The sequence below is a fragment of the Paenibacillus sp. J2R1T-4 genome (assembly GCF_059692235.1).
On the sequence record NZ_JCAUBA010000012.1, the window covers coordinates 1 to 57,671 of the forward strand.

46 protein-coding genes (1 of these 46 running past the window's edge) are annotated in these 57,671 nt (G+C 48.4%); 37 read left to right on the forward strand and 9 right to left on the reverse strand.

Annotated features, from left to right (window positions below; genetic code table 11):
- Positions 1-745, forward strand: a 745-nt coding sequence (locus tag AC58QD_RS19485) for a group II intron maturase-specific domain-containing protein (RefSeq protein ID WP_497336321.1), incomplete at its 5' end; no start/stop codon positions are given.
- A gap of 88 nt (positions 746-833) precedes the next feature.
- Here the strand turns inward: AC58QD_RS19485 and AC58QD_RS19490 are convergent.
- On the reverse strand, positions 834-2,507 hold the full coding sequence (locus AC58QD_RS19490; protein ID WP_497336323.1) for a PhoX family protein: 1,674 nt from the start codon (positions 2,505-2,507) through the stop codon (positions 834-836).
- 319 nt (positions 2,508-2,826) lie between these two features.
- Between AC58QD_RS19490 and AC58QD_RS19495 the strand changes: the two genes are divergently transcribed.
- The 7 genes from AC58QD_RS19495 (at position 2,827) to AC58QD_RS19525 (ending at position 12,044) form a co-directional block, all read left to right on the forward strand.
- Positions 2,827-3,159: a GNAT family N-acetyltransferase gene (locus AC58QD_RS19495; protein WP_497336325.1), complete on the forward strand. Its 333-nt coding sequence runs from the start codon at positions 2,827-2,829 to the stop codon at positions 3,157-3,159.
- A gap of 60 nt (positions 3,160-3,219) precedes the next feature.
- Positions 3,220-3,741: a phage tail protein gene (locus AC58QD_RS19500; RefSeq protein WP_497336732.1), complete on the forward strand. Its 522-nt coding sequence runs from the start codon at positions 3,220-3,222 to the stop codon at positions 3,739-3,741.
- 25 nt (positions 3,742-3,766) lie between these two features.
- On the forward strand, positions 3,767-4,270 hold the full coding sequence (locus tag AC58QD_RS19505; protein WP_497336734.1) for a phage tail protein: 504 nt from the start codon (positions 3,767-3,769) through the stop codon (positions 4,268-4,270).
- 15 nt (positions 4,271-4,285) lie between these two features.
- Positions 4,286-4,810 carry a phage tail protein gene (locus AC58QD_RS19510; RefSeq protein ID WP_497336327.1) on the forward strand — a complete coding sequence of 175 codons (525 nt, stop codon included), beginning with the start codon at positions 4,286-4,288 and terminating at the stop codon, positions 4,808-4,810.
- A 39-nt stretch (positions 4,811-4,849) separates the two neighbouring features.
- Positions 4,850-10,732 carry an Ig-like domain repeat protein gene (locus AC58QD_RS19515; protein ID WP_497336329.1) on the forward strand — a complete coding sequence of 1,961 codons (5,883 nt, stop codon included), beginning with the start codon at positions 4,850-4,852 and terminating at the stop codon, positions 10,730-10,732.
- Positions 10,733-11,164: 432 nt separating this feature from the next.
- The gene (locus AC58QD_RS19520; protein WP_497336331.1) at positions 11,165-11,518 is read left to right on the forward strand and encodes a P-II family nitrogen regulator; all 354 of its coding nucleotides are present in this window, start codon (positions 11,165-11,167) and stop codon (positions 11,516-11,518) included.
- A 103-nt stretch (positions 11,519-11,621) separates the two neighbouring features.
- Positions 11,622-12,044 (forward strand): YhfM domain-containing protein, encoded by a 423-nt coding sequence (locus AC58QD_RS19525; protein ID WP_497336333.1) that lies wholly within the window; start codon positions 11,622-11,624, stop codon positions 12,042-12,044.
- On the opposite strand, the gene AC58QD_RS19530 is transcribed toward AC58QD_RS19525, so the two are convergent.
- Positions 12,041-12,940 carry a metallophosphoesterase family protein gene (locus AC58QD_RS19530; protein WP_497336335.1) on the reverse strand — a complete coding sequence of 300 codons (900 nt, stop codon included), beginning with the start codon at positions 12,938-12,940 and terminating at the stop codon, positions 12,041-12,043. The two genes, AC58QD_RS19525 and AC58QD_RS19530, sit on opposite strands and share 4 nt — an antisense overlap.
- 107 nt (positions 12,941-13,047) lie before the next feature.
- Between AC58QD_RS19530 and AC58QD_RS19535 the strand changes: the two genes are divergently transcribed.
- The 3 genes from AC58QD_RS19535 (at position 13,048) to AC58QD_RS19545 (ending at position 15,039) form a co-directional block, all read left to right on the forward strand.
- Positions 13,048-13,365: a hypothetical protein gene (locus tag AC58QD_RS19535; protein WP_497336337.1), complete on the forward strand. Its 318-nt coding sequence runs from the start codon at positions 13,048-13,050 to the stop codon at positions 13,363-13,365.
- 124 nt (positions 13,366-13,489) lie between these two features.
- A complete protein-coding gene (locus AC58QD_RS19540; RefSeq protein WP_497336339.1) occupies positions 13,490-14,038 on the forward strand; it encodes an RNA polymerase sigma factor in 549 nt (182 codons plus the stop codon).
- Positions 14,035-15,039 carry a DUF4871 domain-containing protein gene (locus AC58QD_RS19545; RefSeq protein WP_497336341.1) on the forward strand — a complete coding sequence of 335 codons (1,005 nt, stop codon included), beginning with the start codon at positions 14,035-14,037 and terminating at the stop codon, positions 15,037-15,039. Before AC58QD_RS19540 ends, AC58QD_RS19545 begins: the two co-directional genes overlap by 4 nt.
- A gap of 81 nt (positions 15,040-15,120) precedes the next feature.
- Here the strand turns inward: AC58QD_RS19545 and AC58QD_RS19550 are convergent, their stop codons facing one another.
- A complete protein-coding gene (locus AC58QD_RS19550) occupies positions 15,121-19,797 on the reverse strand; it encodes a hypothetical protein (RefSeq protein ID WP_497336343.1) in 4,677 nt (1,558 codons plus the stop codon).
- Positions 19,798-20,018: 221 nt separating this feature from the next.
- On the opposite strand from AC58QD_RS19550, the gene AC58QD_RS19555 reads away from it, so the two are divergent.
- Positions 20,019-21,425: an ABC transporter substrate-binding protein gene (locus AC58QD_RS19555; RefSeq protein ID WP_497336345.1), complete on the forward strand. Its 1,407-nt coding sequence runs from the start codon at positions 20,019-20,021 to the stop codon at positions 21,423-21,425.
- Between the two features lie 737 nt (positions 21,426-22,162).
- Here AC58QD_RS19555 and AC58QD_RS19560 read toward each other — a convergent pair.
- Complete coding sequence (locus AC58QD_RS19560; RefSeq protein ID WP_497336347.1) at positions 22,163-22,690, reverse strand: hypothetical protein; 528 nt, start codon at positions 22,688-22,690, stop codon at positions 22,163-22,165.
- A gap of 135 nt (positions 22,691-22,825) precedes the next feature.
- On the opposite strand from AC58QD_RS19560, the gene AC58QD_RS19565 reads away from it, so the two are divergent.
- The 5 genes from AC58QD_RS19565 to AC58QD_RS19585 all read left to right on the forward strand — a co-directional run bounded on the left by AC58QD_RS19565 (position 22,826) and on the right by AC58QD_RS19585 (position 28,081).
- The gene (locus AC58QD_RS19565; RefSeq protein ID WP_497336349.1) at positions 22,826-23,509 is read left to right on the forward strand and encodes a hypothetical protein; all 684 of its coding nucleotides are present in this window, start codon (positions 22,826-22,828) and stop codon (positions 23,507-23,509) included.
- 93 nt (positions 23,510-23,602) lie between these two features.
- Positions 23,603-24,784 (forward strand): ABC transporter substrate-binding protein, encoded by a 1,182-nt coding sequence (locus tag AC58QD_RS19570; RefSeq protein ID WP_497336351.1) that lies wholly within the window; start codon positions 23,603-23,605, stop codon positions 24,782-24,784.
- Positions 24,785-24,790: 6 nt separating this feature from the next.
- Positions 24,791-25,156, forward strand: a complete 366-nt coding sequence (locus AC58QD_RS19575; protein WP_497336353.1) for a hypothetical protein — start codon at positions 24,791-24,793, stop codon at positions 25,154-25,156.
- 162 nt (positions 25,157-25,318) lie between these two features.
- On the forward strand, positions 25,319-26,260 hold the full coding sequence (locus tag AC58QD_RS19580; protein WP_497336355.1) for a DUF4434 domain-containing protein: 942 nt from the start codon (positions 25,319-25,321) through the stop codon (positions 26,258-26,260).
- A gap of 219 nt (positions 26,261-26,479) precedes the next feature.
- Entirely contained in the window at positions 26,480-28,081 is a 1,602-nt protein-coding gene (locus AC58QD_RS19585; protein WP_497336357.1) for an extracellular solute-binding protein, read from the forward strand.
- Positions 28,082-28,154: 73 nt separating this feature from the next.
- On the opposite strand, the gene blaOXA is transcribed toward AC58QD_RS19585, so the two are convergent.
- On the reverse strand, positions 28,155-28,949 hold the full coding sequence (blaOXA, locus tag AC58QD_RS19590) for a class D beta-lactamase (protein ID WP_497336359.1): 795 nt from the start codon (positions 28,947-28,949) through the stop codon (positions 28,155-28,157).
- Between the two features lie 154 nt (positions 28,950-29,103).
- Here blaOXA and AC58QD_RS19595 point away from each other — a divergent pair, with 154 nt between their 5' ends.
- The 5 genes from AC58QD_RS19595 to AC58QD_RS19615 all read left to right on the forward strand — a co-directional run bounded on the left by AC58QD_RS19595 (position 29,104) and on the right by AC58QD_RS19615 (position 35,196).
- Complete coding sequence (locus AC58QD_RS19595; RefSeq protein ID WP_497336361.1) at positions 29,104-30,498, forward strand: aminotransferase-like domain-containing protein; 1,395 nt, start codon at positions 29,104-29,106, stop codon at positions 30,496-30,498.
- A 733-nt stretch (positions 30,499-31,231) separates the two neighbouring features.
- Positions 31,232-32,020, forward strand: coding sequence for a PIG-L deacetylase family protein (locus tag AC58QD_RS19600; protein ID WP_497336363.1), 789 nt, complete (start codon positions 31,232-31,234; stop codon positions 32,018-32,020).
- A 19-nt stretch (positions 32,021-32,039) separates the two neighbouring features.
- Entirely contained in the window at positions 32,040-33,143 is a 1,104-nt protein-coding gene (locus AC58QD_RS19605; RefSeq protein WP_497336365.1) for an aminotransferase class V-fold PLP-dependent enzyme, read from the forward strand.
- A 190-nt stretch (positions 33,144-33,333) separates the two neighbouring features.
- Positions 33,334-34,290 carry a helix-turn-helix transcriptional regulator gene (locus AC58QD_RS19610; RefSeq protein ID WP_497336367.1) on the forward strand — a complete coding sequence of 319 codons (957 nt, stop codon included), beginning with the start codon at positions 33,334-33,336 and terminating at the stop codon, positions 34,288-34,290.
- 21 nt (positions 34,291-34,311) lie between these two features.
- Positions 34,312-35,196: a hypothetical protein gene (locus AC58QD_RS19615; RefSeq protein WP_497336369.1), complete on the forward strand. Its 885-nt coding sequence runs from the start codon at positions 34,312-34,314 to the stop codon at positions 35,194-35,196.
- Positions 35,197-35,290: 94 nt separating this feature from the next.
- On the opposite strand, the gene AC58QD_RS19620 is transcribed toward AC58QD_RS19615, so the two are convergent.
- The 3 genes from AC58QD_RS19620 to AC58QD_RS19630 all read right to left on the reverse strand — a co-directional run bounded on the left by AC58QD_RS19620 (position 35,291) and on the right by AC58QD_RS19630 (position 38,046).
- Positions 35,291-36,121: an ABC transporter permease gene (locus tag AC58QD_RS19620; protein ID WP_497336371.1), complete on the reverse strand. Its 831-nt coding sequence runs from the start codon at positions 36,119-36,121 to the stop codon at positions 35,291-35,293.
- Positions 36,118-36,909 (reverse strand): ABC transporter ATP-binding protein, encoded by a 792-nt coding sequence (locus tag AC58QD_RS19625; protein ID WP_497336373.1) that lies wholly within the window; start codon positions 36,907-36,909, stop codon positions 36,118-36,120. Before AC58QD_RS19625 ends, AC58QD_RS19620 begins: the two co-directional genes overlap by 4 nt.
- A 126-nt stretch (positions 36,910-37,035) precedes the next feature.
- Positions 37,036-38,046 carry an ABC transporter substrate-binding protein gene (locus AC58QD_RS19630; RefSeq protein WP_497336375.1) on the reverse strand — a complete coding sequence of 337 codons (1,011 nt, stop codon included), beginning with the start codon at positions 38,044-38,046 and terminating at the stop codon, positions 37,036-37,038.
- A gap of 211 nt (positions 38,047-38,257) precedes the next feature.
- Between AC58QD_RS19630 and AC58QD_RS19635 the strand changes: the two genes are divergently transcribed.
- From AC58QD_RS19635 to AC58QD_RS19665, 7 genes are all read left to right on the forward strand, one after another.
- The gene (locus AC58QD_RS19635; protein WP_497336377.1) at positions 38,258-39,826 is read left to right on the forward strand and encodes a serine hydrolase domain-containing protein; all 1,569 of its coding nucleotides are present in this window, start codon (positions 38,258-38,260) and stop codon (positions 39,824-39,826) included.
- Positions 39,827-39,933: 107 nt separating this feature from the next.
- Entirely contained in the window at positions 39,934-41,199 is a 1,266-nt protein-coding gene (locus AC58QD_RS19640) for an erythromycin esterase family protein (RefSeq protein WP_497336379.1), read from the forward strand.
- A gap of 60 nt (positions 41,200-41,259) precedes the next feature.
- On the forward strand, positions 41,260-41,394 hold the full coding sequence (locus AC58QD_RS19645; RefSeq protein ID WP_497336381.1) for a hypothetical protein: 135 nt from the start codon (positions 41,260-41,262) through the stop codon (positions 41,392-41,394).
- A 52-nt stretch (positions 41,395-41,446) separates the two neighbouring features.
- Positions 41,447-41,617 carry a hypothetical protein gene (locus AC58QD_RS19650; RefSeq protein WP_497336383.1) on the forward strand — a complete coding sequence of 57 codons (171 nt, stop codon included), beginning with the start codon at positions 41,447-41,449 and terminating at the stop codon, positions 41,615-41,617.
- A 125-nt stretch (positions 41,618-41,742) separates the two neighbouring features.
- Positions 41,743-42,156, forward strand: a complete 414-nt coding sequence (locus AC58QD_RS19655) for a VOC family protein (RefSeq protein ID WP_497336385.1) — start codon at positions 41,743-41,745, stop codon at positions 42,154-42,156.
- Positions 42,157-42,270: 114 nt separating this feature from the next.
- Entirely contained in the window at positions 42,271-43,026 is a 756-nt protein-coding gene (locus AC58QD_RS19660) for a Nif3-like dinuclear metal center hexameric protein (protein ID WP_497336387.1), read from the forward strand.
- A 279-nt stretch (positions 43,027-43,305) separates the two neighbouring features.
- The gene (locus AC58QD_RS19665; RefSeq protein WP_497336389.1) at positions 43,306-47,343 is read left to right on the forward strand and encodes an FIMAH domain-containing protein; all 4,038 of its coding nucleotides are present in this window, start codon (positions 43,306-43,308) and stop codon (positions 47,341-47,343) included.
- A 64-nt stretch (positions 47,344-47,407) separates the two neighbouring features.
- On the opposite strand, the gene AC58QD_RS19670 is transcribed toward AC58QD_RS19665, so the two are convergent.
- Positions 47,408-48,571, reverse strand: coding sequence for an ROK family protein (locus AC58QD_RS19670; protein WP_497336391.1), 1,164 nt, complete (start codon positions 48,569-48,571; stop codon positions 47,408-47,410).
- 320 nt (positions 48,572-48,891) lie between these two features.
- On the opposite strand from AC58QD_RS19670, the gene AC58QD_RS19675 reads away from it, so the two are divergent.
- The 8 genes from AC58QD_RS19675 to AC58QD_RS19710 form a co-directional block, all read left to right on the forward strand.
- Positions 48,892-50,337 (forward strand): ABC transporter substrate-binding protein, encoded by a 1,446-nt coding sequence (locus AC58QD_RS19675; RefSeq protein ID WP_497336393.1) that lies wholly within the window; start codon positions 48,892-48,894, stop codon positions 50,335-50,337.
- A 61-nt stretch (positions 50,338-50,398) separates the two neighbouring features.
- Complete coding sequence (locus AC58QD_RS19680) at positions 50,399-51,346, forward strand: carbohydrate ABC transporter permease (protein ID WP_497336395.1); 948 nt, start codon at positions 50,399-50,401, stop codon at positions 51,344-51,346.
- Between the two features lie 34 nt (positions 51,347-51,380).
- Complete coding sequence (locus AC58QD_RS19685; protein WP_497336397.1) at positions 51,381-52,217, forward strand: carbohydrate ABC transporter permease; 837 nt, start codon at positions 51,381-51,383, stop codon at positions 52,215-52,217.
- 63 nt (positions 52,218-52,280) lie between these two features.
- A complete protein-coding gene (locus tag AC58QD_RS19690; protein ID WP_497336399.1) occupies positions 52,281-53,024 on the forward strand; it encodes a Cof-type HAD-IIB family hydrolase in 744 nt (247 codons plus the stop codon).
- A 73-nt stretch (positions 53,025-53,097) separates the two neighbouring features.
- Positions 53,098-54,264 (forward strand): ROK family protein, encoded by a 1,167-nt coding sequence (locus AC58QD_RS19695; protein WP_497336401.1) that lies wholly within the window; start codon positions 53,098-53,100, stop codon positions 54,262-54,264.
- A gap of 115 nt (positions 54,265-54,379) precedes the next feature.
- Positions 54,380-55,924, forward strand: coding sequence for an extracellular solute-binding protein (locus tag AC58QD_RS19700; RefSeq protein WP_497336403.1), 1,545 nt, complete (start codon positions 54,380-54,382; stop codon positions 55,922-55,924).
- 128 nt (positions 55,925-56,052) lie between these two features.
- A complete protein-coding gene (locus AC58QD_RS19705; protein WP_497336405.1) occupies positions 56,053-56,970 on the forward strand; it encodes an ABC transporter permease in 918 nt (305 codons plus the stop codon).
- A 33-nt stretch (positions 56,971-57,003) separates the two neighbouring features.
- On the forward strand, positions 57,004-57,671 hold the 5' portion of the coding sequence (locus tag AC58QD_RS19710) for a carbohydrate ABC transporter permease (RefSeq protein ID WP_497336407.1). 196 nt of this gene lie beyond the right edge of the window; the window shows 668 of its 864 coding nt (coding positions 1-668); it begins with the start codon at positions 57,004-57,006; its stop codon lies beyond the right edge, outside the window.

Sequence of the window (57,671 nt, forward strand, 5' to 3'; positions counted from 1 at the left end):
AGGCGTGATGGAGAACGGGTTAGTTAAACCAACACTTGAAGGAGCCCCGCAAGGGGGGCCATTGAGTCCGTTGCTATCCAATATCGTACTGGACGAATTGGACAAAGAATTAGAGAAACGTGGACACCACTTCGTCCGCTATGCGGACGACTGTAATATTTACGTGAGAACGAAGAGGGCAGGCGAACGAGTCAAGGCATCCGTTACCCAATTCATCGAGACGAAACTGAAACTGAAGGTAAACCAAACCAAAAGTGCGGTAGACCGTCCATGGAAACGAAAGTTTCTGGGATTTAGTTTTAGTGTGAACAAAGAGCCGAAAGTGAGAATTGCCAAGCAAACCTTAAAGAAAGCGGTGGCTAAGATTCGAACGATTACCTCTAGAGGAAAGTCGATGAAGATGGAAGAGCGAATCAAGGAACTCAACCAATACCTAGTTGGATGGTGTGGATATTTCTCGCTCGCGGACACGCCAAGTGTCTTTCAGGAATTGGATGAATGGATTCGAAGAAGGCTACGAATGTGCCTTTGGAAACAATGGAAGAAACCAAGAACCAAAGTAAAAAGGCTACTATCCTTAGGAGTTCCTAAAGACAAAGCCTTTGAATGGGGCAATACCCGCAAAGGATATTGGCGAATTGCTTGCAGTCCAATTCTTCATCGCGCCCTAGACAACCAATATTGGAAATCGAACGGACTGAAGAGTTTAATGGACAGATATAACTCATTACGGAATATTTCATGAACCGCCGTATACCGAACGGTACGTACGGTGGTGTGAGAGGTCGGGAGTTAATCACTCCTTCCTACTCGATTTGCTGCGAGCATTGTAATTATCGCGAGCGAGTTACTGCCGCCAAGGCAGGCCGCGGCATTGTATCGCCGGAACGGTGCGGCCACAGGCTTGTAGGCTTAGCCGGATCCGTGCTGCGATCACCGGGATGCTGCACGGCAATGAACAGCGTCTGCTCGTTCGGCGTGAAGGCGGGTGCGGCAAGTGCGGCTTCTACAGGTGCGGCGGCGAATTGGGTGACCGCGTCTGGACCGTCCTGCAAGGGAAGAACGTACAACCCGTTATTCTCGAACGTGCGGTAAGCCCCTTGGTGCAGCTTGGAGCTGTGGATTGCACTGGCGACCCACAATTGTCCGCTCCGATCGAAGGCGATGCCTGCTGGGGAGCTGAATCCGGATTGGCGGCCACCCGAGGCGATCTGTTCGAATTCGAATTCCACGGCGTCTGCATCACCATCGTTCTCTATCAGACGAATAATTTGCCCGTGCATGTTACCGTGGCGGTCGTTGCCTGTTAACGACACGAACAAGCTACGGTCCGCAGGATGAAGCACGAGACCGCCCTGACGGTCAAGCGGTGTCGCACCCAGGACGAGAGCCGCTTCGTGCGCATGCGCCAGCACATCGGTCTGCTCCTGGAACATGGCCCGAAGCTGGTCCACCCCGTAGGAAATGGTATTCGGAATTTGCAGGTCCGATCGATTCAATTCTCTCTTTACATTCTCAACCGTCAGCTCAATCCATTGGCCCATTGCCAAATCTGCGGCATAGAGCACCCCTGAAGTCAACAGATCCGAGTTGTTCAAGCCCCGGGTCGCGTCGAATGTCCCGCTGCTTACAAACTTGTACAGGCAGCCGTCACCGGAGGAATCCCCCATATAAACGACGACGCGGCTGTCGCTGCTCAGACCCATAACAGCGCCGGAATGGTGGAAACGTCCCAATGCGGTGTGCTTGCACGGCTTGAATTGCGCGTCTGCAGGCGCAACCTCCGCTACCCAGCCGTAATGGCTCGGGTCGAGTCCCGCCACGCGGCATGTACGCTCGAATTCTCCCTCGCATGTAAGCACCGTGCCCCACAGTGTTGCGCCACCTGTCTCATTGGCGAAGGTGCCTTGAACGAGCACCGCCCCGTTAACTGCTTTCGCGCCGCGGACAGGACCCGTTAATCGAAAGGGTTCCAGTCCGGTTATGCGTCTTGCCACAGACGAGGAAGCAGCCATTCGCCATGTCCCCTCAGAATCCCGATACACCTCTAGCACGGATCCGCCTTGATTGTATAGGCAAGCCGTTATCTGTTTCGGAGTGTAGCTCACCTCGTTCAGCCGATCATGCCCCCACAAGGGGTGAGAGGCCGAATGATTGACATATAGCAGTCCTTTTACACTGGAACCCTGGTCCGGGAAGTATACAGCAGAACTGCAATCGTAACCAAAAAGTTCCCCTTTGGTATTGATCGGATCGCCGTAAGCCGCAATAATCTCATAGTTGGAATCCTGTGGAAGGTTGAGCTCATCACTGGAAGACGGCTTCACGCGAACTCCGCTTCCGGTAACAGGAGGCGATACCGCTCCGAATAATAGCTCTTCAGCATATGCAGTGCCAGTTCCGCCAACGAGAGCCGAAAGGCCTGACGTTGCGGATGCCAGTACGGCTGCGCTCGAGCCGAGATAGACCAAAAATTTGCGTCTGGTTAGTTTTTCAATGGGGACCATGGCTTCCTCCAGATTCATATTGGATGACTGATCGGTATGAATAACTTTTGTCATATAAAAATTGTAAAAAATGGGTACACGTATGTAGAGTTTGGGTAAATAGGCATATAGTATCTCTCTCGAATTATTTGTAACATAGTTACTATTAATGAGAAAGGGCACAAAGGACCTTTTTTGACTTTAGGAGGGAGCTAGGCTGGATATTCGTGCATCTAAAAAAGAAGATGAACCCTTTCTGTATGCGCTTTATGCGGAAACTCGACAGGATGAACTGATTGCCTGGGGCTTGCGTCCTGACGAATCAGAGCCCTTCCTGCGCATGCAGTTCAACCTTCAAAAGCAGTCATACGCTATGCAGTATCGCGGAGCCGACCCTTTCATTGTGATGGAGGAAGGGACACCCATAGGTCAAATCAGAGTTTACCGCAGTGAAATGGAAATTATAGTGGTGGATATTTCTTTTATACAAGGTTGCCGCAATGAAGGGCGTGGAACTGGTCTGATTCGCGGCCTTCAAGAGGAGTCGCGGATTGGAGGACGAACTTTACGACTCAGCGTGCTGGAAGGGAATAAGGCACGAAGGTTATATGAGAGATTGGGCTTTGCCATCAGAGAAAGGCAGAGCCCTTACTTGTTGATGGAGTGGCGTTGATAAGGGGTGATGTTGAGTAAGACGCATGTTCTTCGAGTACGTTCATAAAAGAGGAGGGGCATTATGGAACCGTATATTGGTGAAATACGATTATTCGCAGGCAATTTTGCACCCATAGGCTGGGCATTCTGCAACGGTCAGGTGGTCAACATTACCGACTACGAAGTGCTTTTCGTACTGCTTGGAACAACGTACGGAGGGGACGGGGTGACGACCTTCGCACTGCCGGATCTGATGGGAAGGCTGCCTGTACATCAGGGACAAAATCCTGCAACGGGAACTACCTTCACGCTTGGGCAAAAAGGCGGTTCTGAGGAGGTTACCCTTACGGCCAGCCAAATGCCGGCGCATTCTCACACTGTGCTCGCTTCTTCCCTGGATGGCAAAGTATCCAGTCCGCAAAACGCCTACTGGGCTTCTACCGCAATCAATCCTTATGCTGCAGCTTCCACACCGAACAGGGGGATGAGACCGAACGCAGTTTCCGTTGCTGGAGGGAGCATGCCTCACAATAATACAATGCCTTATCTTGCAGTCAGCTTTATTATAGCGCTGGAAGGCATTTTTCCGAGTCAATCATAATCCTGTAAATCAGGGAAGGAGACGTATCGTGGAACCATTTTTAGGAGAAATCCGATTGTATTCAATTGGCTACGCACCACGAGGTTGGGCGCTCTGTAACGGACAATTGCTGGCGATCAACGTAAATCAGGCGTTGTTCTCTATTCTGGGGAACATGTACGGGGGCGATGGTATGACGACCTTCGCGCTGCCAGATCTGCGGGGACGAGTACCTGTACACCCTGGATCCGGAATATCGCTAGCAGGGAAAGCAGGCGAGGAGGCGCATACACTTAGCGTTTCGGAAATCCCGTCTCACACCCATCAGGCTCTCGCCAGCACCAGCATCGCAACGACCGCATCGCCTGACGGCAACGTATGGGCAGGCTTGTCTGTTGGAGGTTATATCAGCGACTCGTCTCCTAACGTATCCATGAACCCTGGGGCACTTGCACCTGCTGGAGGCAGCACTCCCCATACTAACTTGCAGCCTTACACTGTCTTTTCCTTTTGTATTGCCATCTCGGGCATATTTCCGTCAAGAGAGTAGGAGGAATGAAAGATTATGTCTGAAGCATATTTAGGTGAAATTCGATTGTTTGCGGGGAATTTTGCCCCAAGATACTGGGCTTTGTGTAATGGTCAAATTATGTCGATCTCTCAGAATTCTGCTTTGTTTTCCATTCTGGGGACTACATATGGTGGCGACGGGATGACGACCTTCGCGCTGCCGAACTTGAGCGGAAAAGCTCCGATGCACTGGGGGGGCGGACAGGGGCTTACGCCTAGAGTTTTAGGCGAGATGGACGGGGAAGCTGCTGTCACCTTGCTGCAATCTGAGCTCCCTGCGCACACGCATGTGCCGATGGGACAGTCGGACTCCAACAGTCCAAGTCCTGAAGGGAGCGTATGGGCCAAAACGATCGGAAGGCGGGGCACTCCCGCATACGTCAATGCAGACCCGAATGCTCAGATGGGGATTCAGGCGATCCAAGTGCAAGGCGGCAACGCCGCTCATAACAATAGACAGCCTTACATAGCGATCAACTTCATTATTTGTTTGTCGGGCATTTTCCCTTCAAGACCTTAAATATAAAGCAGAGCTTATCGGAGAGGAGTGAGAAACATAATGCAACAACCTATCACGAATGTAATACCAGTAGAGGGGGGAAAGGCGAAGACTTCCGCTTCCGTTCGGTGGCTGCTGCTGTTCATGTTCAGCCTGGTGGGGTCCATTCTGTTTTTGATCATGCCGACCGGGCAAGCACAAGCAGCGGTTTTTAGTGTGATCGATACTATGGATACGGTTGATGCGGCTCCGGGCAACGGTACATGTGCCGATAGCAGGGGGAAATGTACGCTGCGGGCTGCGGTGATGGAGGCGAACAGCTTGCCGGGAGCAGATACGATCGAGATCATGCCCGGAACTTACATGCTGACTCTGGCAGGAGTAAACGAGAACGGATCCGCAACCGGAGATCTGGATATTCTGGATCATGTTACACTTACTGGAAGCGGCGGCAATGCTGAAGGGACAGCGGACTTAACCATCATTCAAAGCGGTACAGGACCCGGGCTCGGGATAGATCGGGTGATTGATATTAACCCTAATCTGGATCTGAATCTTAACGTTACGATTCAATCCGTCTGGATTCGTTATGGAAAGCTGTCTGCCGACGAATTTGGAGCAGGTATTACTGCAGATACGGGTGAAGGAGCCGGTGCGATCCATATTTACAATGCAGTCCTCAGCGACAACAGCAACACGAACGCCTCTGGACTAGGTGCAGGTGTATTTGTATCCGGCGTATCCGGGACAGTGAAGATCGAGAAGAGCAAGATCAATTCCAACACGGCTCAATATCGCGGCGGAGGCTTGTATTTCGAGGGGACGGCTTCCTTGGAAATGTTGTCTACTGAGGTGGATGGGAATAGGACCATTAACAGCGGCGGAGGCGGTCTTTTTCTAGATGGAACGGGTTCCCGGATCATTAGGGGCAGCACCATATCCAATAATATTGTGTCCAACACTTCTTCATCGATTGACGGAAGCGGTGGAGGTGTTTTCTCGAACTCCCAGTTAACGCTGGAGAACTCTACAATTAGCGGCAATAAGGCTGGAGTCAATGGCGGCGGGCTAATACTGGCCTCCAATGGGTCGAATACGCTGAGAAGTATAACCGTTACACAAAATACGTCTGATTCGGATCAAGATACGGTTGGCGGCGGTGGCGGGATTCATGTGAGCGGCACTTCTATTCCTACATTGTTCAACAGTATTGTGGCTGGAAACATGAAGGGGAACAGCAGTGCGGCGAATGATATTTCGGGGAGTGTGAATGCGGCTGATAGTAAAAACAATTTGATCGGAAGCGGCGGGGCAGGAGGATTGCTGAACGGAGTGTCAGGCAATAAGATTGGCTTCGCCGATCCGAAGCTGGGACCGCTAGCGAGCAATGGCGGATTAACGAGAACGCATGCACTGCTTCCTGGAAGCCCGGCATTGGATGCGGGGCTTAACTCGGCGGCACCGTCCTCTGGATTCGACCAACGCGGCAGCGGGTATACGCGGCTAGCGGATGCCGCTGATCCGGGCGTCATTGCCGATATTGACATCGGGGCCTTTGAATCGCATCCGATGGTCGAAGACCTGCTGGACACATCGATGAACAGCGGAAGCATGAAGTCGATCCCATTCCAGGTCGGCGATGCCGTATCAGGTATCGCGACTGTAACCGCTTCGTCCGGCAATGCAACACTTGTACCGAATGCGGAGGGCAATTTGTCCTTGTCGGGAACGGGGGCAAGCCAGACATTAACTGTAATTCCCGCAGCAGGCAAGAGCGGGACAGCAACGATCACGGTAACGGTCGTGAGCACATCAGGCTTCTCCGTGACGGACTCATTCGTGCTAACTGTAGTCGCAGTTCCGGATTTGACCATTGCGAAATCTCATGTTGGGGACTTCAGGCAGGGACAGCCTGGGGTATATACAATCACGGTGGGGAATAACGGCAATGCGCCGACAACCGGGATTGTAACTGTAACGGATGTGTTGCCCGCCAAGCTGACCGCCACGGCGATTAGCGGAACGGGGTGGAACTGCGTTCTTCTTACGTTGACCTGTACGCGGTCCGATGTTTTGAATTCGTCGGCGAGTTACCCAGTTATTACTTTAAATGTTAATGCGGCTTCGGACGCTCCGACGAGCGTGACCAATACGGCGAGCGTAACTGGGGGCGGGGATTCGAATGCTGCCAATAATACGGTAACAGATCCGACCGTAGTGAATGGGGCGGACGTAACCACGACGAGTTTGACCTCATCAGGAGCGAGCGTGTATGGGCAGACCTTAACCTTGACGGCTGAGATTGCCGTCGTACCGCCGGGAACGGGGACCCCAACCGGGATGGTGACCTTCAAGGAAGGAGCTGCTGTTCTCGGAACTGGCATGCTGGACTTGGATGGAAAAGCAGTCTTGACGCTTTCATCGTTGTCCGTTGGCACTCATTCCATAACCGCCACCTACGGGGGCGATTCACTCCATGCGCCGAGCACCTCTTCGGTATTCTCACAAACTATCAATAAAGCGTCGGTGAGTGCTGCTCTAACCGCCTCGGGGAGCACGAGCAAGTTCGGTGAGTCCGTAACGTTCACAGCGGCTGTGACCGTTACGGCACCGGGCAGCGGAACGCCGGGCGGCAATGTGACATTCAAGGATGGCGCTAATGTGCTTGGTACGGTTGCTCTGAATGGCAGCGGAACGGCGGTCTATACGACCTCGAATCTGTCTGTTGGCAGCCATAATGTGACTGCAGAATATGGCGGCAGCATCGAGTATGCAACCGGTGTATCCAATGTGTTGGGTCAGACGGTAAACAAAGCAGATACCGCGACAACAGTAACGAGTTCGTCCGTGAACACCGCTTACGGCGGGCCGGTTACATTCACCGCTGCTGTAGCTTCGCTTACACCTGGCAGCGGAACGCCGAGCGGCAGCGTGACGTTCATGGACGGGGCAGTTACGCTTGGAACGGCATTGTTGGACGGAACCGGCACAGCTACACTCACAACTGCCGAGCTTCTGGTTGGAAGCCATGACGTGACGGCCGTGTTCAATGGCAACGGCAGCTATGCCGGTAGTGAGTCCGATACACCGGTAACCGTTACAGTCGGTAAAGCGGGCACCGAGACGACAATTACGGTATCGTCACCAACAATCGTATATGGCCAGACGATAACGATTACCGCTGCCGTGTACGCGGTTGCACCTGGCGGCGGAACGCCGGATGGCACAGTGACGTTCAAGAACGGGGCCGCGATACTCGGTACGGCGGCGTTGAACGGATCTGGTGTTGCAGACTTGACGGTATCAACTTTATCTATCGGAACCTTCAGCTTGACGGCGGAATACAGCGCCAATGCGAAATATGAAGCAAGCGTGTCGACTCTTCCCACTGCTGTAACCGTAACTAAAGGTTTTACCGATACGGTCTTGAACAGTTCGACTTCGGCTATTGTGTACGGGGAGTCGATTACCTTCACTGCAACCGTCACGGCAGCGGCACCGAGCATTGGAACGCCGGATGGCACGGTGACGTTCAAAGATGGCGCAGCGTTGCTAGGGACCGTTCCGTTGAACGGGCTCGGCTCGGCCGCCTTGACGACGTCGGCATTGACGGTCGATCTTCATAATGTGACAGCCGAATATAGTGGCAGCCCCTACTATATGGCGAGTGCCCCTGCAACGCCATATTCGGTTGTTGTGGGGAAGGCGTCAACCTCAGGCACGGTATCCAGCACAGTATCAATGGCCGTATATGGCCGTGAGGTGACGGTGACAGCAGTTGTAGTTGCATCCGCGCCGGGTAGCGGCATACCATCCGGCAGCGTCGTGTTTAAGGATAACGGAGTCGAGCTCGGTACGGCAGCCCTGAACGGCACTGGGCAATCCTCATTCTCGACCGCGGCATTGGATTTGGGCATGCATGCCATCACGGCCGAATATCTCGGGGATGCTTCCTATTCCGGAAGCATGTCGCCATCGTTCAACTTGACAATTGCGCAGCATTTGACAGGGGTAATGCTCGGTACTTCGGTGACCGAAACGGTTTATGGACAGCCCATTATGTTGACGGCAACGGTCCATTCAGACGAGGTCCCTACGGGGGCTATTACCTTTAAGAACGGAGCTGATGTGATCGGCACAGCCGCTTTGAACGGCTCCGGGCAGGCGGTACTTGAATGGATATCATCGCTTCCGGGCGATTACAGCCTTACGGCGGTTTACTCTGGAGATGTACAGAACCTTCCAAGCGAATCCACTCCAGTTTCTGTCAAGGTTAAGCCGGCGCAAACGGCGACGACCGTGATAACGGACGCTAGGGTAGCAGCTGGAGCAACATGGACGATTACTGCTTCGGTAAAAATCAATGCTCCTGGCACAGGAATACCGAGTGGATCCGTTAGCTTCAGGAACGAATCCGGCCTGCTCGGGACGGTACCGCTCAGCGCTTCGGGAGACGCCACACTAACCGTGGGGCCGTTCCCGATCGGGACGTATACCCTAACGGCGATTTATTCAGGGGATGCGTACTTTCAGGGAAGTACTTCGAATAAAGTTGTCGAAGTGTACGATCCGAATCCTCCAGAGACTGATAACGGAAATGGTAACGGCAACGGCAACGGGAATGGAAATGGAAATGGTAATGGTAATGGCAACGGCAACGGCAATGGCAACGGCAATGGCAACGGTAACGGGAACGGGAACGGCAATGCTCCCGAGCTGGAGTGGCTCATCCCGATGGCTGATCCATCCTTTACTCTTGTTGTCCTAAAGTCAACCGTTACACTATCCGGAGGGGAGCAGCTGATCCGTATATCTGCCAGTGACCTGGCGGACAGCTTGAAGCAGGCGCAAGGTCCTTTAATCATCGTGATTCAGGTTCCGGCGGGCAGTGACAAGAACAGGATTGAACTTACCGCTGCAATGATGTCGCAGATATATGCTCACAATCCACTCAACCGACTAGGCATCTCCATGGATGAGGTATCGAAAGAGCTATTGCCGACGCTGTTCACGCCTGAGGAGGTCGCTGCAGCTCTAGGCATTTCCGTGACCGAAGCGTCCAAGGCGGGCCTTAACATTGAAATTACGAAACGGAACGATTTAACGATACCGAATGAAATTATGAAGGCTGTCAACATTTCAATTCGCGCGAGCGAAGGCGGAAGAACGGCGGAGCTGAATAAGTGGAACGGCCATTATATAATGCAGGCATTCACGCTTCCGGCTTCCATTGATCCGAAGCATGTCGTTGGCGTTGCGATTGGCAAGGATGGCAAAGTATACCCCATTCCTACTCGGATTGTTGGGGTGGATGGTAAGAGAGTGGCGATCTTACAGACCGATCATAATGGAACTTTTACGTTGGTGACTCATTCTAGCTCTTTCACGGATATTAATGATACATGGGCCAGAGAAGCGATTCAGCAAATGGGTAACAGCATGCTCGTCGATGGATATCCGGACGGAAGCTTCCGTCCATCGGAGAGCGTGACGCGCGCCGAATTTACTGCCATGCTCGCCCGAGCGATGGGGATTGAGGTTTCGGTCTCGGAAACAACCGGCTTCGCGGATGTCGGATCGGATGACTGGTACTCCGGCTACATCGGTCCTATGATCGAGGCAGGAATCATCAACGGCTACGAGGATGGCACCTTCCGAGGCAACAAGCAAATATCCCGGGAAGAGGCAGCAGTTTTGTTAACCAGGGTGGCTGCATACGTCAAGTCGCATGATAAGCGGGACAACAGCGGTCAGCCGCAGAACTTCGAGGACCGCGACCAGATCGGGGATTATGCGCGAGAGGCGATCGAAGCCGCTCAGCAGAGCGGTCTGATCAACGGCTACGAGGACGGAACATTCCGTCCGCAGGGTTCCGCGAATCGTGCGGAAACCGTAACGATGATTATCAATCTGCTTCGATTCCTTCAATTTATCAATTCCTGAGTATAAGCGACAAAAGCCAGAGGAGACATCCCCCGGCTTTTGTTTTTTATAGTAGGGTAAGTTTTAGAGGCCTGGCAATACTCTAGATCTATATCACGGATGTTAGGATAAGTCACTTTACTACTGGCTATTTTGGCAATCTCGGCACTTATCCATCAATTAACCAATCCAGCTATCCTCTATTTCCATGAAACTACACTATTTTCTCTGAAACCGGCTCTTTAACCAGTAGTAGCACTTGCTATCCTCGAGCAAATAATCGATTCAGCACAATTAGTCTATAGCAGAATTGGCTAACCGATCTCTAGGGGAGCCTAGCTCATCCATGTACAATGAATGGTTTGCCAGAAATCGAAATTTTAAATTTGAATTATACCTTATATTTGGTAGACTATTTGTATGATAAATGGGTGAACATAGAGGGGGGTTTTTATGAAGAAGATAGAGGCCATCATTCGTCCAGAGAAATTGCGTGAAGTAATTGAAGCTTTGAGGGAAATTCAAGTGACTGGGTTCACTGTTACGCAGGTGCAGGGGCGAGGTCAACAGAAAAGCGCTACCGGCGCTTATCGAGGTAAAGCATACACCGTTAATTTACATTATAAAGTGAAAATGGAGATCGTCGTCTCTGAGCATAAGGTGCAAGAAACGATTCAGACGATTATTCATACAGCGCAGACAGGTGAAATGGGAGACGGCAAAATATTCGTCATGCCAGTGCTCGAAATGTACAGTGTACGTACCGGACAGCTGAATGAAACGAACGATGAGCCTCATCGTACGTGAGCTGTAATCCAGAAGCCGCGCCCAGCGCGGTTTTCTGCTTTCATTCGGAATGAAGTATTATGTAGTTAAAAAGAAAAGCAGTAGAGAAGGGAGTGTCGTTAAGGTGAGGAGACTTTTACAAGTTGTCGCTAGCATCGTTCTGGTCCTTGGACTGGTTGGATGCGGGAGTGCGGGCAGCGAAGCGGGGAATAAGAAGGCGGGCAAGCTGGAGCAGCAGGTAGCAAGCATTGCTTCCATGACAATCGTAACTTCGGCAACTAACCAATCCGTAACTAAGACGGATTCTGCTTCTGTAGAACGTTTTATCAAGGCGATAAAAGAAACTAAATTCAGTACGGGTCAGTTGGATATTGCAGGTGCGGATTACACGGTCACATTAGAGTTGAAGGACGGAACGAACCGTACCTATTCATGGTGGCTAGGAGAAAAGTACACAGGGTTATTGACGGTTACGGATCAAGTGGGGCACTATAAGCTGCCTGAGGCAACGAAGCAGGATTTGCTGAAATTGTTCAGCACCAATTAGCGTTTGTATTCGGGCAAAAGGCCGCCGATGTATTCGAGGAAGTTGAAGTCTCGGTCTATACCGGATAGCCAATCGTCAGTCACGTACTGCAATTGGTTCGTTGTTGTCTCTAACACGGCCATGCTTCCGGGTTGAACTCGCCTGTGCACGCCATTATCCCTCAGATCAACTAACACGTTAAGCCCCAGGTAGGTTGTAGCCCCGTAGGCTCGTGGACCATTCATGTGGTGATAATGACCAGCGATCAGATATTGCGGGGTGATTGTGGCAATGAGATCTGATATCAGGGTCGAGCCTTGGGTATGGCCAAGAAAATTAGTACCGATTCCATATGGAGCATCGTGGGTGATGAGGATATCGATCTCGCCTGGTTTCAATTGGTTAAGGCTGGCATATGCATCGGGTTCAATCGACCTGCGATCATGCTCCCGCGTTTGGATGCCTCCGAGAAAAGCCATTTTTACATGATTCAGCTCCCAAACCGTACCATCCTTCACATAGTGAAATAAATCAAACGGATCGACGCATACCTTGCTTTCTTGGGCGTCTTGAGCGTGTTGAGTGTGTTGAGTGTGTTGAGCCTCCAACCAATCAAAATCCTCGTGATTCCCCCGTATAAAGTAAATGGGACTTTGCAGCACATTCGCCCGAATGAAGTGAAGACATTCCGCTGTTCGCCCTTCGGCTTGCAGCAACCGCATGAAATCCAACTCTGCCGGATCTTGCCGCACATATTTCTCGTTTCTGACATCATCCGATGGATCGGGGTACGCACCTAGGTCACCCACCTGAATAATGAGATCCAGCTTCTGGCCCGTTCGTACCTGCCACGCCGTTATTAGCGCTAACGTATGGAACACCCTGCCGTGAATATCTCCTATAAATCCAATTCTCAATGAATTACCTCCCGATATTTAATTGGGTGAATCGTAAAAAGTATATATAATCTCCCTCAAAAAAGATACAATAATATCCAACTACAGCGTAAAGGGGAAAATGTTAGATGATGGATCCCAAGGTTAAACAAGCTTTAGACACCACCCTAAGTAACTGGAAGGCCATGTCGATTGCAAGAGACATAGACGAATCTGAAGCGGCTGCGAATAACTTTGAGTCTTCTTTTTATATATTTATCGATGCAGTACGCGGGTGGTTCCAGGGATTAGACCAGCAACCTGAGACATTGGAGGAATTCATGGGGCTCGCGATGGTTGAAGAGATTCTCGAGCTGCTTCCGGTGCCGCTGCATCTGAATTTTGAGACCGAAGCTGAGCTTATTTTTGAGGGCGTGGATCGAATCGATGATGAAAAGTATGATTAGCTTACTATCCAAATAAAAATATAAAGAAAGCCTTTCTGCGGAAAAGGCTTTTTTTTTCGCATGTACTTATTTGCGCATTACTGGAACTTAACCCCGACTATGTTGTCTAATAGGATGAGGGGGTGTGGACTTGAAGCTCAAGTATTTGAAGCATTTGTCACACCACGACGATGCAGGCATGATCATAAACGATCTTATGAAAGAATATGGACACGATATTTGGAGCTATGCTTATGTTATGACCAAGCGAAGAGAGGCTGCGGATGATTTGATGCAGGATGTGTTTCTGAGTGCTTTTCGGCAGATGCATTCGTTTCGCGGGGAATCGAGCATCAAGACATGGCTCCTGACAATGACCCGCAATAAATGCCTGAACTACCTGAAGTCTGCCTTCCTGCGCAAAGTAACCCTAATGGACATAATCCGATCCCCTGAAACGGTTCATTCAGCCGAGCAACAATTGATCGATCGAATTCAGACGCAAGAGATATGGAATATTGTGATGAAGCTTCCTGTCAAATACCGGGAGGTCATTCTATTGGAAGCCCACTATGGTTACACGGAGCAGGAAATGGCGGAATTGCTTAATGTGCCTAACGGTACGATCAAATCACGACTGCATAGAGCACGAGCAAAGGTAGAAAAAGCAATGAAGGAGGCTGACATCCAATGAAGGAGCATCCGATACCAAGCTGGTATAAGCAGCTCGAGCAGACGCCTTGGGGACCTCCCCGACTCTCGATAGAGAGTATGAACAAGCTCGCTGATCGGGCTAACGGCAAAGTAACAAGAGGCAAATGGAGGATCCGCGAGCTTTCATGGATAGGGGTTGGGGCGGCAGTTGTAGTGTTATTCATTATTTTTGGGCTCAGTAATCCTTCACCCGAGCAAACGGCCGATCTTCCACCGACAACCCCTCCTCTTCCAACCAATAATGTGCATATGACTTACCCGAGCGCCTCGTGGAAAGATGGCATCAAAATATTCGAGGCTTTTCCAGGCGGAGACACGGAATCAGGTCGCGCTAATGGCAGCTGGTGGAACATATATATACCGTTCGAGGAGCTGAAGGGCAGCAGGCTGCGTGTGGATGCGGTGCATAAGCAAACCGGAATGAAGTTCAGTGAAATACCGGAAGTGGAGTTAGCTGCTCCTACACTTGCTTACAACGACTTCACCAGGATATCCTCGCGTTTTGATGTCCCTTATGGAGGGGTGTGGGAATATACGTTGTATTTGAATGATAGTAAACTCGGCGAGGTTGCATTTGATATTCCTGAAGGGAGCTGGCAGGCTAGCTCTACATTCCCTTACGATAGCTATACTCTTACAGGAGTCAAAGGAAGGCTTGGCTTCTTGAATGTAGGACTCAGGGCTGGTCTTCCCAAGAACAAATTTATGTGGTATTTCTGGGGGAGGGATGATGCTGAGACACGGTCTCTTTTTGCTAAGAAGCTTTCTATTATCGGAACTCTCAAAGGCAGTCGTACCTCTCTCACAATATTCGAAGGGTCCATTGGAACACCCAATCCTAACGTAAAGCCACCAATACCGGATAATGATAAGAGAGCGATGTCACCGGCTATGATGACACTGCCCACTGCCGGAATCTGGAGATTGGATGCAATCATTGATGATAAATGGTTCGGTAGTATATTTGTTGAGGTGAAGTGAAGCTTACAACACTACAAAGCCCTCGTCATCCTGGACGAGGGCTTAAGCAGTGCGCACAGCTGAGGAACATGAATCTCTCGCTTACTTTGCTTTAAATACGGATCCGTCTTTTAGCACGACTGCTACTTCACTGCCGTCGTTCAAGGATACTGTTCTGGCAATTTTTTGTTTAAAGGAATAGGTGTGGAGCAGTTCCCCGGATGCGGATAGCTCTGCCAGCTTACCGTTATCCATCGTTACGATTATTTTGGAATCCGAAATCCCTTGAACAACGTCCACTCCAAGAACGCGATCACCGACGTCGGCCCTCCACATCAATGTTCCGTCTTCATGAAAGGAGTACACTTGATGTCCTTCCGAACCTGCTACAATTTCTGATTTTCCATCTTGATCATAATCACCGGCCCATATGTCGGTTACTTCACCTCCGACGTTATAGCTCCAAAGTTTGACCAGACTTCCGTTGTATTTGATGACGTGAATGTGATTTTGCTTGGTGCCAAGTGCAATGGTCGGAACGGCTCCAGGTGTATACACCGGAATTTTGGTGACTTTTGTCCAGCCCGGTCCATCGGCACCGATCGCTCTGCCGATTTTCTGTTCGTTCCAGACAACCATCGACGTATATTCCATGCCAAGAATGCCCTCATCCTTACCGTCCGCGTCTGTGTCAAGAAACTCCATATCCTGGATACCGTAATGCTCCGGCATGCCCTCGTATACGAGTTGGCCTTCAAGCGTAAGCCCGTATAAGTACCGGAACTGGGTCGCTACCATAATCCACGGAGGCAGATTCTGTCCGTTTACGTAAGCCAATCGCACATTGGTCAAGCCGATCAGATTGCCTTTCATCTCCCGATGCGCGGCATCGTCCGGGAATCGGTACTTCCACAGTTCGGTGCCCTGTACGTCTATTGCGTGAAGAACGAAGTTCTCCGTCGCAGCAAATACATACACAGAATTTCCGGTTTTCTGAACCGAAATTTCGTTTACCCGGCCATCCCCTTGGAACGACCATAGCTTTTTTCCATCGGTGCTGAAAGCTTCTATCTTGCCATCTGTACCCGCCGTAATCACTTCATCCAGGCCGTCTCCGTTCAAATCCCCGGAGGCTGCGGTCGAGATATCACTATTCGAACGCCCTGCTGGCTTCCAGTTATGATTATAATTAGTTGTAGAATCGGTCTTGGACTTTTGCGGAGCGTTATGGTCATCGGTCTTTAACTCCCGCATCCACTTATCAGCGTCAATTCGGTTTATTGTCACCGTCCCCGACTGCATGACGGAATCATTGAGCGGATTACCTTGCTCGTCGTAATGAGTGATTGCAGAACGCATGCTGTAAGCTTGCCAATTTCCTGAAGCTAAGTCGACTTTGAGAATAACGGGTTCGTTGAAGGAAAGAATGGACGAGCCGAAGCGCGCTTGCGTTACTTCCGCGATCAACCACTCATTTTTCCCGAGCAGATGCATGTTACCGTTGGTGCTGAAGCTTGAACTATTGACGGACCCCCAAATGGCCAACCATTCTTCTCCGCCTTGCCGAACGGAGATTTTGTTGTCGCCTAGTCTATTCCCGGTAACCTTTGTTGCGCTTGAGCCGTCTGGTGAACTGGAGAGCAGGTTTATATACGTGCGGCTTTCACCCGGTTGATACGTTTGCGTATTCATTACTTGCCGCAGTACGGATTCCTGTTCAGCGTATGGATAAGGGTACAAAGTCTCGTTCTTATAGTACTTAATAAAATGGCCGTATCGGTCATAGGCGCTCAATGCAGACTCGTCCAAGCTCTGGATTGTCATCTTGGCACCTTGCTGATCGACTATAAAGTGGTCCTGCGTCAGTGTGGGATCGCCTAGCGTCTGCCAAGTGTTCTCTAGCAAATAGCTGCCAGGCTCCTTAACAGTCACTTTGTCGTAGACCAGGAAGAAATGGCCGAATGGAGCGATAATTTGTCGTTCCCAGTCCGTTCCGTTATAGTTTGGAACTGTACTGCGGCTGACGCCTATACCGCTTGCATCAGCACCCCACTGAAGCTCTGCGAATGGTGGTTTTTTCTTATAGCTGCCATCCTTCACAACGGTAATGCCCGTATGGTGGATGGAGCCTCTTTCGATGTAGTCGCGGTCATCGATGAAGATTCGGCCGTCAGCGCTGTATTTGAGTATCGTATTACCGTCTTCATGACCGTGCGTTCCTGCCGAGAAGCCATCCAACAACAGATAGGCGTCATCTTGATCGAATCCTTCGCGGAAAGCCAGCTTATGGAATGTATCAGACTGTGCCACTTCCAGAGGTGCGTCAGGTGTTTGAGATTGCAACTCATTATAGACAGCTTGTTCCACCGGATATCCCTTCACCTTCGGATAAGCAGCCTCGTCCAACTGAGATGTATTAAGCTGATCGGTCATATAACGATGGAACGGATAATCCAGGTCGCTCATGTTCTGGCCTGTAAAAGGTCCTGTACGCACACGATTCATCAGGAAGTCATAAACCGGATCCGCAAAGTACCACGATGCGGCGTGCATGATATTGGAATGACCCCAAGTGTAGGCGCTGCTTCGGCCGAACGGATACAAGTCGCCGCCGCCCGACATTGTCCCCAAATTATCGATCATGAGGGAGTTCAAGTCAGCGCTTGCTCGAAGTCCTTGTCGCAAAAACCTGTCATTTCCAGATGCTAGAGCATAATCGAGTGATACGACCGGAACATGCATCATATAGTCGGATCCCTCGTCCAGGTTGATGTTAGCCGTATTGTTGGCGAACATCTTCTCCCCCTTCTCTAACCAGGCAGCAGGACCTGCCAATCCAGGGAAATACTTCTGGAAATAGTTCGCGCCGAACCAGATTGATAAAGCCGGGAATACGTCATGATTGTATTTGGCCCCAACGGCCGCATAGTCACGGTTTAAGTAGAAGTCATCATTGTTTGCTTCAAAAATAAGAAAGAGAGCAGATATAATTTGTTTTCGTTCCAGCTCATTGAACATATCATCCGGCTCGAGCACCGCCCAGCTCGCCACCAGATTAGGACCGGCTACCCACATGTTGTTCGGAACATCCAACTGCGCCTCGGCAATGTCGGAATTTCGGTTGAAGAAAGCTGCATAGCCTTTCAGCAGAGCCTTGTAAACGGTTCCATAATACGCATCTCGCGTCATTTGATAAGCTTCGCCGTATCTCGAAATAGTGCTTAGTAATGCGAGTGTTTGCTGATACTTTTCAACATCCGTGCTCATCCCCGCAAGGAGGCTATCCGCAAATGCTGTCGCACCGGACAGATCGGCCGGTTCAGGTTTGCGAGCAAGGGGCAATTTAAGCCAGACGGAATCGTTGACTTGGGTTTCGCCCAACCATGGCAGTTGTGCTGTATTCGCTTCTGTTAACAGCTGCTCCAGCTTGCCAGCCCCAGCTGCCAATCCGTCCGCATCACTTGCTCCCAACAGGAGCGTATTGCCTCCCAGTCCGAACGGATCAATCAATGTCTGAAGTTGGTAGCCTCCGGCACCTGGATAGATTCCGTCTGCGAAAGCTAAGCGTTGGCCATACAACCGCGCCATATGCGCATTGTTACTAAGATTACCAATGAGGAGCGTGTTGCCGCTCCATCCGCTGCCGCTAACGAATGAATCCGACACTTCAACAGGTGCTTGAATTCCCCATTTGGTTCGAATGAGCTGAGCTACATTGCGGCCTACCGTGTTCCAGGGTTCTCCGGAAGGGACAAAGATTTTTAACGCTGTCAAATCGGTTTCTCGTACGAGGGGGCGGGGCTCAAGCGAAATCTTCGGCGGAGTGTCCCCGGGGCCATACACGTAGACTTTGGTTGAGGCCTGCTTCCCGCCCGCACTTGCTTGAATGTTCGTTTCTCCGGAGCTGAAAGCCATCACTTTACCATCCACGACATCGGCAATCGTTGGGTGACTCGACAAGTATGAAGCTTGTGGGGTCAACAAGTCGAGACCTCCGTTTGGATAATGACCCAAAACTTGAATGGAGGCGTTTTCACCAACCTGCAGACTTACTACATTTGGCTGCACGCTCAATGAATCCGGGTTCGCAGTATAGGGAGACTGGGTGTATAAATTCACATCGTCTACGAAAAATGTGGCTTTCTCGTTGCCAAAGGTGGCAAATCGAATTTGATTGACCGTTGTTGTGCCAGCGGTGTTGTAGTTAACTTCATTTGCGGCTTCTATCGATCCGTCTTCTCCATAAATGAAAAATTTGAATTTCTTGTTAACCGGATCCAACTCGACACTAAACCGGTACCACGTGTTCAAACGAAACTTATTTTTCATATAAACGCGCGTGGTGCCGTCATTATACATGAAAACTCCGTCCTTGCTGAAGCCTAACCATGCTGCAGTTCTCGTGGATGTAGTGACGCTTTGAATCTGGGCAACAAGACCAGAGGTTGTAACCGGCTTAGCCCACCACTCGAATCTGCCTGTCGATTGAGTTGGGAACTTGTAGGTCATACCGGTCGTAGCTGTTGTTGACTCATCTAGCACTTTAATAGATTTGGTTCCGCTTTTCGCGGATTCTTCCGAAATACTTACCCCTGCGTCCCCGATCCAGGTCTGTTGACCATTCAACGGGCCAGTTGCGAATGATTCGAAATCTTCTCTCGGCATACTCCCTTGAACTGAATCCGGAACAATGAGTCCTGTAAGAGTTAATACAAACACGAGCACGAGCGTCGCGAAACGTCTGCCCTTGTGCTTTGAAGCAATGATCGTCTTAAGCATACTTAGTAATACCTCCTCTGAGCATGGATGATCTACTATACAATTCGATGGTAACTCAACATCTAATGTAGGTCAATAATATATTTAACGTAAATATACATTAGATATACACTTAAATGACGCCTGAAGCTTGCCGTTTAAGTCGTGTTAACTTGATGTACTTAGATGATTCCTGTATCCTGAGTAATGAGTTGGATTATTATGGACGGTGAGGCAAGAGCATGATAGGTGATAAAATAAGTAGAAAGACGTTCCGTCTCCGGCTGGATGAAATGATCTGTTCCATTCGGGATGATATTATTTCTGGCCGATGCGGATCAGGCGATTTTCTACCTTCCGAGTACGATCTGGGCAAGCAGTTCCAGTTAAGCAATAAGTCTGTTCGTAAAGGGCTTGATGTGCTTGTAAATGAAGGCTTGATCGAGAAAATTCCCAAGGTGGGCAACCAAGTAGTCCGGCCTTCTTTGGATCGGAGCATAATCGTTCGACTGGGCTATCATCGAAGTACAAGCAATGAGATAGCACTGCCTCTCCTGCTTTCTGAGTTTCGCAAGAAGTATCCGCACATCCACATTCAGCCTGTAGAAATTCCCAAGGAAAACATTTATCAGTCAATAAATGAATACATTGATGCTGGCATGTTGGATGTCGTCAGCTTCAACCAATTCACCTTTCGAGAATTGGTTGAAAACGATCGGGTTGAGTTGTTGCAGCCTTGCCAGCCGAATGAAGGGCTGTTTCCGTTTGTATCGAAGGCATTCGGTCACGGCTCTCAGCAGTTTGTGCAGCCGATTGCGTTCTCGCCGGTTTTGCTGTGCTACAATCGTGATCATTTCGCTGAAGCGGGTATATCCGAGCCGGACAGTAGTTGGACATGGCAGGATCTGCTTCAACATGCAGAACAACTTGCTATCGAGAAGGAAAGGTTCGGATTTTACTTTCATCTGTTTTCTACGAACCGTTGGCCGTTGTTTCTGCTGCAAAACGGAAGCGTTTTTTCTAGAAATGCTGAAGGACACTACAAGATTAGCGATACCGGCTTGATCGAAAGCCTTGACGTGTGCGGTGCTATTCTTGATGCTCCCAATGTGTTCCCGACAATGCTGTCTGCGAGCGATGCTGATGCAGAAGAGCTGTTTCTTGCAGGGAAGGTGTCTATGATTTTGACATCCTACTTCGCTCTGAACGATCTTAAGAATGCTTCATTTCCTTATGATGTGGCTCCGGTTCCGCATTTGAACGATTTTAAGACGCTGCTGATTGTTATTGGCTTCGGTATCAGTCGGAAATCGCAAGTGAAGGAAGCAGCGCGCCAGTTGGTTGACTTTCTCCAGTCACCTGCTTCGCAATTAACGATCCGTCAGAAGACGTTAAGCTTGCCGGCGCTTAAGAGCGCTGCGGAGTGGAGTGGGAAAGAGGTCATACAAAGACCGTCTCGATTCAATATGTACAGGGAGATTATTCCTACATATCGCCTATTTACTGATTTGCAGCTCAGCACGGGTCAACTGACTGGAATGTTCCGGGAAGTCAAGCAATACTGGTCAAAATTACATGACAAGCATACCTTGTACCAGCGATTAGAGAACATGTTGAATAATACCGACGATCCGGGGAGGAACCTATAAAAGCCTAAGGAACCGTAGCAACGGTAATCCTTAGGCTATTTAGACATTATAGAAAGTATAAGTCTCGAGTTGGGATCGAAGGTTCTCCCTTTTCAACACTACTTAGGTGGATATTTGGTTATGGAGGGGAAAGGGTGCAGATGCAGATTATCTAGCTATAATACGGGTAAGTAACTGCATAATCTGCAGTTAATTTCTCTCTAACGGTAGCCTATTTGAGTAATAACTGTAAAACCTGCAGGTAATTTTTGGACTTTTATCGAAATGAGCCGACTTTCACAGAATTAACGGTAGGAAATGCAGTTAAGTTGTCATCATGCTTCGATTCCAGGAAATTAACTGCAGCTTTTGCAGTTAAAAGGAGTAATCACGAAGACTCATTTTTTGCTAATCGGAGTGAACACACGAATCTCTATGGAGTAATACCTACGCAGTACCACCAAAGCTTACTAATCGGAGCATACCGCCATACGCAAGCAAAATATTGCTGTTCTTTCCTTCTTCCCTTCTGCTTACCGTGGCCAGTTTGGATGTAGTGGTACGCCACTTACAGATTAGCCATGTTACTATTGGCTATTTGGGCAATTTCATCACTCAGGCACTAAATAGCTAATCGACTATCCTCTATTTCCGCATGGTGAACCGATTTTCCTGAAAAAGCTGACTAACAGCCGACAAGTTATGCATGGGGAATAGAGAGGGAGAGTGGCACAACGAAAGCTAGAGCCAACCCAATCTCACTTGTCCTTCCTCTTAACATAACGCATAATCCCTACTACACATATTCCTACGGAAGAACCAATGAGTATGGGTACGGTCCATTTCGAAGAAGCAGGTTCAACTGGAATGACTGGCGGACTTTTTAAGGGAATCTCCTTGGATTGAAGGAACGCAAGCTCTTTAGAAGCAGTGGAAGCTGTCTTGGATGGGGAGCATAGCGGATTCTCCCAACCAGCGTCCTTCTTTTTAAGAAAAAATAAATACTCCTCCCCGATCTTACTCGGTCCATTTAATGAGCCCCAAGTAATATTCTCCTCCAGTGTCAATTTGTTGATATCAATTTCCTTGAAGCTTCGGACCACCGTAATATCGATCTCGTTATGATCCTTGGTCCGGGTAACACCCTCCACATGACCGATTATGATACCATCGTATTTCTCATAGGCAGTTTCAGTGGAAGGCATCTGAGCACAGGATAGAGCAAAAGAAGTATGCGCGGGAAGGAGGAACATTAGCAGAAGTGACGTCAGCAGCCATTTTTTCATTTCAACACCGTCCTTTACCTCTATAACGTTACATATTGGGATAAAGTTACATGCTGGCTGCCTCATCACTTGGATGTACAAGTGGGGCTCGTTATTGGTATAATCCGTAGAAACTCTTCAAGGAGCATAAAGAACATGACAACAATAGGCTGCTTCCACGCGCATTATTCGAATATTGAACATATAGAGAAAGCACTTGCTGCTTATGAAGTAGAATTGGTGCATTTTGTTGACCCCGGACTCGATCGGATGACAAAGGATGCGGATTTCAATAACGACACAGCGGAACAGAAAGTGATAGAAACCATAGAATGGATCAGCAAATGTCATGTGGATGCGATTTTGATAACATGTACATTTTTTACAGCTGTCTTACAAAAAGAGCTCCTGAATCGTTATTCCATTCCGATCTTCAAATTGGAGGAGCCTCTGTTCCATGACACTTGCGAGATAAAAAAGCCAGTCATCCTGGTGTTCACCAACCCGAATACAGTAGAGGGTACCCTGCAGCAATGGAAACATTATTCCGCTGTAATCGGGAAAGAGATTCAAGTGGAAGCTCAACTGTTGGATCATACCTTTGAGCTTATTATGCAAGGACGGAAACAAGAATACATAGCCGCAGTAACGGAAGGGTTGAGCCGAATTGCTGCAGAGCACCCGGATCACCATATTGTTGCAGCCCAACTATCCATGGTTCCTGCAGCCGAGCAGGTTGAACAGCTGACGGGAAGGCCAATAGGGAATTCGTTAGCAGCCTTGGCAGGACATCTGGAGCGGAATTTATCCCTCAAACATCGTACCTTTGCAGACCTCTGACACGTTATGTCAGACCAACTATTATATGATTGGCGCATACCAACACGAGCCTAGTCTGATTATATACTCGTGATCATAAGGAGAGTGTCGTCCATGATATTAAAGGTGGCAGCCAGTGACGAGAAGAATCACAAGGTGTTAGTAATCGCGAAGAAGTTTTTTGAAGAGAAGCATAGCGGGGTGACGATTGAGATCGAGTTTCTGCCGCGCGAAATTCTGGAGCAGAAGGTGAAGAACGGGGATGCACCAGATTTGATTGAGTGGGATGGAGATAACATAACTCCTTTGCTCGACCACAACATTGTAGTCGATCTGAATTCTTTATTACAGGATGGATCGATTGACCTGAGCGACTACTACTCTCCCGTGATCCAAGCCTATACGGATCAAGGGCGGTTAGCAGCATTGCCTGTGATGGCAGAAGTGCCGGGCGTTTTTTACAACAAGGCTTTATTGCATCAAGCAGGCATTGCTTTCCCCAGAGACAATTGGACGTGGGATGAGTTCGTCAAAAAAGCAAGAAAGCTGAACATCTACGATGCCGAAGGCGAAGTGATTCGCTATGGAGCGTACATGGTGCCCAGACTTCTTCCGCTAGAGCCGCTTATATGGAGCAATGGCGGGGCATTCCTATCCGAAGATGCAAGCCGGGCAAGCGGATACTTGGATTCGCCAGCAACTGTAGAGACCATCCAAAAGTATATTGAAATGTTCCATCCTCTGGAGATATCCCCTGTGCAGGATGTAGGGAGAGAAACCTGGATTTCATGCTTTATACATCACAGAATGGCGATCTACTATGATGCCAACTGGACGATCAAACCGATGGGCGCAGCGCAACGCGAGCAATTCGGCGTCGTCATGCCCCCGCGTATGGGAGAGACTCCTTACCGCAATATGTTCCAGGTATACGGGTACTGTATCTCCGCTCACACTCAAGATGTTAATTTAGCATGGGCGTTTCTGCAGGAGCTCGCATCTCCACATACGGAAGCGGGTCAGGAGTGGGCCAAGTACAACTTGGCCGTCACCCGTACTCTCGCCGCCAGCAGCGGGCAGTTAACGGATCCTTTGTACAGTCCCTTTCTCCAATCGTTAGAGAATGCAAGACTAAGCGCTTTTGATGTATCGGGAATGAGACTCTGGAAATTCTGGAACAATGATATCCTGCAGGATTGGATCACTAGAGGCGGTAGGATCAATATTGAAGAACGATTGAGAAGAATTGCTCAGGATTACGATGAGAGTTATGCCCAAGAGCAGAATGCGCGGTGATCCAAAATGGGGAATTTGCACCGAATTCTATGGTTTGATGAGCAAGTAAGGTATGGGAAATACCCGAATAGCAGTCATTTGTCGGAGCGCTTCGAGATATCGGTCAGACAGGCATGTCGGGACATAGAGTATATTACGAATACCCTTGGTGCGCCTCTCGCCTATAATGCCAAACATCGCGGTTATCACTACGAGGATAAGACCTATGTTTTGCCGGCACTTATGCTGTCTGCTTCCGATATCGAGACCATTCGCGCGTTGATCGTACACTTGGAACAGACCGCAGCCGTGTTCGGTACTAGCAGCTTTTCAGATCGAGCAGTAGAGCTGCTTCGACACATTATGTCTCAGCTATCGTCAGATCATGAATAATAGTGGCATGCAGTGTATTCCAAGAATGCTTTACAGTGAAAGGAGCACCCTCTTATAATGGAGTGGTGCTCCTTTTTCGGTAGATAATTAGGATAATAATTCCGCGGAATTGAAGTACGGGAAACTTAGAATCCGTATAATAAGTATGAGGTGGAAGCGACGATGGCACTGCAACGAATAACCGGTTCCTGGTTTGATTTTTTTCATTGTAACCCTTATGAGGGGGATATGTGGAATGCCGCCACACAGAAGTTCACTGCAGAGGACTGGGATCTCAAGCTGACCGAAATGGCCGAGGCCGGACTCGATACTCTCGTTCTGCTGAGCGTGGCGCTGCACGGCAAAGCCTTTTACCCTTCAGAAGTGCTTCCTTGGAGGTGGGACACCGTATGCCCGGATCCGTTGGAGGCGGTGCTCAAGGCCGGCGATCGGCTAGGGATGCAGTTGTTCCTGGGCCTCGGCTTTTTCACTACCCCGATTATGGGCAGTTTGTCAATTCAGGGCGATTCCTCTCAGCTTAGGCATGAGGTCGCCGAAGAATTAATAGCGCGTTACGGTCACCATCAGTCTTTTGCTGGATGGTACTTTCCGGTGGAGGCGGCTATTCATACTTATTTTCCCGATCCTTATATCCGATATGCCAACGAGTTGGCTAAATTCTGCCGCAAGCTGGGTCCGCAAAAAGTGCTCATCGCTCCATACGGAACTCGTTCTGTCGTTGCGGACGATCGGTTCGTGAACCAAATCCGATCACTGGAAGTGGACTTCATCGCATATCAGGATGAAATCGGTGTAAATCGGACCACATATGAAGCCGCCGTCGAGACGTTCGCACGGCTGAGGGACATCCATGATCGTGCAGGCAAGCCGCTGTGGGCGGATATCGAGCTGTTCCGTTTTGAAGGCAAGGTGCTTCATCCAGGAGCGTTCGAACGGATCAAGCGGCAGCTGGAAATTGTATCGGTCTATGCGGATAAGGTGCTGTGTTATCAATATCTAGGCCTTATGAACAAACCGGGAAGCCCGGTGCACGCTGGTCATGAGTCATCCGTCCGGCTATATGAGGACTATACAGGCTGGATGCGTGAGCAGGGGCTGCTCTGATCGCATTCTATGAATTCTGCTCTATTAAATATGTAGATTCTGTAAGAAAGTCTAGATTTCCTCCTAGGCATATTGTATACTACAAAAGTACCTATATGTAACCTGTATTATAATATTCAGATACAGGAACATAACGGAACAATGTAATCGCTTTCGAAAGTGCATTGATTTACTCAAGCTTTGCCATTATCTAATACTGGAAAGGGAGTTAATTTTCGAATGAAAAAATTACGCCAAATCGCCGCTCTCACCCTGGTCTCCTCGTTGATTTTGAGCGCATGCGGAGGCGGATCCAATGATCCGAAACCAACAGAAAATCCCGTCGGAAACACAGATTCATCCACTGCCAAGCCTAAGCTGGAGCTGAAATGGTTCATTAATGCTCCGAACAACTCGCAGCTGCCTGCAGGGGATCTGGACTTTGTCAAGAAGGCGATCGATCAGAAATTCAACGTAGATTTGAAAATCGAACACCTTGCAATCGGAACGGACTATACGAGCAAAATGAATTTGAAGCTCAGCTCCGGCGATACTCCGGACCTTTTTATAGCTAGCGGGGTAGATTCCCAGAAGTACATCCTTGACGGAGTCGTTGCGGACATGACCAAATATGTCACCGCCCAAACGATGCCCAACTACTTCAAATATTGGGTCTCCCAAGACGAATTGAAACGGTACCAGGTTGAAAAAGTGTTCAAACGGGCGCCTTTGCCTTTCGGGAAGACGCAATATCAATCTTATTACGTGAGAAAAGACTGGCTGGACAAACTGAATCTGAAAATGCCGGAAACATATGATGACATGTTGACCGTAATGCGAGCGTTTGCTACCAAAGATCCGGACGGCAACGGAAAGAACGATACTTACGGATATACCGCAGCTGGTTCATCCACAACTATACCGCGGGATTTTCCTCAATTTGCCAATAATGGATTGATTGCCGCTTTCATGTTAGAGGGAGATCAGTTTGTAGACGTCGGCAGCGACATCAGAATGGGAAAAGCAATGGATGACCTTAAAAAGCTCCTGAGCGAGAATGTAGTCGATCCCGACTGGTTTATTAATAAGGGCGGACAGCAAGTGGAAAAAGCCCAACAGGGCAAGGTCGGTATGATCTATACTTCTTCACGTGAATTCGCTTTTGACAACCATCCGAACAGCATCCAACAGAAAACGAAGGAAGTTACAGGCGTCCAGACAGTTGATTGGCAGCCGTTCAATCCTTGGGCCAAAACGGGCGTATTCTCCGAGGCGCTCCCAGGCAACCCGTTCTTGTTCGGTGTGAAAACCCCTGAAGATAAAATCAAACGTTCAGTGGAAATTCTGGACTGGTTGTTCAGCCAAGAAGGCTACCTTATGACGCACTATGGCATCGAGAACAAGCATTACAAGAAAACCGGCAATAAAATCGAGGTTATTCCTGACGCATTCAAAAAAGATATTACGGATGTCGGCAATTTCCTTAATATTTATGGATCGTTCACCCCAACGAATGATTACGGTTTGATCGGCTTAGAGCTTGCTGATTCTCGTGAGACGGATCGGGATCGTAAAATATTGGAGAAGCTGAAGTCTTATAAATATATCCCTTCGATCGGGACGAACGTGTCAACCCCGCAGGGTGTCAATTTGGCCGATTTCCGCAAGCAGATGAACCAGTTCCACGTCAACATTGTATTTGATGAGAAGGATGCATCCAACTGGCCGAAATACCGTCAAGAGATCATGACCAAATACGGCGGTAAAACGATCTTTGAAGCGTATGCCGAACAGATCAGTTCCGCTCAAGGCAAGACTTTCAAGTTTAAAGCTGAGAATTAATAGGCAATCGTGCAGAAGAAAGAACCTGGCTTTAAGTTAGCCGGGTTCTTTCTATACATTTGAAGCATGGAGCTCACATAATTTTCAGTTGCTCCAAACATGCCAGGGTAATATTCTTGGCGGTCGTGCCGCTGCTGTCAACGTTGGTTGCGAACACCCATATTCCCTTATCGGTCTCCACATAGCCGACATACCAGCCGAGGCCAAGATCTGACAACCTCGTGCCCGTTTTGCCATGAACCGTGTATGCGTCCTGTTCGTTGTCGATCATCATGCGTTTGACTGTTTTCATCGTTTGCTCATGAAAGGGTAACGTCTCTTCCACTAGCTGCTCCATGAAATCGGCCTGCTCTTGTGCGGAGATGGCCAGACTGCTGTTCAACCAGAACGCATCGATCCCGCCGCTAATGTCTTGATTGCCGTATCCGATACGACTCAGGCTGCCCTGCATCCGCGCAGGGCCGATGTCCCGGGCAAGTGCTTGGTAATACCAGATAGCGGAGTGCCTCATGGCGGAAGCTAATGTGTGGTCCCGGTTCCAGACATCGAACTCCCGGACGACCCCATCCCAGCGCTTGACTTCGTATTCATCCACCACGGCGTGTTCTTCCAAGCCGATTAATGCATTCGGAACTTTGAAAGAAGATTCGGGTGTGTAGCGATCATCGCTCCTATCGAGGTTATAGGTGTAGATTTGATCCGTCTTCAGATTCTTGATTACGGTCGTTCCTTGAATACCATGGAATATTTCCTCGACATGGAGTTCTTTTACACCGGACATTGTGCTTGCCGAGCTAGCGATACTACCAAGGGGGCTCGTAAGCAGCAGCGCAATCATTAGTAGAAGTACAACCTTGACTCTCTTCATCTTGCATTCCTCCTCCAACATTAGCATAATGGCAAAAATGGACTCCAACGAAAATCAGTTTCGTCATGTAGAGTATACGGGTATCTATTTGAATCCAAAATAGCAGTTTTCTAGAATTGTACCCGTACAGTTCGGTAGGAAGGGGACGATAAGGATGCTATACGATGCCATTGTGAGAGAGATGGAGCAACGCATTGAGGATGGCTTATTGAAGCCGGGGAACAAACTGCCTTCCATTCGGGCTTTATCCAAAGACTTCGCTTGCAGCAAGAATACGGTGATTAAGGCGTACGATGAATTAGAGAAGAGACATATGATTTATTCTGTGCCCCAAAGCGGCTATTATGTCGTGGAGGGCTACCGAATCAAGGAGAGAACGGACGAAGCAGGTGCCCGAATTGATTTTCATTCCGCAGGTCCCGATAAACAGGCGATGCCTTACCGAGACTTCCAGCATTGCATTAATCAGGCGATTGAGCGGTATAAAGAAGATATGTTCACTTATTCGGATATTCAAGGGCTGCATTCGCTGCGGGTACAGCTGGCCCGGCATCTGCAAGATCTGCAGGTGTTCACGGTACCCGAGCGAATCTATGTGGTGACCGGCTCACAGCAAGCTCTGCACCTGCTCGTATCCCTGCCTTTTCCCAATGGGAAGCGCAATATTTGCCTTGAACAGCCTACGCATGCCGGATTTATCGAATCTATCCGACAGCATCAAGCAACGGCTTACGGGATCGAAGTGGGGAGAGGCGGGATCGATCTGAAGCGATTGGAGGAGCTGTTCCAGCATCACGACATCAAGCTGTTCTACATGGTCTCCCGGTTTCACAATCCGACGGGTTACAGCCATTCGAACGAGGAGAAGAGAAGGATTGTGGAGCTCGCTCAGCAATACGATGTGTACATCATCGAGGACGACTATATGGGCGATCTCGATCCGAATATGAAGGCGGACCCGATGTTTGCTTACGATCCCTCCGGTAGAGTCATCTATGTGAAAAGCTTTTCGAAGGTTATGCTTCCAGGCTTGAGACTCGGTCTCGCGGTGCTCCCCAATGTGCTGCAGCAAGCTTTTCTGCAGGCCAAATTCGCTGCGGACGTGCATTCACCGATGCTCACGCAAGGCGCGCTAGAGATTTACCTCCAGAGCGGGATGTTCCATGCGCATATTGATCGGATGAGACAGATGTATAGCAGGAAGGCAGCCCTTCTGCAGCAAGCGTTCCAAAGGTTCCTACCCGCTCCGGTCATGTATTCGGGTTCGTTATCCGGGTTCTACTCCACAATTGAATTGCCTGTACCGCTGAAAGCAAAGCAACTGATGGATCACCTCAAGCAGGATAATGTGTTGGTGGACGATGCAGAGCGTATGTACCTCCCGGAATTTGTAAAAGAAAACGTGATTCGCCTCAGTATCTCTCAAGTGGAAGAGGGTCTAATTGAGAAAGGGGTTCAAAAGATAGCAAAAGGGATCGCGGAACTGCTGAACCAACGAACGCAAGTGAGGTTTGTGACTCAGGCTTGTCTTTCATCACTAAAAGACTAGGAGTTGGTCGAATGAATGAAATAAGGAAGAAGGCATATAAAATACTTAATTATCAAGCTTTTCTCGACATAAAGAACACTGACAAGTACTATGATGAAAACTTTAATATTAATTTCCGAGTTGCACATGCATTCCATAGTCTTGCGGAGTATATAATACTGGATTTTGAAGGATTCAATGAGGAAACCTTTTGGAATTCAATAGAATACTTGGAAAATTCTTTTGGGATGTATCACTACAGAAAACTCTTTGACGACGCCGTTAAGAATTGTTGAAAACAGAGTATATTAATTCTTGATTCCGAGAGGTTTTGAAAGTTATATTGAAGGTGAGAATAGTGGGCTGCACAGTTACTACTTAGGTCTCAATAATTTGAATTCGTTGTGTGATTTCCACCTCTCTCAAGCAAAATATCGCTGTTCTTTCCTCCTTCAGTTCTGCTTATCGTGGCAGTGGGGATTATAGTGGCACGCCGGTTACATATAAGCCATGTTACTACTGGATAATTAGCCCATTTCATCACTCAAGCACTAATTAGCCAACCTGACTATCCCTTATTTCCGCATTGTGAACCGATTTTCCTCAGAACTAGGCCAATAACCAGTAGTAAAACTTGCTATCCCAGCTAAAACTGCCTTTCCACACAAATAACCCATACTATCAGTGGCTATCGATCTCCACAGGACTTAAGTAGTAATGCTGCACATCCACACAATAGAAGGGATGAATTCAATTGGTAAATAGTATTACTGTTGAACAGTGGGACGATGGACGCCCGCATGCAGGGAAGGTGTTCGCTGCCGTGTTTCCACATTCAGATGATTTTACTTTCTTCGCTGGCGGGACTCTATTAAAAATGATTAAAGAAGGTTATAAAGGGTATTTCATCAGGTTAACGAATGACGAAAAGGACTCTTATGATTTATCCATTGGTGAGACCATCTACCGAATCGAAAAAGAAACCCAGCAAGTTGCCCAATTGTTCGGAATCGAGAAGGTATACGATTTCAATTATAAAAATCATTATATGGATTACACGCAATTAACCGAAATACGCCATCGTCTGATTACTCTGTTCCGATTCTTAAAGGTGGATACTGTCGTTTCGTTTGATCCTTGGGGACACTATGAGGAAAATCCGGAACATTACCTCACGGGCAAGATTGTTGAAGCCGCTTGTTGGATGGCTGGCCGTCAGTTGGATTTGCCTGAGTTAAAGGACATGAACCTGCTCCCGCATTTTGTAACCGAGAAATATTATGTTGCCCGCGGCCCGCAGCTTACAAACAGGGTGGTTGATATTACCCCTGTGCTTGATATTAAGCGACAAGCCATTGCCCTTCATGCAACGCCGATTGATAATATGTGGAAAGTATACTTGGAAAAGCATCCTAACGATTCAGGACGATTCAAGACCAAGGAAGAATTTATGGAAGTCATTTTTATAAAGGAATTCTCTACACCACTGGAAAATTTACAGTACAATGAAAAGTTTCATTATATCGGACCTTCGGAATATTAAGAGTAAAGGAGTCCTCTAAATGGGTTTTTACGATATGCTGGGAATTAAGAAAATTATAAATGGTTGGGGTACGGTAACGATGATAGGGGGGTCATTGATGGACCCTGAAGTTGTAAGCACAATGAATGAAGCTGCTCGCTCCTATGTTCACATCCCAACACTCCATAAGAAGGCTGGCGAAAAAATAGCAGAACTACTAGGTTGTGAAGCTGCTAGTGTTACATCGGGAGCATCGGCGGGAATTGCCATCTCTGCCGCGGCTTGTATGTCCAAAGGAGATGCCTCTAAGGTGTTGCAATTACCGGACACAACAGGCATGCCCAATGAGGTACTAATGCTCAAATCCCATAGAATTCTGTATGATCAGGCGCTTTCACTATCAGGTGCTAAGATTACTGAAGTCGGTGTTACATCCTTTGCCAGCCTCAAGCAGATTGAATCAGCAATATCTGAGAAAACCGCATTATTCTTTTACGTAGCCGAAGCAGAAAGAATGAGAGGCTCCATACCTCTTCCTGAAATTGTCCAAGTACTCCGGAAATATAATATCCCTGTTGTGGTCGATGCAGCAGCGGAGCTGCCGCCCAAAACAAATATTACCAAGTATTTAAGCCAAGGTGCGGATTTGGTTATTTTTAGCGGCGGAAAAGAATTACGAGGTCCCCAATCCTCCGGGGTTATTGTAGGCAAAAAGGAGCTTATCAACTACTGCGATGCTAACAATTACCCCAATTATAGTATTGGACGCAGTATGAAGATTGATAAGGAAACCATCGCAGGAATCGTAAAAGCTGTGGAGTTATTTGTAAAGCGGGATTATGATCTTCTAATGGAGCGTTGGGAGGCAATGGTATCGGAAATGGTCACGGAGCTGTCTACAATTCCAGATGTCCAAATACGTCGAGGTTTTCCTACTGAGCCTGGGGTGCAGCCTGTTATCATTCCGAGAGTCTATATGAAACTGTCTTCTATTAGTGCAAAAGAGCTTCAGAAACGCCTTATTGGATTGAATCCAGCAGTCTATATAGATGTACAGGGTGATGAGGCCGTCATTAATCCGCAATGCCTGGAACAGGACGAAGTTAAGTTGGTAATTGAAGCTGTTAGAAATGCAGTGAAATAACAATTGAACATTCAAGCCAATAACCTGACCGGTGAACTACCGGTCAGGTTATTCTTACTCATGTTCCCGTTTCCTTGACAAGCATTGACTAGCATGACCCTGGAAGCTATCATCAGACTGATAAATAATCAGTGACATGCAAGGTGTCACCAATACAATGTTACAATGCAGTCAAGAGGGGGTAGCAGAGTTGAAAAGGACGGACAGGCTGATGGCCATTGTGATGGCGCTCCAGCATAAGTCTGAGAATGCTCAATCGTTGGCGGATAAGTTCGAGGTCTCAAGAAGAACGATATTGCGTGACATGCAATCCCTATCTGAGATGGGAGTGCCGTTGTACTCCATGAGCGGCCCAGCAGGCGGCTTTCATCTAATGGAAGGCTATCAACTCCCTCCGCTGCAGCTGGACTCCCAAGAAGCGTGGACTGTATTATTCGCGCTTCAAGCGATTACTAAGATAACCGATACTCCTTTTAATCAAGCAAGATGGACCGTGATGAATAAAATAAAGGCCGTATTACCAGAGCAGCTATTGAGCCAGATTGAGCCAATGCTTCAGGTTGTTGAAGTAGAAGTGCCAGATCGTAAAGTGAAGACACCGTTGTTAACCGAGCTGCTCGATCATGTTCAAGCTTCCAAATGGCTAAAGGTTCTCTATCGTTCGGAAAAGCATCACCGTTGGATTCCTATGCTTCCTGAGCGCATCTATACGGCTCATGGATTCTGGTACTGCGAAGCTTACTCGGACTTGCATAAGGAGAAGCGGAATTTCAGGGTGGATCGCTTTGAGCAAATCGAGGTGATAGAGGGTGAGGAGCCTGATAGGACGGCGTTGCTGTCAGATTCACACTTGACTCACGCAGAAAAGACATTGGACGAACAATCGGCCACGAGAATTATCGCGAAGCTTACGTACCGGGGGGCCTTACTTGTTGAGCAGGATGTACACATCGGCGAGCGGGTGAGACAAATCTCGGATGACGAGTGGCAAGTCGAATTCATGTGTCCAACCTCGGAATGGGCATGGGCTGTGCGGTTCTTTTTCTCACTTGGGATGCAGGCTGAAGTTATTGAACCTAGGCAACTGCAGGATGAGATCTATCGTTTGGCGAATCAATTATGTCAAAGGTACATACCGCAACAATAATTTTGGAAGGAGCAAAGGACAATGGATAAGCAGCAAATTATTCAGCGTGCCAAAGCGTTTATTTATAAGAATGGACGTTTGCTTGATCGGAAAAGGTTTGAATATTATTTTGAGGGCGGGACTAAAGAGGCTGTACTTGATGTGTTGAGAGCGTATCAGAATCGTGACGGAGGGTTCGGTAACGCATTGGAGCCGGATATCCGCGACCCGCATAGTCAGCCTGTGCCCACCGAGATGGCTCTTGAGCTTATGGCCGAAATGGATGCATTCGATCCTCAAATCGTGGATGGCGTATGCCGTTATTTGCGCGAGATTACTTTAAAAGATGGTGGCCTTCCTTTAGTTCTGAGAAGTGTAAATGAGTATCCTCACGCACCTTGGTGGAGCACAGATAACGACCTTAACCCTTCGATTAATCCAACGGGTAATTTGATCGGCTTGCTTTACAAGCAAAATGTGCGGGTTGATTGTTTTCAAGAGGATTGGTTTGCGAGCAACGTGGAGTACATTTGGCGGTGCTTCCAGCAAGAGAAGCCTTCAGGCTTCCACGATGGCATTCAATGGATCACCTTTCTGGAGCATACGCCGGATAAGGTGCGGGCAAGCGAGGTTTGGTCAATAGTCGACGAGTGGTTGGGCAGCAGTAAAGCTATAGAGCTGGACTTGCAGGCGGAAGGTTATGTGCACCGCGTGTTGGATTGGGCTCCCGAACCGAACAGCTATGCACGGAAGTTTGTATCGGACGAAGATGTACAGCGACATCTGAAGGCTCTTGCCGCTGGTCAGCAGGAAGACGGCGGGTGGCCGATTAATTGGCCGGCTGTTAGTCCGGCTGGAGAGCAGGAGTGGCGCGGGTTTATTACGATCCAGCGGTTGAAGACGCTGAAGTCTTATGGGGTACTGTAGATTGGCAAACTAAAAACTCAGGCTGTCGATATCGTTTCGACGGTCTGAGTTTTTTTAATGGTTATGCAGGCAGTGCGGCATTAATGGTGCCCGCTTATCGTCGTTTCGCCAGCTTGTTCTCTAAATAACTCACGGCCTGGTACATGACCGTCGCTACGATGGCGATCACGAACAGGCTTCCGATCACCAGCGTAAAGTTGAACACTTGGAAACCGTATATGATCAAGTATCCGAGCCCCGTCTCGGAAACGAGGAATTCCCCGACGATGACGCCGACCCAAGCTAAGCCAACGTTCACTTTAAGCGTAGAAACGATGGTTGGAATTGTTGCAGGCAATATGACTTTCCGGAACGTCTGCGCCCGGTTGCCGCCGAAAACACGTACTACCTTTACGTAGTTCGAATCCACTTCCTTGAAGCTTGTATACACGACGAGCGTGGTGATGATGACCGTGATCGCTAGTGTGGTTGCGATAATGGACATGACATTTGGTCCTAATCCGACTATGAAGAGAGGTCCAAGCGCTACCTTCGGCATGCTGTTCAAGACCACAATAAACGGGTCCAACGTTCGGGCGAGAAAGTTCGACCACCACAGCAGTGCGGCGAGAGCGGAACCGAGCAATGTGCCGAGCAGAAATCCTACAATTGTCTCAAAAACAGTTGCTCCGACATGCGGCAGCAGCGAGCCGTCCAACAGCTTTTCCCATAACAGCTTTATAATTTTGCTCGGATAGCTGAACAGCAGCACGTCGATCCATCTCAGCCGTCCGGCAGCTTCCCAGCTGAAGAAGAACACCAGCAATAGAAGTATTCTTGTCGTCCATACCCAGCCAGTTTCGATACGCTTCTGAAGGATGAAATTCCGATGGATGCCGCGAATCCAATCGGTTTGTTTCGCTATTTGTTGTGGATCATTCCTCATTGCGGCGCCCTCTCTTTCTCTTGCTCCATCAGCTCGAACTCCTGCCAGATTTGTTTGAATAGCCCTTGAAATCCAACCTGCTCCCGCGCTTGGAACGGAAGAAGCGCTTGTATCGGCTCCGGAATCTGGATCACCTTGCGTATACGGCCTGGGTTGCGGTCCAGAATGATCACGCGGTTGCTTACGGCTATCGCCTCTGAAATATCGTGCGTCACGAGCACGGCTGTTTTCTGGTGCGCTTTCAATGTCTCCACGACCAAATCTTCCAACTGGAGCTTGGTCTGATAATCGAGCGCTGAGAACGGCTCATCCAGAAGCAGGATGTCAGGTGATGTTGCCAGCGTGCGAACGAGTGCCACACGTTGGCGCATGCCGCCGGACAATTGTTGGGGATAGGCATGCAGCACATTGCCCAGGCCCATTTCTGTCAACAGCTTGACGGTGTACGACTTCGTCTCCGCATTAAGCTTACCGTTCAATTCCAAGCCGATTACGGCATTTTCCAGAATCGTCCGCCAAGGGAACAAATAATCCTGCTGCAGCATGTAGCCGACACGTGTAGAGGGTGCTGTTATCGGCTGTCCTTGGATCCGCACCATACCGTCCGTCGGAAGGATCAAGCCTGCGATAATCGATAGGATCGTCGTTTTGCCGCAGCCGCTCGGACCGACCAAGCTGATAAATTCACCTTTGCCGACGTTTAATTGGATGTTTTCCACAGCCAAGGACGCCTCTTTATGCGTCACATAAACATGGGTTATGTTTTCTAATACAACGGCCGATTCCACAGGCTTACCTCCCCCTTACTTTTACCCCAAAAAGTGAAGTGATTCTCTGAAGCTTATGCCGATTACTTTTCGGGGACCCCGATTTCTGCCCCAAAAAGTGAAGTGATTCTCTGAAGCTTATGCCGATTACTTTTTAACTGAATCGATAGCTTTTTGAGCGAATTTGGTGTTGACCAGCTTCTTGTAGTCGGCTTCCTGCTTCAGTTCGCCAGCCGCTTTCATGACATCCTGCAGGTTTTTCCACTCTTGCTCGTCAACGATCGGATCGGTAGCGAAGGATGCCTGATCCTTGTAACGCTTTACAACGTTCTGCACAACTGCTTTGTCCGTATCTTTGAAGTAAGGCAGAACCGCTTCTGTGATTTCATCGACTGATTTGGCCGCTACCCACTGCTGGGCTTTGTATATCGCGTTTGTGAACTTCTGAATCGTGTTAGGGTTCTTGTCGATAATGCTGCTCTTCGTCATGAACACCGTGTAGGGCAGCTTGCCGCTTTCTACGCCGAACGATGCAATTACAAAGCCTTTTCCTTCTTTCTCAATCACCGTGGCTTGCGGCTCGAACAACTGCACGTATTCGCCTGTCCCGGACAAGAAAGCACCTGGAATATTCGCAAAATCCACGTTTTGGATGAGATTCAAGTCTTTTTGCGGATCGATGCCTTTCTTCCTAAGCGTGAATTCTCCCGCCATCTGAGGCATGCCGCCTTTCCGTTGGCCTAGGAACGTAACTCCTTTGAGCATGTTCCAGTTGAACCCAGGCACCGGTTTTCTCGCTACGAGAAATGTTCCGTCTGTTTGGGTCAATTGTGCAAAGTTGATAACAGGATCCTCCGAGCCTTGCTGCTGGACATAAATGGACGTCTCTGAACCGACCAGAGCTACATCGATGGCGCCCGACAGAAGGGCAGTCATTGTTTTATCGCCCCCTGGCGTTGTTTGCAGCTCGACTTCCAGACCCTCCTCCTTAAAAAAACCTTTGGATAACGCCACATATTGCGGCGCGTAGAAAATCGACCTCGTCACTTCTCCGATTCGCACAGTTGTAAGCTCTTCCTTGGATGAAGAGCAACCGGCGAGCAGCAGAGGAATGGTAAGGACAGCGATGAGCAACAGCTTAACGGCCGTTGATTTCATAGTCATACCTCCCGATGAACTAGTAGCCCTATATTCTATGCATTAGTCTAGTCATGGGTCATTCGATTGTTGCTCAAATTAGCATTATATTAATGCTGTAAAAAAGCAGCGGAGGGACCTTGGTCTGTCTAGCATTTGTTGTGGTAATATATGTATATAGCTGCTAGGGAAAGCGTCTCTAGGGTGAACACAATGGAGGAAGGTGACCGGAATGAGGAAATTTATGGTGATACGAGTTATTTCAATCTTAGCGATTTTATTAATAATAGGGTGCACCTTTTCCCGTACTGATGTCTTTCAGAGAGAACAGGATTCAATAGAAGATCATGCTTACTTTCCAGAATCAGAGTGGAGAACCTCTACACCCGAAGAACAAGGAATGGATTCACAACAGCTTATTCGTATGATTCAATCGATAACGGACCAGAAATCAAAACTGCATAGTATAGTCATAATCCGTAACGGCTTCCTGGTTTTGAACGCAAATTTTTATCCCTATCGGGGTGACCTCATTCATGTCTTACAATCTTCATCCAAAAGTGTTACATCTGCCTTAATAGGAGTGGCTATAAACGAAGGCAAAATTAACGATATACATAACAAAGTGTTGCCCTATTTCACGGATTGGCAAATGGATAACATCGATCCCAGAAAAAATGAAATGACGATACAACATTTGCTAACGATGACAGCTGGATTCGACTGGCAGGAATCATCCGTTTCTTACGGTTCAAAAGATAATTCGTACACTCAAGCTACTCAATCCGATAATCCTTTATTTTTCGAACTCAATCGTCCAATGAAAGAAACTCCGGGTGCAATATTCAATTATAATACGGGGGCGACAGATCTTTTATCGGATATTCTGGAAAAAGCAACCAACCAATCGGCATTAGAATACGCGAGGATCAAACTTTTTGAACCCATGGGTATTCAGGATGTGCATTGGAGTCAGTATAAAACGGGGGATTACCTTGCAGGAGCAGGACTCTATCTTAAACCTGTCGATATGGCGAAATTCGGGTATTTGTACCTGAACAATGGAAAATGGAAAGACCGTCAGATCCTTTCGGAAGAATGGGTACGGGAGTCTACCAGGAATCACGTGAAATCTAACATGTTCTCCAATTCGGGGTATGGATATCAATGGTGGACACCAAGTAATAATACCTATTCAGCACAAGGATCGGGAGGGCAAACGATTAATATCCTTCCAGATTATAATATGGTCGTGGTGACGACGGGCAGCACACCTGACTATAACTTACCCTCGCGGCTTCTAGACACTTATATTATTCCATCCCTATTATCCAAACCGATTCAGAAAGAATCCGTATCCTCTCATTCGTTGCAAAAGGTTTTACAAGAAGCAAGCAGATCGCCTGCCTCTCCATTTACTGAGATACCGCCATTTGCCAAAGAGATTTCCGGGAAAACTTACTATTTTGACAAGGAAAAATTTTCTGTAACCTTCCATTTTCCAAACAACGAAGCGGGAAGTATAACAACAGAATTAAATGGAATGAAGAGAACCTACAGCTTTGGATATAATGGGAGCTATCTCACTTTCAATGACCAGGCTCAATTATCGGCCTACAACCATGTTGTAGCGACAGCCACTTTTGATCAATCTTCATTAATTTTGCAGCAACGATCGCTTCAAAACATACAGGACGTAATCATTAATTATAACTTTCAACAGAATAAGCTTCATTCTAAAGCGATCAATTTATATTTTTCAACAATAGGAGAAGAGTCTGTAGGAACTCTTGTTGAATAAGACGACCGCGGTTGCACAACGATGAATATCGAACTTGCATGTTTTGCCCTAAGTACGTGCAAACTTTGGAAGAAATAATCCGAAATGAGCACGAGGAGTGAATAGGGATGAATGTTGAATTGATGATGCAATCTATTCAGAAGCTTGCAAAGCCTTTCGATAAACAAGAGAACAGGAGACAACTGATCGATCAGGCGGGCGGTGCCAAATACGTGCTCCTCGGAGAGGCTTCTCATGGAACCTCGGAGTTTTATACAGTTCGTGCAGAGCTGTCGAAACGTCTTATTACAGAAAAAGGGTTCCGATTCATCGCAGTAGAAGGCGACTGGCCCTCCTGCTATACTTTGAATCGTTACGTCAAGGGGTACCCCGATGCTGGGGCCGATGCAAGGGAAGCGCTCAAGGATTTCAATCGATGGCCTACCTGGATGTGGGCTAACCGCGAGATTGTAGAGCTTGCTGAGTGGCTTCGTGAGTATAACGCAGACAAGCCGGACAAGGCGAAGGTCGGCTTCTACGGGATCGATGTGTATAGTCTATGGGAATCAATGAACGAAATTCTGAAGTATCTCAGTACGAAGGACCCTGAGGATCTGCAGACGGCGAAACGAGCATTCGAATGTTTCGAGCCTCATGGCAGGGACGAGCAATCGTATGGAATTTCAGCTTCTCTTTACGGTGCAGGCTGCGAGGACGAGGTTGTCGCCCTTCTTCGAAGGCTGCAGGATAAGTGGAAGGACTCCCATTCGGAAGATAAGGAGAAGGAACTCAGTGCCGAAATGAACGCACTGGCGGTGAAGGGGGCGGAGGCATACTATCGGACGATGATTCGTCATGACATCAATTCCTGGAACATTCGGGATCGCCACATGGTGGAGGCACTTGAGAGACTGATGGAATTTCACAGTGAAGGAGCTCGTACAATCGTCTGGGAACATAATACTCATATTGGAGACGCTCGAGCTACGGACATGGCGGGTGAGGGAATGGTCAACGTGGGTCAGTTGCTGCGAGAGAAGCGCAGTGAGGACGTATATGCTATCGGATTCGGCACCTACAAGGGAACCGTTATTGCAGGTAAAGCTTGGGGAGCACCGCTGGAGGAAATGAGCGTACCGCCGGCTGTTCCGAATAGCTGGGAGGAGCTGCTGCACCGGAACGGAGTGAGGGACCAAGTTCTCTTTTTCAGCAAGGATGAACCAGTTCTGGATGCGACCAGCATCGGTCACCGTGCGATCGGCGTCGTATACGACCCACGGAGGGAAAGGGGCAATTACGTCCCTACAGTCATTTCGAAGCGTTATGACGCTTTTATCTACATCGATCAGACGAAAGCGTTGTCTCCGCTCACGGTTCAACACATATTATCATGAACATCAAATTTTGATAATAATTGCTTATTAAGCGCATGATAAATGCGGAGGTGATAGGACTTGGAAAAGAGAAATCCACCCGCATTTAAAACAAACAAATTTGCTAAGGATAAGATGGATGCCATTAAAGCGAAGAAGGCAGCAGACTATCCTCCGAGCTTGAATTCCATTCCGAAACAGAACAATCCGCAGTAGTGTATTTATAAACGTAAGCAAAAGGAATCAGCAGACACGGGGTGAATGCAGGATGGATAATAAACCGAAGGGACATGTTGAATTTAGGCAATCTCCCGTTAAGCTTGTTGCCGATTTACCTGGAGATGAAGCGATGCGTGAGCATCTGGATGAAACGATGCAGAACGATGGCTATAAGGGAAGCTGCTCCATTATCAATACCGAAATTGAGGATCAGGAATAACAATCGAGCTGCCGGTATCCGGCAGCTCTCTTGCATATTAGCAATCTATAAGAAATCATGATACTAGCATCATGATATAATAGGGGCAAGTAATGCAACCTATTCTAACTCAGAGGTGATCTATAATGGCCGTTACAGCAAATCAAATATTCGTTAATTTACCGGTTAAAGATTTGAATAAAACGATAGAATTTTTTACTGCAATAGGTTTTGAATTTAACGCCCAATTTACGAATGAGAATGCAACTTGTATGATTATTAACGAGAATATATTTGCCATGTTGCTGGTTGAAGATTTTTTCAAATCGTTTACCAAAAAAGATATTCCGGATACTACAAAAAGTACAGAAGCAATTATCGCATTATCAGTTGAGAGCAAGGAGAAAGTGAATGAAATTGTTAATAAGGCTCTAGCGGCTGGCGGAAAGGCTGCAAATGAACCGAATGATCAGGGCTTTATGTATGGATGGAGTTTTCAAGATCTGGACGGACATCTTTGGGAGTTTTTCTATATGGATGAGAGTGCAGTTCAAGGTTAAGTGAAAATGATGACAAATGAGCAGTCCTGAAGAGGACTGCTCATTTTGTTCAACTTAAAATATGGTTGTGATGTGGTAAAATTATCAAAATGATTATTATTTAGGGGGAACAAGATGCACCTCAATGATTTCAATACATTTATAAAAAACAGCTTTGGCAACTTAATTGAACAGTTCAGGGAAAATGATGAGTATGGCTTTAATAATCCACCTTCGAAACCATTTTTTCGAGTAGGATACACAACGAATCTTACTCCAGAAGTGATAAAAAAATCAGTGGACCAAAATGTTCAGCTTATTATCACACATCACGATGCTTGGGATTTTATTTACGGTATGAAGGAGCAATGCTTCAAGATGCTCGAAGAAAATAGTATTTCTCATTTCTATATACACCTTCCATTGGATTTTGCTGAATTTGGTACATGCAACTCACTGTTAAAAGAAATAGGAATATCAGAAATAATTCAGCAGACTCACTTTAGAGACAATAAAGAAATCATCGGAATTGGAAAATATGCAGAACCGATAACCTTCGAAGAGCTGGTTGAGAGAATCACTAGTAGATTGGGCGAAGATGTAAAGGCTTGGAAAAATTCAAATACGTTAATTAGGAAGGTTGGCGTAATAACAGGCGCTGGCAACTCTACTGCCTTAATCAGTCAGGCTAAGGAGGCAGGATGCGATGTATATGTAACAGGTGAAAAAACGCTTTATTCGGTGCAATATGCGAAATTCATTGGGCTAAATCAAATTGTTGGAAGCCATACATTTACAGAGATATTCGGTGTTAAATCTCTTGTAGAGAAGCTGAAAAATGAGTTTAACGAGATTGAGGTTATCTATCTTGAAGAGGAACACTTCGAGTAAGGATCATAAAACACCGTCAACGGCCTAGATCAACATACATTTCTTTACGAGTTCTGCAGTAGATGCCAAAGAAAAAAGAGTTAAACCCCTAAAAGCGGCCTAACTCTTTTTCTCATGTAAATACTTACGTTAGTTAGAATCTACGGACGTCCCACCCATCTCAAATAAATATTGCCAATTAATAAATCAATTAGATAAAATAATTAGTAGAAAGGAGGGACTAGTCACTATCAAAATAGATTTGCTTGCAGTCATCCAATAAAGGAGATGAGTAGATAAGTGAATAAAAAGTTATTAACGCGCTGTGTGACCTGTCTATTGGCCGCTAGCTTAGTTGTCAGTCCTCTGCTGCCCGCGGCTCCGTTCGCAGCCTCAGCAGCAACTCCTGCGATGGATCCTGTCCCTCGCATGCTGATTACAGAGCTTGTCCCCGACTCTGGGGGAGATGTAAGCGGAGAAGATCCGTTCGAATATGTTGAAGTTTATAATAACAGCGATCAACCTATTGATTTTAAAGATTATTCCATTCTGTACCGATATCCCGGAGAACCTGGGAATGATTTGTTCTGGCGGCCTTATACGGATCAACCTCTAATTATCCAGCCAGGGCAGGCCGTCGTGTTCTGGGCGGTTACAACGGAAGGCAAAACGAAGACAATCGCTGACTTCAACGCTCACTTCGGCACGTCTTTGGTGGAGAACCGCGATATCGTCCGCATGCCGGGCGGCCTAAATAACCTTCGGGAACGAACAATCGTCGTAGCCACGAATACCGGACACGATATTGCTCGCGCCAGTTACAATCAAGGCGTGTTGGATGTGCAAACGGACATGAGTATCGTATATGGCACCCCGGAAGCGGGCAGCTTGGATATGAAACTTTTAAGCGCGAAGACTGTGCCTGCTTCGCCCGGCACGTTGTCGCCCGGACAGGTTACCGGAGAGCCGCTTCGCACGGTGCCGGACACAGTACCGCCTGAGGTCCGGGATATCAGCGATCCATCGGGCATCGATTTGATCAAGCCGATTGAGTTGGCCGCGCAGGCCAGTGACGAACGCTTGCTCGCCAGCGTAGCTTTGTATTATAAGTCAAACAAGACCGCAGACTACATGAAGGTTCAGATCCCTCGCGGCGCTGACGGGAACTTCCACCATTCATTGGAGATGATGGAGTGGTTCGGCAGCCCGACGTTGGAATATTATTTCTCTGCTTCAGATGGCAGCAATGACGTTGCCACCCCGCCGCGCACGCTTTCTCTAGCCGGAAACGAGGAAAACCCTTCGCTGAACGTGCAAGAGGGTGAGGTGCTGACCGGTGAGCGGGTGCTGATCGGCTCTGCGGCCGGTGTTGCGGACGGGCTGTCGTTGTCCATTGACGGCACGCCTGTGAGCCCGACAGAAAAAGCGTTGGAGAAGACCTCCTATTTCGTTTTCGAAGCTGACGACATTAATATAGGTCAGAACCTCATTACAGTGGGCAGCGAGACCTTATATCTCATTCCATTCGATACCCAAGATTATCAAACTATCGTGGTTCCTGTGCGTCCGGATTTGTTCCGCTACGGGCAGCCGAACCCGATCGCGATCCGGGCGGGTTCCGCAACTCGCGCGTATTATGAAAACCAACCGGAGCCCGCGGTGGATGATTTCAATATTCGCAATGTCCGTCTTGTTTTGGCGGACGGAACGGTCGTGAAGGATCCGAAATATTCGAATCCCGCCACCATACTGGATATGGGAGACAACGGCAGGTTCCTGCCTGTCGTTTATTTTAACTTCTCCATTCCGCAATCGTATTGGGACGGCGTATCCTATCGCTGGAATACTGCCGTTGCCGGAGAGGGCCGTCACCGGATTGAAGCGGTGCTGCCGGATGGCCGCCGTGATACGGCGAATGTAACGGTCGATAATCAAGGGCCAATGTTGACGACGAACATCGTGGAAGGGCAACAGTATAAAGGGCCCTTTGTAGTCGAGGCTACCGCCTACGACGCTGCGTCCTCCGTAAAATCGTTGGAGATAATGCTGGATGACAAAGTGATCGAGGCACCCTACGCGACTTCCTCCGCGGCTTTGGCTCCCGGTACTCATAAGTTAGCGCTAAAGGCAGTAGACAGTGCGGGAAAGATCAGCGAAAAAACCGTCAGGTTCACTACACCGGTGGAGCAGCCTGCTTCGCCAGTCCTGGTACAGCCTGCGGATGGTGCACAAGACACTGAAACGGATGCAGTTCTGCAGGTTTCGATTACCGATCCTGCAGGGGATCCGCTAAATGTCAGCTTTTATCAAGGGAAACGCCTGACTGCGGCAGACCCTGAGGTCACTGTCTATTCACACTCGGCGGTCGTCGAGCCTCCTGTTTCGTTGTCCCATCCCGGGGAAAGGCAACTGACTGCTGAAGAGAAAACAGCACTGGGGAAATCGGATGACCAATATGTCACTTCCGATTCAACGGAACAATTCCCATACCAACGTTTCGAGGTAGAAGTAGGTTCCGAAACGGGAGCTGGTGACCGCATTGAGTTGAACTGGGAAGGAAACTCGCTCAAAGGACGGAAGGTAAGCCTTTACGCTTGGAATCACGCTGCAGGCAAGTGGGATTCGCTTGCTTCGATGGTCGCAGTGTCAGAAGAGGACTTTACGTTGTCTACCGTCATAGATGGGGGCAATTACGTACGCGAAGGCCGCGTGCAGGCGCTGGTGCAGGACGAGATCCCTCGCCGCGACCAGTATGATTTTACATTCGGGTTAATGCCGGATACGCAGATTTACGCGGAAATCCTGCCGGAGTATTTTGAGTCACAGGTCAATTTCTTGCGTGATGCTAAAGATACAATGAATATTCAATATGTCGCGCATGTTGGAGATATTGTCAACTCTGCCGGCATCGCCGGGCAATGGGAACGTTCCAGCCGCTTCATGAAAGTGTTGGAGGACGCCGGAATTCCGTATGGCGTAGCAGCGGGTAACCATGATGTATTCGATGGAGGCGCAACATCCGTGCCGGATTATTCGGCATTCTCGCAGCATTTCGGTGCTAGCCGCTTTGAAGGGAAGCCATTCTACGGCGGCTCTTACAAAGACAATCGAGGGCACTACGATTTGATTTCGACGCATGGAAATGATTTTATTTTCCTTTACATGGGATGGCGCGTTAGCGACGAAGATATGGACTGGATGAATCAAGTGCTGAAGCAGTATCCGGATCGCAAAGCGATAGTGGTGTTGCATGAGTATTTACAGAATAATGCAGCACGCTCTGCTACCGGGAACATAATCTATCAAAAGGTCGTTGTCCCGAACTCCAACGTGGTAATGGTTCTGAGTGGACACTTTACAGGCAGCGCGCTGCGGACCGACCAAATTGACGATAACAAGGACGGCAAGCCTGACCGCAAAGTGTTCCAGATCCTCGCGGATTACCAGGGGGTTCCGAACGGCGGCAACGGGTATATGAAACTGCTTCATTTTGATACGGAATCCGATACCGTCTATGTCAACACTTACTCGCCGTATTTGGATGATTACAACCATTACGATGCGGCAAAGGACGAATTTAAACTTAACTTGGAGCTCACCCCGCAGGTGAAGCGGGTCGCAACAGACGTGATGGAAGTTAAAGTTTATTCCGACGAGGCGATCGGCAGCGTTCAGGCGGCAAGCGGCAGCACGGCTCAAGTAACCTGGGCAGGCCTCAATGGAAGCCGCACCTACATGTGGTACGCGCTAGCGGAAGATGCATTTGGCGGACGCGCATACTCGGACATCTGGTCTTTCCGGACCCGACTGACGGTGCCGGCACCGGAAGGGGTCGAAGCTGCGAATGTTACCGCTGAATCGGCAGAGCTAAGCTGGAGTCCGGTAACGGCGTCTGACGGCTCGACCGTCACGTATCAGGTTTATGGAAGTGCCGGCTCCATGGCCACAGTTACAGGGAACGTGTACCAACTAACCGGTCTTCAGCCGGACACTATGTACATGTTCCACATTACGGCGATGCACCCTTCGGGTATCGTGTCGGGTCCAAGTGTACCGGTCACATTTACGACACCGATCAACCTGGCCGCTCTGCACAATGGTGTTCAGAGATTCATCGAATCCGGGAAGCTGAAGCATCCTCTTTCCAACCAGCTGCAGCAGGCTTTGCGCCAAGCGGAAGACCATGAGCAAAAGGGGCAGAGGAAACAGGCGATCAAGAAAGTCGAAGACTTCCTCAAGTACTTGGATCAACAGGGCAACGAGGACAATGCCGCACCGGATGCCAGACAGTGGCTTGCCGAAAAGGGTCAGGCACTCATCAGGATTTGGGAAAGCTGAATTCTTACACAGTTGGTGTATTAAAAACGGGCGTCCCCTCAATGAAGGGACGCCCGTTTCATTTTTACAAAGACAAGCTGTCCAGCGAAATCTTGAACATGCTTTGCAGTACAAGGCCGACAGCGAGGGCAGTTTCGTCAGCCATATCTGTGATGTGAATAAACTCTACATTCCGGTAAGTCTCAGGGACATTGGCGAGCACACGCGTCTTGAGTTCTTCCGCGAATGATTCGCCCAGTGCTTGCAGCACCCGTCCGGTTATTAAAACGTGATCGGGGTTCAGCAGTGTGACCGTATTGGAGATGGCCAACGTAATCGCAGCTGTCAGAGCATCGCGAAGCTGCAAGGCATCCGCCTCATTCGAACTCCATGCGTGCTGGAATTGTTCGAGTGAGAATCCGGCATTTTTGTCTAATCCCCATGTGGAAGCTAGCGTTGTAAGGCACCCCTTCCCTCCACAATAGCAGTTGTATGCAAAGGGAGGGGCAAATGCCTTGTAATGCGCCAATTCACCGGCCACAAAGCCGGATCCGGTAACAAGCTGCTTCTCAACGACAATCGCACCGCCAATTCCTCTGTCGAATTTAAACGTTAAATTGTTTTTAGAGGACAACAGGCTTCCTGCCATATTTTCGTTGAGCGCCAACAGGTTCGTGTCATTCTCCAGGTAGACTGGAATTCCATACTCCGTCTCCAATAGCTCTGCTATGGGGATCCGCTTCCAACCGAGGCCAGGTGAGCGGAGCAATATGCCTTGGCTGGAATCGACCAGTCCGTAAACACTGAAGCCGATGCCCTTAATTTGAGAGGGATCGGGGATTTCGGCAATCAGCTTGTCGAGAACCCCACGGACCACCCGCAGCAAATCATCCTCCGAATGATAACGTTCTTCGCATAACTCTGCTTCAGCTAATTTCTCGTTCTGGAGATTGTAAACTGCACCTCGGGCGGTAGAACCGGACAGCTGTATGCCGACCGCACAGAAGCGGGACCCGTTAATGAGTAAAGGGACCCGCTTGCGTCCACTGCCGCTTTCTAGAGACTGTGGCTCGCCTTCGATGATCAACTGTTCCTCCAGCAGCCGGTTAACAATATTGGTTACGGTCTGCTGGCTTAAACCTGTTTTCTGGGCGAGTTCCACCCGTGAGATAGGACGCTCTGAGAAGATCAAATGCAGTACTTTTTGCTGATTGATTGATTTTAGCAGCGAATGGCTAGGATTTTTCAATGGGGATTTCGACCTCTTCTCCCTTTAGCTCAGTACAGTTTCGTTATTGAAATCAGTTTACCACTATCATCTTCTTCGGAAAAGAAAGAAAAATCAATTTTGTCGAAACATTGCTATTGATGAACTCAAGAAAACAAGATATATTAATAATAAATAAAATTGATTTATTAATAGAGGGGTTAATTGTAAGCGTATGCTAATCATCAAGGAACTGATAACCTTTACAAAATATATACGCTCACTTAACAATGAGTCAACAGTTAGCCTGTATGCTTATATTAATAAATCAATTTTTTTTACTAATTCGAGGGGGTTTCAGTATGAGAAAAAATTTTGCAAAGCTGACGGCTCTAAGTTTGACGGTCGCCATGTTCGGTTCCTTGCTGGCGGCGTGCAGCAGCGGTAACACAGAGAAAAATCCGGGAGCCCAGACCCAACCGGGCGCAGCAGTGGAGGTTTACGACAACGGTTTGCCGAAGAACGAGAAAGTAACGCTGAAGGTCGGATTTTTCATGGGTGGTTACGGGCGCGAATGGTTCGACTATGCTGTCAACTCTTTCACAGCCAAATATCCGAACGTTTCGTTCGATATTACGGCATCGGCAGATATGAAAAACACCATTCAAACTAAGATTGCAGCAGGCAACGATAACGATATGTTCGATATTTTTAACACATCACCTGCGTCAGGAATTGTGCCATTGGCGGAAGCCGGAAAACTCGAACCCATGGATGATTTATTCAACAAGAAGCTTGCGGACGTTCCTGATAAAACGGTTAAGGACATGATCTTGCCGGGAATGTTTGAATCGTTCACCAGAGTCAACGGTAAAGTATACGAGTTCACTACAGCCAGTTCGTTCGGTGGATTGTTCTACAATAAGACCTTGTTCGAGAAAAACGGTTGGAACCAAACTCCACGGACATGGGCTGAATTTAACGACCTTCTCGCAAATATCAAGAAAGCCGGCATCACTCCAATTACATTTCCGGGTATTCATCCAAGCTATTACGACTGGGCCTTCGGCGATGCCAAAATATTTGAATTGGCAGATATGAAAGGCGGCGCGGATAAGTACATTGAAAATTTCAAAACGTATACGGGCCCGCAATATACGTCACCTGAAAGTATAGAGCATTGGAACCGTCTTTATGAATTAGGCAAGAAAGGCTATTTCCCTGAAGGCTTGCCTGCATTAACGCATACCCAGTCCCAGATGCAGGTTATTCAAGGGCAAGCTGCGATGGTATCGACAGGAAGCCACGTAGAGAATGAAATGAAGAAGTCGACACCTGATGACTTCAAATGGGGCTATATGGCGGTTCCCTTCGTCGAGAACAAAAACCAGAAAATTTGGATTAAAAGCGGCATTACGAACTTCAACTATATGTGGGCAGCCAAACCGGAATTAAGCAAGAAATGGTCCAAGGAGTTTATTGTCTGGTTGTTGACACTGGAAAACCAACAATTTGCGGCTGAAAAATCAGGGGCTCTCCCGATGCGTAAAGATTTAATCAACGATTCCGCAAAAGTTGCAAAACTTTCGAGTTCCGCTCAAGCCATATTGAAGTACATTAAGGAAACCGATGCACGGACATATAAAGCGCACAGAACCGTCAGCATCTCGGATCCGAACATGGCCAAAGCGACAAAGGTTAGAGACGAAGCGATTACGAAAATCGTTTTGGGCAAGCAGGATCCTAAACCAATGCTTGAAGAAGCGGAAGACCTACTGCAGCAAGCTGTTAAAGCACAGAAGAAATAAACAGAAACGAGCGGGGAGGAATTCCTCTCCGCTTTTATTTCATAATAGGAGTTGACTTCCCTTGTCCGACTCAACGGTATTGAATGATTCGCAGACTCCGCTTCGAAAAATGGGGCTGGAAAAAGCGAAAACGCAAAAATTAATATTTTTGATCTTAGCCATCGTCCCGCCTTTCGGCGGATACTTACTGTTTACGTTATTTCCGAATATATTATCGATCTACTATGCCTTATTGGATTGGAATGGGATGACGGAACCCAAGTTTGTCGGGCTCAAGAACTTTGCTGCTGCTCTCCAGGATGAGTATGTCTGGCGTGCACTCGGCCATAACGTCATATTTATGATCACGGTTCCGGCTTTGGTTGTACTAATTTCTTTGCTCCTGGCCTATTTGGTTACGAATAAATCGTATTTCGAGAACGAATTCCTTAAAGTGCTGTTTTTCTTTCCTAATGTTCTGTCGATCGTTGTAGTCGCTCTTTTATGGGCATTCATCTACGATGGGACTTACGGCTTGCTGAATGGAGCACTCCAGCTTATCGGCATTGACATGAAGAACTTTTACTGGCTGGGCAGCGAAAGCACGGCGATCTGGGCGCTCATCCCGCCATGGGTGTGGGGTGGTGTAGGCTTGTACGTAATTATTTTTGTCAATGCCATGACGGCTATTCCCAAATCGCTTTATGAATCCGCCATTCTGGAAGGCGCCGGCCATATGACACGCTTGTTCCAGATCACTATTCCGCTGATTATGCCGGTCGTGCGCGTAAGTGTGCTGTTCCTCGTTGTAAGTACACTGAAAACCTTCGAGCTGATATTAATCATGACAAACGGCGGCCCGTCTGGTTCGACGGATGTGATTGGTCTATATATGTTCAACCTGGCATTCGGAAAAGAGTACATTAACTATGGTTACGCATCTGCTGTCGGTATGATCCTGTTCGTCATCCTGGTTACAGCCAAGCTCCTAATGGACAAATTTTTGCCGAACCGGGGAGTCGAGTTCTAGTTATTACTGTTCTAACGTGGGGAGTGAATTCGGGTTGAAAGAAAAAAGGACACTAATGGACGTCATTTGGCGTCTGGGTTTGTATATTTGGGCAATAACGATACTTTTCCCGCTGGCATGGGTTTTTTATGAATCCTTGAAGACCAACCCGGAATTTTTTAAGGATTTATGGGCCCTTCCCAAACAAATGCAATGGTCGAATTATGTCACTGCCTGGACCGAATATGGCTTTGGCCGATCCTTGTTAAACACACTTTATTATGTGGGCGGAAGCCTTGTCTTAAGTCTCTTTTTTACTACACTTAATGCCTACGCGCTGACGAGGATGGAATTCAAGGGTAGGAACCTCATTTGGGGCCTGATCATGCTTTCATTATTCCTTCCCGGCATTAATGCCCTAGTTCCTCAATTTGTAATCATGCGGGAGCTGCATTTAACGAACAGCCTGACTGGTTTGATTTTGCTGTCGGCCTTAGGAGAAAGTGTATTTTACTTGATGCTGCTGGGAGGCTTTATGAAGTCTTTGCCCAAGGATTTGGAGGAAAGTGCGCATATTGACGGTGCTTCGATCTTTCAAGTGTTTTGGCGGGTCATCGTGCCGCTTTCCACACCCGGGATTGTTACCGTAGCCATTTTCAAGTTCCTCGGATACTACAACAATTTTATGAGCCCGTTCATCTACTTGAGCGATCCGAAAAAATATACGATCGCGGTGCAAATGTATCAAGCTAACAAAATGATGGAATACACTACGGATTGGGTGACTTTGTTTGCGGGCGTAACGATTGCCATGATACCTTCCGTTATCGTATTTATAATTTTCCAAAAGATGATCATGCAGGGTGCGACCTTGGGCGCTGTCAAAGGATAAATTATTGATTGAAGTTCCGCCGGTTCATTTATCGGTAATTTAGACTCAGGGGAGGTACTTCAAATGGCAAATTATCGTTTGCTCGCTCTCGATTTAGACGGCACCACACTAACAGAAGACAAACAAATTATGCAGAATACGCGCACATGGATCCGTCGGGCGGTGGAAGCCGGGGTCACTGTTATTTTTTCGACAGGACGCGGTATGCAGACGGCCGGACAATTCTGGGATGATCTCCGGTTGGAAGCTCCAATGGTAATGTTGAACGGGGCAGAAATATGGAAAGGTCCTGGGCAGCTGTGGGAACGACACTTTCTTAAACAGGACGAGGTTCGGCGGCTCCACTCGATTGCCGTGGATGCGGATGCAGGGTTCTGGGGATACAGCGTAGAGAGCCTGACGGGCAGGAACGAATGGACGCTCGACATGTTCGAAAGGAACTGGATGAAGTTCGGAATCCATCATGACGACTTGAATGTCATTGCTGCGTTGCGTGAAAAGGTATCGGCCTTCGGTACTTTGGAAGTAACCCGTTCCGCGCCGATTAATATGGAAATTTCCAACGCAGGGATCACCAAAGAGGCTGGAGTAACGCGCGTATGCGAAATCCTGGATATCACTATGGACCAAGTGATGGCGATCGGTGATAGTCATAACGATCTGCATCTGATTCGCGCAGCAGGTCTTGGTGTTGCAATGGGAAACGCAGAGCAGGAATTGAAGCTTGCTGCGGACGCTGTGACGGATACGAATGAGCAGGATGGAGTGGCGGTGGCGATCCAGCGGTTCTTGTTCGGGATTTCGTAATTGGTTAAAAGTTAGTGACTTCAACAGTTTAACAGAACGCAGACAGTCTAATTAAGGCAGGTGATCGAATCGAATGTCGGGTGTTAAAGTGAAAAGTTACCAGCTGTTAAAGTCGATCAATCAGCAGAAGGTGCATTATCTCATCTATACCGAGGGACCTATTTCCAGAGTGGAGCTTGCCGAGAAAACCGGACTGACGCAGCAAACGGTGACCAATATCGTCAATCGGTTGCTGGAGGAGAAGATGGTGCTCGAAGGAACGCCTGTGACTAGCAGCAGCGGACGTAAGCCTGTGCCTTTGACCACGAACAGCTCGAATATGTTCGCACTTGGCATCGAGGTAGCCGGCAAGTATGTAAGTGGTTCCCTGTGTAATTTCCAGCAGGAACCAATCAAAAGGACGTACAGGGATGTGGAGAAATACGAGAGCGTAGACCATTTGTTGACGGTAATTCGGTCGGTTATTGACGAGTTGATGACCGACGTGCCGGACAAAAGCAGGATCAAGGGAGTCGGTATGAGTGTGCAAGGGCTGGTCGATACGAAGCGGGGCTTCGCGCTCAGGCTTCCAGGTTTGGGCTGGGGCAACTTCCCGCTGGTCGAACGATTGGAGGATGCTTACGGGCTGCCGTTCTATTTCGAGAACGACGTGAATCTGCTCGCTCTCAACGAGAATATGAACGGCGTGCTGAGCGGCTCGGACCATAACATTACGCTGAAGTTCGGTTATGGAATCGGCGGCGCTATCGTAGTCGGAAAACAGCTCGTGACGGGCTCGACCTTTGTAGCGGGCGAGTTCGGGCATTATAAAGCTTTTTCGGGGGAAGATGCCTATAAGTGCCACTGCGGCGTCTCCGGCTGTCTTACGACTCTCGCTTCAGTAAGCGGGATCTTCAGAAATGAGGGGCTGACATTGGGGGAATTCTCATCCCGTGTAAGAGCCGGCGACCGACAAGCGGTCAGGTTGTTCCGCAGAATTGTATCCGCCATCGAGTTGGCCGTCAGCAACGTGGTCACATTCCTCAACCCCGATCACTTAATGATTACGGGAAGCGTAATAGAGCAGTTCGCGGATATCCTGATGCCCGATTTGAAACGCCATGTGCTGGAGAATATACCGGAAACGTGCCGAGGCGTAAAAATTATCCACCTTCCCCATCCACCGGCAGAAACTACGCTTGCCGCAGGACTTGTCATTCGAAAGGTGTTTGAAATCCCCGTAGAGAGTTTGTCGTTATGAGAGTAATCAAACTAATAGCTCTTAATGAACATTATGTATTTTGTTAGGTGAACATCTGCCTACATAATAAATCAAGTTGATTAACTTTATTCAATAACGGAGAGGATTGTGTTCGATGAAAAAAGGATTGAAAGCAGTTTTGACTGCGGGAACTACGCTCGCAATCGTTGGTTCCTTGCTCGCGGCATGCGGCGGTAAAGAAACTGAATCGCAGGGAAACGGGGAGCAAGGAAGCACGGCGAAGGCAAGTAATACTCCTGCCGTGCTTAGCATGATGGTGGCTACGCACAACAGCTGGCCATATAAAGAAGATTGGCCGCTCTACAAATATTTTAAAGAAAAAACAAATATCGATATCAAGGTGCAAGCTCCGCCTAACGATTATACGACTTCGGTCAATCTGGCGATTTCCTCCGGCGAGCTGCCGGACATTATGAACATGCCGAGCCTTACCTTGGCCAATAAACTCGGCGCAAGCGGCGCTTTCGTAAACGTATTAGATCATCTAAACAAACTCCCGAACTACAAGAACTTTCTGAACGCGCATCCGGAAGTGAAAGAAACGGTGCTATCGGCGGACGGCAAAAGCTACATATTCCCGCTCTACGGGCTGGAGAAGGAATCGCGTCGCTCGTGGATTTACCGGGAAGACGTGCTTGCCAAGCACAATCTGAAGACGCCGGCTAACTACGACGAATTGTATGCGGTCGCCAAGAAGCTGAAGGAAATTTACCCGAACAGCTTCCCGATCGGCATTTTTGCCGGGTTGTCCCCGCTCACCAACATGGCTGCGGGCTTCGGGACCTGGAACGGCACGTATTATGATTACGACAAGAAGGAATGGCTCTACGGTCCGATCGAGGATACCTTCAAGGAATTGGTCGTATATATGAACAAGTTCTATAAGGAAGGGCTTGTCCCGCCGGATTTCATGGCATTGAACCGGAAGCAGTGGCAGGATCTGTTCGCCCAAAACAAATCGTTTATCGGATCCGACTACATCGGCTCGATAGACGAGCTGAACATTACGTTCAAGAAGGACAACCCGGAATTCAACATGAACTTCATGATTCCTCCGGTGGGTGGACCGAAGGGAACGCCGAAGAACGCCTACCCGGGTTTCCTGTCGATGGGCTTCTCTATCTCTGCCGTGTCCAAAAACCAAGACGCCGCATTCCGTTATATGGACTTCCTCTATTCTCCGGAAGGAACCGAGGTGGCGAGCTGGGGCAAGGAAGGCGAGACGTACACGGTCGAGAACGGCAAGAAGAAGTTTAAACCGGAATTCGTCAACTTTGCCGACCTGCGCAAGAAAACGGGTATTGCCACGTATGGAGCCTATACGGTGCTTGACATGAGCGGTTATTTCGCAATGTTCTCGCCGAACATGCAGAAGGGCTACGAGCAGATTGAAAAGTACGAAGCGAAACCGCAGCCGAGAATTGCTTACACCGACCAAGAAAACGAGTCGATTACGGCGGTAAACGACAACGTCAACAAATATAAGGAAGAACAGATCGCCAAGTTTGTGTTGGGGCAGCGCCCATTGACCGAATGGGACGCTTATGTGGCGGAAGTGAAAAAGCTGGGCGTACAGAAAGCTTTGGACATCAACAAGACAGCTTACGAGCGTACGCTTAAGTTCAGCTCGCAGAAATAAGCCGTATTGCCTTGCTCGAGAACGAGGACTCCCGTACGGCAGGCGATAGCTGCCGGCCGTGGGGTTCCTTTCTTTTCAACCGAATGAAACATAAGCCATTCAACACCAGAAAGGAGCGGATCGCCATGATGCCTTCCCGCACCAACACGCTGACTCGCAGGCTCATCAGGGACAAGTATTTGCTGTTTCTTGTCCTTCCTTGCTTTCTCTATTACGTCGTGTTCAAATATGTGCCGATTTTTGGCATAGTGATCGCGTTCAAAAACTACAGTCTGTTCAAAGGCGTTTGGGCGAGCGACTGGGTGGGTTTCAAATATTTTATCAGGTTTATCGAAAGCCCCGACTTTTGGCCGGTCATCCGCAATACGTTTTTATTGGGGTTGTACCGGCTCGTGTTTGGCTTCCCTGCGCCGATCATTCTCGCTCTACTGCTGAATGAAGTCCGTAACGCGCTGTTCAAGCGGTTCGTGCAGACGGTGAGCTACCTGCCGCACTTCATTTCCAATGTTGTCGTAGCTGGAATTACCGTCATGTTCCTGTCGCCGACAGGCGGGCTGGTGAACAATATGATCGATGTATTGGGTTTTGAGAGGATTACCTTCATGGTAGAACCGTCCTGGTTTCGGACCATCTACGTGTCGACGGATATTTGGCAGCATATCGGATGGGGGACGATCATTTACTTGGCGGCGCTTTCCGCCATTGACCCTCAGCAGTACGAGGCTGCGCGAATCGACGGCGCGAACCGCTGGAAGCAAATGACCCACGTCACGCTGCCGGGCATTATCCCTGCTGTCATGATTATTTTGCTGCTCGATATCGGCAAGATTCTCGAGGTCGGCTTCGAGAAGGCATATTTGCTCGCGACTCCTGTCACCTATTCGACGGCGGATATCATCAGCACCTACGTTTACCGAGTCGGCTTGTCTCAAGGCAATTACAGCTATGCGACGGCCATCGATATATTTACGGGCATCATCAGCTTTATCTTTATCATCACGGCCAATACGGTCAGCAAAAAACTGAGCGAGCACAGCCTCTGGTAACAATCCCGGAAACGGAAGGACGGTGACCCCGAGATGAAACAACGATTTCAACTATTTGATGTTATTAATATTGTGCTGCTTCTTGCGGTTGCGGTGTCGTGTTTGTACCCGTTTATCTACATGTTTGCCATCTCGCTGAGCGACAAGGTTTCGATTGCCAAAGGCACGGTATGGCTGTGGCCGAAAAACATGAACCTCGACAACTATCGGTATGTGTTTGAGGACGGTCGTGTTATGACGGGCTACCGGAACACCATCATATACGTGATACTGGGTACGGCGACATCCTTAATCATAACGGCTCTTGGCGCGTACGCGCTCTCAAAGAAGCATATGATTTTTCAAAAACAGATCATGATTCTCATCGTATTCACAATGTTTTTCGGCGGCGGGATGATTCCGACGTTCCTCGTCGTCAAGGAACTCGGATTAGTCAATTCGGTGCTGGCGATGGTGTTGCCCGGAGCGGTTGCCACCTGGAACCTGCTCATTATGCGCACGTTTTTCTCGGGTCTGCCGCACGAGCTGGAGGAATCCGGGAAAATCGACGGCTTGTCGGAGGTCGGGATCTTTTTCCGGATCGTCCTACCGCTGTCCAAGCCAGTGCTTGCTACGATTGGTCTGTACTACGCCGTTGGCATCTGGAATAACTTTTTGGGCCCACTGCTTTATTTGCGCGATGCGAATTTGTTCCCTCTTCA

Bases quoted from the DNA above. Each gene is read 5' to 3' on its own strand.
- AC58QD_RS19490 (WP_497336323.1), bottom strand. From the start codon at position 2,507: ATGGTCCCCATTGAAAAACTAACCAGACGCAAATTTTTGGTCTATCTC.
- AC58QD_RS19495 (WP_497336325.1), top strand. From the start codon at position 2,827: ATGCAGTTCAACCTTCAAAAGCAGTCATACGCTATGCAGTATCGCGGA.
- AC58QD_RS19510 (WP_497336327.1), top strand. From the start codon at position 4,286: ATGTCTGAAGCATATTTAGGTGAAATTCGATTGTTTGCGGGGAATTTT.
- AC58QD_RS19515 (WP_497336329.1), top strand. From the start codon at position 4,850: ATGCAACAACCTATCACGAATGTAATACCAGTAGAGGGGGGAAAGGCG.
- AC58QD_RS19520 (WP_497336331.1), top strand. From the start codon at position 11,165: ATGAAGAAGATAGAGGCCATCATTCGTCCAGAGAAATTGCGTGAAGTA.
- AC58QD_RS19535 (WP_497336337.1), top strand. From the start codon at position 13,048: ATGATGGATCCCAAGGTTAAACAAGCTTTAGACACCACCCTAAGTAAC.
- AC58QD_RS19545 (WP_497336341.1), top strand. From the start codon at position 14,035: ATGAAGGAGCATCCGATACCAAGCTGGTATAAGCAGCTCGAGCAGACG.
- AC58QD_RS19550 (WP_497336343.1), bottom strand. From the start codon at position 19,797: ATGCTTAAGACGATCATTGCTTCAAAGCACAAGGGCAGACGTTTCGCG.
- AC58QD_RS19555 (WP_497336345.1), top strand. From the start codon at position 20,019: ATGATAGGTGATAAAATAAGTAGAAAGACGTTCCGTCTCCGGCTGGAT.
- AC58QD_RS19560 (WP_497336347.1), bottom strand. From the start codon at position 22,690: ATGAAAAAATGGCTGCTGACGTCACTTCTGCTAATGTTCCTCCTTCCC.
- AC58QD_RS19565 (WP_497336349.1), top strand. From the start codon at position 22,826: ATGACAACAATAGGCTGCTTCCACGCGCATTATTCGAATATTGAACAT.
- AC58QD_RS19570 (WP_497336351.1), top strand. From the start codon at position 23,603: ATGATATTAAAGGTGGCAGCCAGTGACGAGAAGAATCACAAGGTGTTA.
- AC58QD_RS19575 (WP_497336353.1), top strand. From the start codon at position 24,791: ATGGGGAATTTGCACCGAATTCTATGGTTTGATGAGCAAGTAAGGTAT.
- AC58QD_RS19580 (WP_497336355.1), top strand. From the start codon at position 25,319: ATGGCACTGCAACGAATAACCGGTTCCTGGTTTGATTTTTTTCATTGT.
- AC58QD_RS19585 (WP_497336357.1), top strand. From the start codon at position 26,480: ATGAAAAAATTACGCCAAATCGCCGCTCTCACCCTGGTCTCCTCGTTG.
- blaOXA (WP_497336359.1), bottom strand. From the start codon at position 28,949: ATGAAGAGAGTCAAGGTTGTACTTCTACTAATGATTGCGCTGCTGCTT.
- AC58QD_RS19595 (WP_497336361.1), top strand. From the start codon at position 29,104: ATGCTATACGATGCCATTGTGAGAGAGATGGAGCAACGCATTGAGGAT.
- AC58QD_RS19605 (WP_497336365.1), top strand. From the start codon at position 32,040: ATGGGTTTTTACGATATGCTGGGAATTAAGAAAATTATAAATGGTTGG.
- AC58QD_RS19615 (WP_497336369.1), top strand. From the start codon at position 34,312: ATGGATAAGCAGCAAATTATTCAGCGTGCCAAAGCGTTTATTTATAAG.
- AC58QD_RS19620 (WP_497336371.1), bottom strand. From the start codon at position 36,121: ATGAGGAATGATCCACAACAAATAGCGAAACAAACCGATTGGATTCGC.
- AC58QD_RS19630 (WP_497336375.1), bottom strand. From the start codon at position 38,046: ATGAAATCAACGGCCGTTAAGCTGTTGCTCATCGCTGTCCTTACCATT.
- AC58QD_RS19635 (WP_497336377.1), top strand. From the start codon at position 38,258: ATGAGGAAATTTATGGTGATACGAGTTATTTCAATCTTAGCGATTTTA.
- AC58QD_RS19640 (WP_497336379.1), top strand. From the start codon at position 39,934: ATGAATGTTGAATTGATGATGCAATCTATTCAGAAGCTTGCAAAGCCT.
- AC58QD_RS19650 (WP_497336383.1), top strand. From the start codon at position 41,447: ATGGATAATAAACCGAAGGGACATGTTGAATTTAGGCAATCTCCCGTT.
- AC58QD_RS19655 (WP_497336385.1), top strand. From the start codon at position 41,743: ATGGCCGTTACAGCAAATCAAATATTCGTTAATTTACCGGTTAAAGAT.
- AC58QD_RS19660 (WP_497336387.1), top strand. From the start codon at position 42,271: ATGCACCTCAATGATTTCAATACATTTATAAAAAACAGCTTTGGCAAC.
- AC58QD_RS19675 (WP_497336393.1), top strand. From the start codon at position 48,892: ATGAGAAAAAATTTTGCAAAGCTGACGGCTCTAAGTTTGACGGTCGCC.
- AC58QD_RS19690 (WP_497336399.1), top strand. From the start codon at position 52,281: ATGGCAAATTATCGTTTGCTCGCTCTCGATTTAGACGGCACCACACTA.
- AC58QD_RS19695 (WP_497336401.1), top strand. From the start codon at position 53,098: ATGTCGGGTGTTAAAGTGAAAAGTTACCAGCTGTTAAAGTCGATCAAT.
- AC58QD_RS19700 (WP_497336403.1), top strand. From the start codon at position 54,380: ATGAAAAAAGGATTGAAAGCAGTTTTGACTGCGGGAACTACGCTCGCA.
- AC58QD_RS19705 (WP_497336405.1), top strand. From the start codon at position 56,053: ATGCCTTCCCGCACCAACACGCTGACTCGCAGGCTCATCAGGGACAAG.